This window comes from Novosphingobium sp. fls2-241-R2A-195, assembly GCF_030209485.1.
GTDB lineage: Bacteria > Pseudomonadota > Alphaproteobacteria > Sphingomonadales > Sphingomonadaceae > Novosphingobium > Novosphingobium resinovorum.
Genome location: NZ_JARVRY010000007.1, coordinates 54,766 through 107,725, shown reverse-complemented (window position 1 = coordinate 107,725; position 52,960 = coordinate 54,766). Strand labels below are relative to the sequence as shown.

The following is a 52,960-nucleotide window of genomic DNA, read 5'->3' as shown; positions in this document are numbered from 1 at the left end:
ACTGTGAAGCCCACCATCAGGTGCAGGGCGAGGAAGCTGAAAGTTTTTGCAAAATCGCGGGTCATCGGGCGATCCTTTCGATAATCCCTTTAATGCGACTTATCTGCAATAATAAACCGGCGATGCTGAGAACTGTGATCGCCTGAACCGATCCGCATCCACCGACGAATGGAGGGCGGACTATTTACAGGCCCAGCTTGCGCGCGATGCGCCAGCCCGTCGCCTTGATGCGGTTGCGATCCGGCCAGCGTCCTGGCGGCTTCGGCTTGAGCCCGCAGCGGCGCAACAGGCCGTTGAAGGCCCGTGCGTCGGCTTCGGCAAAGCTCCACTCCGAACGCCAGGTGATCGACAGCGAAACGGACGGCTCCGGCCCGTTGCGGACGAAATGCGGTGCCATCACCGGCACGTAGAGCGCTTCTCCCGGCCCAAGCGGGAATTCGCGCCCCCCGGAGAGCAGCTCTTCACGCCACTTCAGTTCGCGGCCGCCGCCGGTGTGATAGGTCTCGTGGACTTCGTCCGGCGCGAAGGTCGGATCGCCGGCCGAGAACTGCGTCATGACTTTCGAGCCGCGCACCTGCATCAGGATGTTGTGCTCTGGATCGAAGTGATAGGGCGTGACGCCCCCAGCGCTGGTCACGAAGACGAAGGCCTGCGTCTTGAGCATGCGCCCGGTGCGCGATTCGATGGCCGGGCGGATTTCCGCCAGCAGTTCGGAGAGAAGAGCGGCATAGGCCGGGTCCTGCTCGACGTTCTTGAGCACCGCCCAAGAGCGGGTCGTCTCAATCTGGCGGATCGTTTCCCCGATGGGGATGCCGGTCGGCGCGGGCTTGCCTTCGACGCCGATGGGCTGGTCGCTGGCATTGTATTCGACCGAGGCTGCCGGAAGCCCCTCCGCCAGCCGCGCCAGTGCCTCCAGTTCCATCAGCGGATGCGCACCGAGGGCATGAGTCAGCTTGTGCGGCACTTCGGGATAGTGCGATGCGAAGGCGTCGCGCGCGGCATCCGGGAACACCGGACCTGTTTGGAGGATAGTTGGGGCGTTCATGCTTCCTGTCCGGCGGGATGGCGCGCGGTTTCTGCGCGCACGAACTGTCGGAAGACGGCACGGCGCAGCTTTCCACCGATGGCGATGGAGAGCCGCCCGATACCTCGGCGCTCGCGCCAGAGGTGGTCGATCATCGGATGGTCGGCGCTGGCGCAACTGTCGGTCCAGACGATCTCCGGGCGGTCCAGCATGGCTAGGTTCTCGCGTTGGAGCAGCACGCCCGGAGAGAAGCGCGCATACGTCTCGTCGAATGCGGTCTTGTACGAATAGGCGCCTGGCGCGGTCAGGAACGTCGCCAGCATTGCGACGGGGCGACCGTCGAGCGTCAGCGATAGCCTCTCCAGCCTTCCGCGCAGGGCGGCGCCTTCGAGGCTTTCGCGGAACATCCGCTCAGTCCGTTCGGAGCTTGCCAGCGCGGAACCGGCCTGTCCCTTCCAGCCCGCAGCCTCCAAAGTAAGGAAGTCCGTACTCCACTGTGCCACGTCGCGCGCATCGGTGCGGTGCTCGAAGGCGAGGGCGCCCTCCTCTCCGAGACGGTTGGCCTGACGGCGCAATTCCTTGCGCTTCTTGCCGGAAAGTGCACTTTCCAGATAAGCGTCCGACGATAGGTCCGACGCAAGCATGGCACGTGCCTCGCGGTGGACGATCTCCAACTGCCGCGAACCCTGTGCCGCCACGGCCTCCAGCGCGGCGTAAAGCGGCCCGCCCTGTACCATGCCGCGCAAATGCAAGAACAGCGCTGCGCCCGGCCGTGCGTCGGCCCATCGCAGTACGGCCTGCCAGAAAGGTACTTCGGCACCCTTCGCAACCAACGGCACGCCGCAGAAGCAATTTGCGTGGAGCCAACTCGACAAATGCGGCATCGGCCAGCGGTAGTAGCGCCGGGGATGAGCGATCGGCAGCAGGCCGGCGAGGCGGCCGTCCTGTTCGAAGCGCAGAATCGTCACGTCATCGGTATTCGGTAAGTGACGCAAGGAAGGCAGAAGATACCAGCTTTCGAAAAAGGGATTGGGCTCGCTCGCGTCGAGGGCAAGGCCATCCCAGGCTTCGACCTCGCTTTCCAGCGCGCGCCAGGGCAGAGCAGAAAGGTTGCTAGAAGACGGGCGCACGGGTGCAGGCTCGGCTTCGAGCACCGGTGGAGCCTCTTTGCGGTATGCCTCGCCAGCCACTTGCAGAGCGAATCCTGTTGCCGGAACGTTGCGTGTTCAAGGCCTGAACTAGTGGCGAGAAATCAAGGAAACGCTAACGGCACCGCGCCTGTATCGCGGGCGCGGTGCCGCCGTGATCAGCCCTTCGCCATCGCCGCGAGCAGCAGCAGCGCGACGATGTTGGTGATCTTGATCATCGGGTTCACCGCAGGGCCGGCGGTGTCTTTATAGGGATCGCCCACGGTGTCGCCGGTGACCGCGGCCTTGTGGGCCTCCGACCCCTTGCCACCGTGGTTGCCGTCTTCGATGAACTTCTTGGCGTTGTCCCAAGCGCCGCCGCCCGAAGTCATCGAGAGCGCCACGAAAAGCCCGCCGACGATCACGCCCAGCAACAGAGCCCCAAGCGCCGCGAAGCCATTCTCCGGCCCCGCGACCCAGCTGATCGCATAATAGACCACGATCGGCGCCAATACCGGCAGCAGCGAGGGGATTATCATCTCCTTGATCGCCGCTTTGGTGACAAGATCGACAGTCCGCGCATAGTCGGGTTTTTCGGCGTAAGTCATGATCCCCGGTTTCTCGCGGAACTGCTCGCGCACATCGACCACCACGTCGCCCGCCGCGCGGCCCACCGCCGTCATGCCCATCGCCGCGAAAAGGTAGGGCAGCAGCGCGCCGAGCAGCAGCCCGACGATGACGTAGGGGTTCTCGAGGCTGAAGTTAACTTCAAGCAGCGGGAAGAACTCGCGCAAATCGGTAGTATACGCGGCGAACAATACCAACGCGGCAAGGCCAGCCGAGCCGATGGCATAGCCCTTGGTGACGGCCTTGGTGGTATTGCCGACGGCGTCGAGCGCGTCGGTCTTTTCACGCACGGCGTCGTCGAGGCCGGCCATCTCGGCGATGCCTCCGGCGTTGTCCGTCACCGGACCATAGGCGTCCAGCGCCACGACCATGCCGGCCAGCGCCAGCATCGCAGTGGCCGCATAGGCGATCCCCAGCAATCCGGCCAACTGGTAGGCGATGATGATACCTGCGACGATCACGAGGGTCGGGAGCGCCGTCGCCTCGAGGCTGATCGCGAGGCCCTGGATCACGTTCGTCCCGTGGCCGGTGACGGAGGCCTTGGCGATCGAGCGGACCGGACGGTAATTGGTCCCGGTATAGTATTCGGTGATCCAGATGATGAGCCCGGTGATGGCAAGACCGACGAGTGCGCAGTAGAACAGTGTGCGCCCGTTGAAGTCGCCGCCCGGAATGACGGTCTCCATGTCGCCGAGGGCATGGGACACGGCCCACCAGATCGCCGGGATCGACAGCACCGCTGTCACCAGGAAACCCTTGTACATGGCTCCCATTATGTTCTTCGAACCGCCGAGACGCACGAAGTATGTGCCTATGATCGAGGTGACGATGCAGACGCCGCCAATGAGCAGCGGCAGTGCCATCATCGTGGCGAGGCTGTCTGTGCCTTTGAGCAGCAGTGCGGTCAGCACCATCGTCGCGCCGACCGTGACGACATAAGTTTCGAACAGGTCGGCAGCCATGCCGGCGCAGTCGCCGACATTGTCGCCGACGTTGTCGGCGATCACGGCGGGGTTGCGGGGATCGTCCTCGGGAATGCCGGCTTCCACCTTGCCGACGAGATCTGCGCCGACGTCTGCCGCCTTGGTGAAGATGCCTCCGCCCAGGCGCGCAAAGATCGAAATCAGCGAGGCGCCGAAGGCGAGGGCGGTCAGCGCCTCGACCACGGTGCGGTCCTCTCCGCCCACTGTATGTGCGGCCGGGCCGGTGAGATACCAGTAGAATACCGCGATCGCGAGCAGCGCGAGGCCGGCCACCAGCATGCCGGTGATGGCGCCCGCACGGAACGCCAGCGTCAGGCCGTCCTGCAATCCTTTCTGCGCAGCTGCGGCGGTACGGACGTTCGCGCGTACCGAGATGTTCATCCCGATAAACCCGGCCAGGCCTGACAGGATCGCGCCGATCACGAAGCCGGTGGCCGAAACGGCCCCGAGCGTGAAGGCGAGGATGACGGCGACGATCACGCCGACCACGGCGATGGTGGAATACTGCCTCTTCAGGTAGGCTTGCGCCCCCTCCTGAATGGCGGCGGCAATCTCCTGCATCTTTTCGGAGCCTGCGGGAGAACTGAGCACCTGGCGACTGGTGATGATGCCATAAATGATGGCAAGAAGTGCCAGGACTATTGAAATCGTGACTAGATCCACGAAGACGTCCCCTTCCCAATATGTTGTAGCGGCGGGTTTTCCCGCTCGCGACGACTAGGGCTATAGACAAGCCGAATGGGTGGCAAGCGGGGATCACGCCGTACCACCGGCAATCTCGAAGGGAGCAGCCTCCGGCCTAGTGTTGGTAACCGAGGCGCTCGGGTAGTGACAGCTGCCTGCCGTCAATCGACAGGGACAGGCCGGAGCCATCCTCTACCGAGCCGATCGGCGTGACCTGCCGGTCCAGCGCGCTGGCTGCTTCCAGGATGCGCGCTGTATGCTCCAGTGGTGCGGTAAACAGCAGTTCGTAGTCGTCCCCGGCCGTCATTGCGGCCATTCGCGCTTCTACCGTCTCACCGGCAATGGCGACCAGTGCGGGGGAAAGGGGCACGATGCCGGCGTCCAGTGCAATGCCGACACCGCTCGCCTCAGCCATGCGCAAGGCATCGACGAGCAACCCGTCAGAGACATCCATCATCGCATGGACCAGTGGTACAAGTGCCACGCCGAGGCGCGGCTCGGGCGAGGGGCGCCGATAGCGTGCGAGAAGTGCCGCGATGGTGGTTTCCGGGCCTTCAAGCCGACCCAGTGCGGCCGCGAGGCCTGGTCCGGCGTCACCGATGGTCCCGCTCACCCAGAGCCGGTCCCCGGGTTTCGCGGCGCTACGCGAGGGCACGGGGCAATGCTGTCGCCCGGTGCCTAGCGCGGTGAGGGAAAAGCTGCGGGGCGCGCCTTCGGGCATGCGCACGGTGTCCCCGCCCAGCAGCGGAATGGCGAACCGGCGGCAGGCATCGTCCAGTCCGGCGAGGAACGCGGCGTCCCAGTCGGCATTGCCGAGCGCGTGCGAATAGAGGCACCCTACCGGCGTCGCGCCCTTGGCGGAGAGGTCGGAGACGTTCACCGCCACCAATTTCCAGGCGACGTCTGCAGGCGGATCGCCGGACAAGTAATGAACGCCTTCGACGACGGTATCCATCGTCAATACCAGCGCCTCGCCACCGATCTGGAGCACGGCGGCATCGTCCGCCAGCCGCCGTGCGGCGGGGTCGGTGGCGATGGCGCGCAGCGCGTGGATGAAGGCGTGCTCGCCGGTCATCCCGGAACTATGCCGTCAGCGGACCGACTTCGCCACTGAATCGAGGACGCCGTTGAGGAACTTCGCCTCGCGCGGGTCGAAGAAGGCATGGCAGACGTCGAGGTATTCGCTGATCGCCGCGCCGGTCGGAATGTCGGCGCGGGCCATGAGTTCGTAGGCGCCCGCGCGCATGATCTGCAGCATCGTCTTGTCGAGACGGCCGAGCGACCAGCCCTCGGTCAGCTTGGAGGCCAGCAGTTCGTCGATCTCGTCGCGGCGGGCGATGGTACCCTTCACGACGTCGTCGAAGAACGCGACTTCGGCCTGCGCGAACTGCGCGTCGTCGATCTCCATGCCGAGGCGGTGGCGGTGGAATTCGTCGAGCAGGGAGGCCATCGGGGTGCCCTCCATGTCGAACTGGTACAGCGCCTGGACGGCGGCGAGGCGCGCGGCGGCGCGCTTCTGCTTGGGATTGCTCATGAGTTCAGCCTTACGGAAATGGAGCGCGCGTGCGCGGGAAGCCCTTCCGCTTCGGCAAGGGCGACGGCGGCGGGGCCGATGGCCTCCAGCGCCGCGGAATCGAGCTGGATGAAGCTGGTCCGCTTCATGAAATCGAGGACCGAGAGGCCCGAGGAGAACCGCGCGCGGCGCCCGGTGGGCAGGACGTGGTTGGGCCCGGCGACGTAATCGCCGACCGCCTCGGGGGTCATGCGGCCGAGGAATACCGAACCGGCGTGCCGGATGCGGCGCATAAGGCTTTCGGGATCGTCAGTGGCGATCTCGACGTGTTCGGCGGCCAGCGCGTTGGCGAGCGCGGGCGCTTCGTCGAAGCTGGCGACGTCGACGATGACGCCGTTGACGCTCCAGCTTTCGCGGGCGGTCTTCTCGGTGGTGAGCGCGGCCAGTTCGATTTCGACTGCCTCAGCCACCGCATCGGCATAAGCCGCGTCGTCGGTGATGAGGATTGACTGCGAGGTCGGGTCGTGCTCGGCCTGGCTGAGCAGGTCGGCGGCGATCCGGCGCGGCTCGTTCTTGGCGTCCGCGATGACGAGGATTTCGCTGGGCCCCGCGACCATGTCGATGCCGACGACGCCGTAGAGCTGGCGCTTGGCCTCGGCCACCCAGGCATTGCCGGGGCCGGTTACCACATCGACGGGGGCGATGCGGTCGGTGCCATAGGCCAGCGCGCCGACAGCATGGGCACCGCCTACGCGCCACACTTCGTCCACGCCCGCAAGATGCGCGGCGGCGAGAACGAGCGGATTGACCTCGCCCTTCGGCGTCGGGGTGACGACGACGAGACGCTCGACGCCCGCAACCTTGGCGGGGATCGCGTTCATCAGCAGCGAGGACGGATAGGCCGCCCGCCCGCCGGGGACGTAGAGACCCGCCGCATCCACCGCATTCCACGTCGCGCCAAGGCGCACGCCGGCGGCATCGGTGTAGTCACGGTTTTCGGGCAACTGCGCGGCGTGGTAGGCGCGGATACGCTCTGCCGCGAGTTCCAGCGCTGCGCGCAAGGTCGGTTCGAGCGCGTCGAAGGCGGCCTTGCAGGTAGCGGCATCGACGTTCCAGCCGGTCTGGTCGAGGTCATGGCCGTCGAACTTCGCCGTGAGATCGGCAAGCGCTGCATCACCACGCTCGCGCACGTCCCGGAGGATCGCGGCGACGTCAGCGGCCACGTCAACCGCGCTCTCGCGGCGATCGGAGACGACGCGCGCGAAGGCCTCGGCGAAACCGGGGTCCTTGGCTGAAAGGCGCAGCATCAGGCGGCTTCCTTTTCCGCCACCAGCGCGCGGAAGGCCTCGACCAGTGCGGCGACGCGCTCGTCGGTCTTGAGGGCAGCGCGGTTGACGATCAGGCGCGCGGAAATGTCGAGGATGCGGCTCGTCTCGACCAGACCGTTTTCCTTCAGCGTGCGGCCGGTTGAGACGAGATCGACGATCCGGCTCGACAGGCCGAGGCAGGGCGCCAGTTCCATCGCGCCGTTCAGCTTTACGACTTCGGCCTGTACACCCAGCTTCTCGAAGTGGCGCCGGGTGAGGTTGGGATACTTGCTGGCGATGCGCAGGTGCGAGGGCAGCGCGCCGCCGGTCTCGCCCACCTTTTCGGCGACCGAGAGGCGGCAGTGGCCGATGTTCAGGTCCACGGGGGCGTAGAGGTCGGAATAGGCGAACTCCTCCACCACGTCCGAGCCAACGATGCCGACTTGCGCAGCGCCATGCGCGACGAACGTGGCGACGTCGAAGGCGCGCACGCGGATCAGGCGCATGTCGCTGTTTTCGCAAGCGAAGGAGAGCGCGCGCGACTTCTTGTCATGGAATTCCGCCTCGGGGATCACACCGGCGCGCGCCATGAGCGGCAATGCTTCGTCGAGGATTCGGCCCTTGGGCACGGCGAAAGTCAGAGGTGTCGGCATGGTGCGCGCCTTAGTCGGGCAAGGCGCAAAGGGCAACCGGGGTGTTTGCCCTGAGCAAGCTACAGGGCAACACGCCGTCATCCCAGCGAAAGCTGGGATCGCTGGCCGTGAACAACCCACCCAACGGCAGGGTGTTGTTCGGCCAGCTATCGCCTAAAGCATTGCCAGCGGTCCCAGCCTTCGCTGGGATGACGGGTGTATGTCTACGGGCTTCGCGCTTATTCCCCCGGCGCGCTGGCCTTGATCGCCACCGCATGGACGCGATTGCCGGGAATGTCGCCCAGCGCCGCATTTACCAGTCGCTGGCGCTGCAGACGTGAGACACCGGCGAACTGCGGGCTCTCGATCAGGATGGTGAAGTGCGATTCGCCGCTGCCGTCATCGCCGGTATGGCCGCGGTGCGTGGCGGAATCGTTGACCACGTCAAGCGACGTGGGAGCGAAGGCGGCGGTCAGAAGCTGCCGCATTTCCTGTTCGAGTGGTCCAGACATGGGGTTCCATTTAGGCGATCGATGTCCCATCTGGAAGCCGGTGAGACAGCATAGATTTCATGGAAGGTTCGAATCCACCGGTCACGAGTGCGCCTGGCCGGGGTGCGATGAGGCGGGCGAGTTTCGTGCTCCGGGCGGTCGGCCGTCCGGGTTCGATGGGCCGGGCGACTACCGCTGGTTCTGCCTCGAGCATGTGCGCCAGTTCAATTCGGGCTACGACTACTTCGAAGGCATGGAAGCAGAGGAGATCATGCGCGCCCAGTCGCCGCTCCACGGTTGGGAAACGCAGACCCGTGCGTTCCGGCCTGATGCGGGCGTGGATCAGGCGCCGAACTGGGCGAACTTCTCCGACCCGCTTGAGGCGATTCAGGCACGGGCGAGGGCGCATGTGAAGCGGCGCAGGGCTGACCTGAAGCCCGAAAACGCGCGCTTCACTCCGAACGAGCGCAAGGCTTTGGAGACGCTGGGGCTGGACGGGGACATCGACCGCAAGACCCTGCGGTTTCGCTATACGCGGCTTCTGCGGCAGTATCATCCCGACCACAACGGCGGCGATCACAGCCATGCCGCGCGGCTGCAGGGGGTGGTCGAGGCGTATCAGGTCCTCAAGAACGCGGCGGCTTTCGGGTAGGACCCATCTTGGCCCTACATTCCCCGTCACCCTAAACTTGTTTCAGGGTGACGAAGTGGAAAGAGGAGCAGGGCGCGTTATTCGTCCTCGCCCTCGCAGATCGCTGCCAATTGGTCCGCACAGGCGGCCCAGCCTTGCGTAAAGCCCATTTCCTCATGCTGCTTGCAGGTATCCGCGCTCCAGTGGCGGGCGGTGGCGGTATAGCGCGTGCCTTCGCCTTCCGGAGCGACTTCCCAGATGCCGATCATGAACGGCCCGCTCGGTTGGAGATCGTCCACCACCGCATCGGTCGAGGCGAAGCGGCGGCCTTCCTCATAGGCAAGGTAGATGCCGTTCTGGGGCATGACTTCGCCGTCAGGGCCGTACATCGTCATCTTGCAGACGCCGCCGGGGCGCTTGTCCTGTTCATCGACCTCGGCGCGCCATGGGGTAGGGCACCACCATTCGTTCTGGCGGTTGGCCATGACGTCCCACACTTTCGCAGGCGGTGCGGCGATGTAGCGGGTGACAGACAGTTCGTTGCTCATCGTTGTTCTCCTCAATCTCGATCAGGCGCGCCCAGAGGGAAGAACGCGCGGTACGGGCGGGCGGCCTCGACGCAGGCGCTGACCGGCGGCAGGGCGAGCAGGTGGGCGCGCCATTCCTTCAGGCGCGTGAATGTCTCGGCGATGGGGAGGACCCAGTCGGCGTAGAACAGCGAGGGCGCGGCGGCGCACTCGATCAGGGTAACCTGGCCTTGCGCCGGGTAGTACTGAAGCCAGCCCTCCAACCAGGCGTAACTGCGTTCCAGCCGTTCCCGCGCTTCGCCGATGCGGGTCATGTCCGGGTTTTCGGCATCGCGAATGTATTCGTTCACGACCTCCTGCATGTTGCCCATGACGTAGTTGTCGAAAACCCGGTCGAGCATGCGTACGCCGATCGCCGCTTCGGCATCGGAGGGCAGCAGGACATCCGGCTCGACATGGTGCAGTTGCAGGTGCTCGATGATCGAAGTCGCCTCGAAGATCAGGTTCTGGCCGTCCTGCAGGACCGGGAACTTGCCCGCTGGTCCGGCCATGGCGACGATCTTGCCATGATCGGGGTGATCGCCGTCGACGATGCGGAACTCATGTTCCAGCCCCGATCCCAGCAGCGCGATCTGCGCCTTCCAGGTGTAGGACGAGAAGGGGTGGCCGTAGAGTGCCAGCATCAGCCTTTCACCGCCGCCTCGATCGCGGCGATGTCGATCCTGCGCATCGTCATCATCGCTTCCATCGCGCGCTTGGCGGCGGCGCGGTCGGGGTTCGCCATGGCATCGGTGAGGGCGCGCGGGGTTATCTGCCAGTTGAGGCCCCACTTGTCCTTGCACCAGCCGCACATGCTTTCCGCCCCGCCGTTGCCGACGATGGCGTTCCAGTAGCGATCGGTCTCTTCCTGCGTGTCGGTGGCGACCTGGAACGAGAACGCCTCCGACTGCGGGAACTGCGGCCCGCCATTGAGGCCGATGCACTCGATCCCCATCACCGTGAATTCGACGACAAGTACGTTGCCCTGCTTGCCGTCAGGATAATCGGCGGGCGCGCGCTGGACGGAATCGACGCGGGTGTCGGGGAAGACGGTGGCGTAGAAGTTCGCAGCGTCCTCGGCGGTGCCGTCGTACCAGAGGCAGATCCGGTTTTTGGCCGTCATTTCTTCATCTCCTCTATCAGCTTGCCGTCGATGCCCTTGGCCGTGCGGTAGGCGGGGCGTTCCTGACAACGTTCGGCGTAAGCGACGAGCGGGGGCAGCGGCGGGATGATGCCGAAGGTCATGCCCCAGTCGATCGCGCTGCCGACATAGACGTCGGCCATGGTGAAGCGGGTGCCGCAGACCCAGTCGTCCTCGGCCAGCTTTTCCTCGATGGCGGCGAGGGTGCGTTCGAAACTGCCCCAGCCGGCCATCATCTCCTGCTGCGGCGTCGGCTCGAACTTGAGCGCGCGCGAGGTGATCGCCTGCTCGATCGGGCCGGAGGCGAAGAAGGTCCAGCGGTAGTAGTCCGCCATCTCGCCGTCGTTGGGAAGCAGGTGCGCTTCCGGGTTCATCTCCGCCAGGTAGAGGCAGATCGCGGCGGCCTCGGTGATGACGCGGTCGCCGTCATCGGCGTGATGGATCAGCGTCGGCACCTTGGCCATCGGGTTGGCGTCTAGGAACGCGGCGGGCTTGTCCTTCCAGTCGACGAGAACCTGTTCGTAGTCCGCCCCGGCCTCGTGCAGTGCCCAGCGGGCGATCTGTCCGCGCGACATCGGGTTGGTGAAGAAGGTGTAGTCGGCCATCGGGATTCTCCCTTAGATGAGGGTGGAACATTGATGGAACGAACAGGCGGCGTCAATCACCGCCTGCCCGGTTATCCGCGCGGGCCGACGAGGCCGAAGTACGCACCCTGCGGGTCGAAGGCATGGACGGTGTATTCGCCGGTCGGGATCTGCTGCGGCTCGCCCATCGGCTTGCCACCGCCGTCCTTCACCGCCGCCAGCGCCCGGTCGATGTCATCGACGCCGATGTAGTAGGTCCAGCCCGGCACCGGCATGAAATCCGCCTTGCGCATGACGGCACCGATCTGCACGTCCTCCAGCTGGAGGAAGCGGTAGTCGCCGAGCGGACCCATCGGCATCGCGCCCTGCTGGGTCCAGCCGAAGTACGTGGTGTAGAAGGCCACCGCCGCATCGTCGTCCGGCGTGACGAGCTCGTTCCAGCGCACCGTCTGCGGCTTGTCCACGCTGAACACGTCGCTGGTGGCGTCGGGATCGTCGGCGGGCGGTTCCGGCGTCATCACGTAGAACGCGGCGCCCTGCGGATCGGTCACCATGGCGAAGCGGCCGACACCCTCCATGGTGGTGGCAGGCACGTGGACGGAGCCGCCCTCGGCCGTGATCTCGGCCACCTTGGCATCCACGTCCGGCACGTAGATGTAGCCCATCCAGCCGGGCTTCGCGCCCTGACCGATCATTGCGTCGTCGAGTGCGAAGACGCCGCCGGTATAGCCGCAGCCCGCGCCGCCGCCATCGATGCGCTCGATCATGCGGTAGTCCATGCCGGAATCGCCGGTCATTTCCGGCATGACGTTGGCGCCGATCTTCCAGCCGACGACGCTGCCGTAGAACGCGGCCGCGGCGTCGGAATCGCTGGTCATCAACTCGTACCAGATGAAGCTGCCTACAGGGTTGCCCATGGCTCAGCCTCCCAGCGTGACGACAGGCTGGAAGCCGCCGTAGATCATGCGCATGCCGTCGAAAGGCATGGGGTTCTTCTCCGGATCCATGCGCGGGTCGGTGTTCATCGCGTCCATGACCGCAGCCATGCCCTTTTCGCGGGTCTCCTTGTCGGGCCATTCGATCCACGAGAAGACCACCGCCTCGTCCTCCTTGCACTCCACCGCCCGGAAGAAGTCGGTCTGCTTGCCTTCGGGCACGTCGTCCTGCCAGCATTCGAGAACGCGGGTGGCGCCGTGCTCCATGAAGACGGCGTCGCCCATCTCGGCGTGGGCGATGAACTTGTCCTTGTTCGCCTTGGGGACGGCGATCACGAAACCTTCTACGTAGGTCATGTCAGACTCCTTCCTTGGCAGGGTTTTCGGCCTTGGCTTTGGTCTTCGGATCATGCTCGGCGAAAGGCGCGAGTTGCGCCTCCAGCGCACGCTGAAACGCAGGGCGAGCTATGCCGCGCTCGACGTACGCCGCGAGTGCGGGCGTCGGCGCCAGCACGGACGGGTCGGGGATGGCGCGCAGGATCGTGGTCATCGCGATATCGGCGATCGAGAAGTCCCCGGCCAGCCACTCGTCGTCGCCCAGCGCCGTTTCGAGGCGCTTTAGGCGGCCTTCCAGCGCGGTAGTGAGGGAAGGACGGCGCAGCGGCGCCCAGTCCTCCTTGCGCGAGAAGAACGTGCAGTTGACGAACTCCATCACGAAAGGCTCGATCGAGTTGAACGCGCCGAACAACCAACTCAGGACTTTTGCCCGTTCCTGCGAGCCGGTCGGAGGCAGGGCGGCCGCCTTCTCGGCGAGATGGATGAGCGTTGCGCCGCTTTCGAATATCCCGACCTCGCCGTCACGGACGAAGGGCACCTGCCCCCAGGGCTGGTCGTCATAGTACCATTCGGGACGCTCGATCGCGCTGATCAGGCGCACCTTGTAGGGCAGGGCGTATTCCTCGCAGGCCCAGCGCGGGCGCAAGTCGCGGACCTGCCCCTGCGCGAAGGAGGGCACCCATTCGTAGGCGGTGATCTCTATCTGTGAGGTCGGATCGATAGGCATCGTCTTCTCCCTCTCCCGTTTCTTTATGTCACGCCGTGGTCGGGATTTCCATTTCCCCCGAGGCGGCGGCAGGGTCCATCCACATCGTCTCCCAGACATGCCCGTCGAGGTCGGTGAAGGCGTGGCTGACCATGAAGCCATAGTCCTGTGGCGGATTGATGTCGGGCGTGCCGCCTGCCGCCGCAGCCTTGGCCTTCATCTCCGCAGCTTCTTCCTTGCTTTCACATGCAAGGCACAGCGCCACTTCGCTGGAGCCGGTGTCGGGGATCGGGCGGTCGGTGAAGGTGCGCCATTTGTCGTGCGTCAGGATCATCACGAAGATGGATTCCGACCACACCATGCAGGCCGCCGTGTCATCGGTGAAGCGCGGCTCGTTGGTGAAGCCGAGCGCCGTGTAGAACGCCTTGGAGCGCTCCAGATCGGTGACGGGGAGGTTCACGAAGATCATGCGTGCCATCTGCTCTCTCCTTCAGAAGGGCGAATCGCCTCTTGCCCGAACCTGACCTCAGTGGTAACTAAAAGCAACCATGAAGTCACAAAAAGAAACCATACGTTCGGAAAGCGCGACGGACAGTGTGAAACGCGCACATGGCCGCTGGTATGGGGATGCCTGCGGGGCGGCTTTCGCGATGGAACTCATCGGCGAACGCTGGTCGCTGCCGATCATACGCGAGATGATGCTCGGCCCTCGCCGTTTCTCGGAGATCCGCGCCGAATTGCCGGGCCTGAGCGCCAAGACGCTGACCGAGCGGCTGGAGAGCCTCGAAGGAACCGGTATCGTCGCGCGCGAAGTGCTGCCGCCGCCCGCTTCGGTGCAGGTCTATCGACTCACCGAATGGGGCCTGGCGCTGGAGCCCGTCATGCAGGAACTGGGGCGATGGGCGGTGCGCTCGACCCTCCACGATCCCACGCTGCCGATCACGCCGGTCTCGCTGATGCTCTCGCTGCGCACGATGATCCATCCCGAGCGGATCGGCGATCTGGCACTGACGGTGCGCTTCGAGGTGGGTGTCAGCAAATTCACCGGGCGGCTGGGGCAGGGCGATCTGGCGATCCATCCCTCCAGCAATGGCGATCCGGAACCCGATCTGGTCTTCGCGGCCGAGGGCGGGTTCCCGTTCCTCGCGGTATTCTACGGCAAGTGGCCGCGCGAGGAGGTTCAGGCACTGCGGATCGAAGGCGACCCATCGCTGGTCCAGCGCTTCGTCGATCTGTTCAGCCTCCCTCCCAAATGCGCGAGTTGAGCAAGGCAAGTCGCCCAAACCTTATTGCGATGCAGCGGCCGGTCCTATACGCGATGCCCTACGATGACTGACTCCAAGACCCAGACCGAGAATCGCGACGCCACCATACTGGCCGCTCCCGACATCGAACTCGACGTGCGCGAGACTTTCGGGATCGACATCGACATGAAGGTCCCGGCCTTCTCCGTGGCCGACGAGCGCGTGCCCGATCTCGACGAAACGTACGTGTTCGACCCGGACACCACGCTCGCGATCCTGGCGGGCTTTGCCTTCAACCGCCGCGTCATGGTGCAGGGCTACCACGGCACCGGCAAGTCGACGCACATCGAACAGGTCGCGGCGCGCCTCAAGTGGCCGTGTATCCGCATCAACCTCGACGCGCACATCAGTCGCATCGACCTGATCGGCCGCGACGCCATCGTCCTGCGCGGCGGCATGCAGGTGACCGAGTTCCGCGAGGGCCTGCTGCCATGGGCACTGCAGCACCCTGTCGCGCTGGTGTTCGACGAATACGACGCGGGCCGCCCGGACGTGATGTTCGTGATCCAGCGCATCCTCGAAACCGAGGGCAAGCTGACCCTGCTCGACCAGAACCGCGTGATCCGTCCGGACAAGCACTTTCGCCTGTTCGCGACCGCCAACACGGTGGGTCTTGGCGACACCTCGGGCCTGTACCACGGCACTCAGCAGATCAACCAGGGCCAGATGGACCGCTGGAACCTCGTCGTGGCGCTCAACTACCTGCCGCACGCCACCGAGACCGGCATCGTCGCCGCCAAGGTGCCGCAGATCGACAAGTCGGTGATCGCCAATATGGTCAAGGTCGCGGATTTCTCGCGCCAGGGCTTCATGAACGGCGACATCTCGACGGTGATGAGCCCGCGCACGGTCATCACCTGGGCGCAGAACGCGGCGATCTTCAACGACGTCGGCTTCGCCTTCCGCCTCTCGTTCCTGAACAAGTGCGACGAGACCGAGCGCATGCTGGTGGCCGAATACTACCAGCGCGTATTCGGGCAGGATCTGCCGGAAAGCGTCGTCGCCAAGGCGTAAGCCTGAAGGTGTTCGAAGATGCAAAAAACGGGCGTGCTCCCAAGGGAGTGCGCCCGTTTTTTTCATATCACCGGTGGAGATTGAAATGGCTGGGATGATATTCACGGTTCCCTTGCTGCTGGCGGCGCAGGGCTTAGCGGTCAGCCGCGTTCCGGTTTATTTCCCGGCTTCGCTGAGTGAGCAGATCCCGCAATGTCGGCATCAGGGCAAAGTCCGAAGCGCGGCACAGCTCAGTGCGTTCGAGCGGGAATGGTATTCGCGCTTCCTGTATGCGGCAAAGGAGCCGTCGCTTGCGGAAATGGCGGGCACCGGCAACGCATTGGGCAGCGTGATCCGTTTTACCTGGCTACGAAGCTTCCATGCACCCGTAGTAGTGCGTGTGATGGGGCTGGGGACAGCGGCACCGCGGCTGGTCGCGACCGCGCTGACGGGACGGGGCGGCTATGACCCCGGTGTGCCCGGCCCGGCCCTCGATCGTCCGTTGCGCAAGGAGGAAGCCGCCATGCTGGAAGCGGCATTGGCGGGATCGTGGCTGACAGTGGTATCCTCGGTCGCGAACCGTCGGCCTGTCCTCAAGGAATGTGGTATTGCCGATCCGCTGGGTACGGATGGCGCGGAATGGGTGCTTGAGGCGGTCGACGCCAAGGGCTACCGCTTCGACAAGGCGTGGAGCCCCCGCATCGGCAAAGTGCGCGACATCGGATTGGCGATGCTGAAGCTGACCGGCTGGTCTATCGATCCGGTCTATTGAGGCGTTCTGCTCGGCCGGTTCACGCCTCGGGATAGACCGCCCGGACGAAGTAGAGCCCGTCCGGTGGCGCATTGAGGCCGAGCTTCCGGCGATCGCGCGCGGCAAGCGCCTCGCGCAGATCCTCCTCGCTCCACCGCCCCATGCCGACGAGCGCGAGGCAGCCGACCATCGAGCGCACCTGATGGTGCAGGAAACTGCGCGCTTCCGCCTCGATCAGCACCATCTCGCCCTCGCGCCGCACTTCCAGCCGGTCGAGCGTCTTGAGCGGCGAACTCGACTGGCAATGCGCCGAACGGAACGTGGTGAAATCGTGCAGTCCCACAAGTATCTGCGCGGCACGGTGCATCGCCTCGGCATCGAGCGACTTGGGCACCATCCATGCCTTGCCCTTCTCCAGCGTCAGCGGGGCACGGCGATTGGCGATGCGGTAGATGTAGGCGCGGCCGACGCAGGAAAACCGCGCGTGCCAGTCGTCGGGCACGACCTCGCAGGACAGGACCGCGATGGGATGAGGCCGCAACCTGTCGTTGAGTGCCCCCAGCAGTTTATACGCCTCGAACGGCTTCGCGATGTCGATATGAGCGCGCATTCCGAGCGCGTGGACTCCGGCATCGGTGCGCCCGGCCGCGTGCATGATGGCGCGCTCGCCGGTGACCGCGAAAGCCGCATCCTCGACCGACTGCTGTACCGAGGGACCATGGGCTTGCCGCTGCAGCCCCATGAACGGGCTGCCGTCGAATTCGAGAGTGAGCGCAAAACGGGTCATTTCGCCCCGCCGATACAGGACTGGTGCCGCCGCGCAATGGGCTTGGCGTCCTGCACATCCGGTGTCACCATCCGCTCACCGGGAAAGGAACCTGCCATGGCCGAGAACAAAGAGCCCCGCTTCCAGATCTTCCGCGGCGCCGATGCCCCCGCGCTGGAAGAGTGCGACTGCATGACTTACGAGGGTGATACGCCCAACCTCGCCGCCGCCCAGCCATTGCTGATGGAGGCGATGCAGGTGAGGGGCGAATATGCCGACGTCCCCTACCGCCGCGAGGATATGAGCCTCGCGCGGCTATGGGTGAAGAGCGGTTTCCCGTTGCCGCTCCACAGCCACGACTGCGATTGCCTCTATTACATCGTCGCCGGCTCGATCCGCATGGGCACCGAGACGCTGGCTGCTGGCGACGGCTTCTTCGTCGGCGCCGAAGTGCCCTATGCCTACACCGCAGGCCCGGAAGGCGCCGAAGTCCTCGAATTTCGGGGCACCGACAGCTTCAACATCCGCGTCCGGGACAAGCCCCTCAGCGCATGGGAAAAGACCGCCGCGACCTTGCGCGAAGGCCACGCCCGTTGGGCCGACGAAGTGCCGCCGCAGCGCCGGATGCCCGAGAAGGCCTAAACTCAGGCCAGCTTCGTGCCTGCCGGAATGGGGCGTCCGCGCAGCAGGTCGGCTACGTCCATGGCCGGCTTGCCCGCGCGCTGGATGCGGGTGACCTGCAGCGCCTGTTCCCCACACGCGACCGTCAGAGCATCGTCGAGCGTGCTGCCCGCCTCGCCGGAGCCCTCGACGATCCGCGCCGCCAGCACCTTGTAGCGCTCGCCGTCCAGTTCGAAGAACGCGCCCGGCACGGGCATGAAGGCGCGCACCTGACGCTCCACGTCGACCGCGCTTGCGGTGAAATCGAGTCGCGCTTCGGCCTTGTCGATCTTGCGCGCGTAAGTCACCCCGTCCTCCGGCTGCTTCACCGCGCGGTGAACGGCGAGGTCGCGTAGGGTGCCGACCAGCAGTTGCGCACCCCGTTCCGCAAGTTCGGAGGTCAGTTCCCCGGCCGTCTTCGCGTCGATCGTTGTGCGCAGCGTCGCCAGCATCGGTCCGGTATCGAGCCCGGCTTCCATCTGCATAATGGTGATCCCCGTGGTCGGATCGCCTGCGAGAATCGCCCGCTGGATCGGCGCCGCACCGCGCCAGCGCGGCAGGATCGAGGCATGGATGTTGAGGCACCCGAGGCGCGGCGCATCCAGCACCGCCTGCGGCAGTATCAGCCCATAAGCCGCGACGACGGCAATGTCTGCTTCCAGCGCGGCGAAGGCGGCTTGCTCTTCCGCCCCCTTCAGCGAAACCGGATGGCGCACTTCGATCCCGCGCGCTTCGGTTTCCCGTTGCACGGGCGAGGGCGTCAGTTCCTTGCCCCGCCGTCCGCCGGGTCGCGGTGGCTGCGTATAGGCAGCCACGACCTCGTGCCCCGCCTCGACAAGAGCAACCAGAGCGGGGACCGCAAAATCGGGCGTTCCCATGAAGATGATACGCATGATGTGGGGAACTCCTGAGCGGGCTTTCTAAGATCAGGCGCAGGCCCTATCTCCCGATCCATGGCATCGCAAGAGATCGAGACGCTGACCGCCGCCCTGTCGCGCCTGCCCGGCCTCGGCCCGCGTTCGGCGCGCCGTGCCGTCCTGTGGCTGATCAAGCGGCGGGAAACCTCGCTGGTGCAACTCCTGGAGGCGCTGGACGCCGTGCGCGAGGCGCTGGTCGAGTGCCGGACCTGCGGCAACGTCGATACCACCGACCCCTGCGGCATCTGCGCCGACCCCCGCCGCGACGCACGCTCGATCTGCGTGGTCGAGGAAGTCGCCGACCTCTGGGCGCTTGACCGCGCGCGCCTGTTCACCGGGCGCTATCACGTGCTCGGCGGCCGCCTCTCGGCGCTGGACGGCGTCCGCCCCGAAGACCTGGCGATCGACAGCCTGCTGCGCCGGATCGGGGAGGGCGGTATCGATGAAGTGCTCCTCGCGATGAACGCCACGCTCGAAGGCCAGACCACTGCGCACTACATCGCCGAGCGGCTTGAAGGCTTCCCGGTGCGGGTAACGCAACTGGCGCACGGCCTGCCGGTCGGCGGCGAACTCGACTATCTCGACGAGGGCACACTGGCCCAGGCGATCCGCGCTCGTCGTCCTGTCGCCTGACGCGATTTCGGCCTGCGGTGCCTGATCTTGCGAAATCGGGCTTTCGCGATTATCTGGCGCAGATGGCTATCCGCGAAATCCTCGAAGTTCCCGACCAGCGCCTCAAGCAGGTCTCGGCCCCCGTCGAAAAGTTCGACGACGAGCTTAAAACGCTCGTCGATGACATGTTCGAAACGATGTACCACGCTCCCGGCATCGGTCTCGCCGCGATCCAGGTCGGCGTTCCGCTCCGTGTACTGGTGATCGACCTCCAGCCTGACGACGAGGACGCCGAGCCGGAAGTCTGCACGTCGCATGGCGATCACCACCACACGCATCAGCCGACCAAGAAGGAACCCCGGATCTTCATCAATCCGGAAATCCTCGATCCGTCCGAAGACCATATCGTCTATCAGGAAGGCTGCCTCTCGGTCCCCGAGATCTTCGCCGATGTGGAGCGGCCCTCGCGCATCCGCGCACGCTGGCAGGATCTCGACGGCAAGGTGCACGAGGAGGACATGGACGGTCTTCTCGCGATCTGCCTCCAGCACGAGATGGACCACCTCGAAGGCATCCTCTTCATCGACCATCTCTCGCGCCTGAAGCGCCAGATGGCGCTCAAGAAGCTCGAAAAGCTGCGCAAGGCCGCCTGATTTCTTCCGGGGCGTTTCGCGCCCCGGTGGAAAATCGCCGTCGAGGACTGGAGTTCCTGAAATGTTCCAGTTAGGCTGGAGCCATGGAACTTGTAGTCGCCACGATTCTCGCTCTCGTCATCGGCCTCGCTGCAGGCTGGTTTTTCGGTTCGCGCCCGACCGCGCAATGGCGGGCGCAAGCCGAAGCGCGTGAGCGTGAGGCACGCGAAGGCGACGCCAAATATTTACGTACTTTCGCCGATCTTGAAGCCGCGCGCGAGCGGGCCGGGCGGGCCGATGCGCTCGAGCAGGCGCTCGACCGCGCACGCACCGACCATGAAGCCCTGACCGAACGCCTGCGTCATGACGGCGCCGCAGCGGTCGAACGTACCCGTGCAGAGCTGACGCAGGTTCTCGACAAGACCCGCACCGAACATGCCGCACGCGTGGACGGGTTGCTGCGTGAACAGCGCGGCTTGTCGGACGAACTTTCGACCCTGCGGGAAAAGTCGGCGAACTTCGACGAGCAGAAGCGCCTGCTGCTCGAAGCGCAGGAAGCCTTGCGCAAGGAGTTCGAGAACGCCGGTGCGAAAGTGCTGGCTGGCGCGCAGGAGGCATTCCTGCGCCGCGCGGGAGAGCGTTTCGAGCAGAGCGAGAAGGCTAGTGCCGAACGCCTCAATTCGATCCTTACGCCGGTTGGCCAGCGCCTCAAGAGCTACGAGGATCAGGTGGCGGCATTGGAGGCCAAGCGCGTCGATGCCTTCGGCCAGCTCACCGGTCAGATCGAGGCGCTGCGCGTCGGGCAGGAACTGGTGCGCGCGGAGGCTGTGCGGCTCGGTAACTCGCTGCGCAACGCGCCCAAGGCGCGCGGACGCTGGGGCGAACAGCAGCTCAAGAACGTGCTCGAACAGTGCGGGTTGACCGAGCATACCGACTTCGAGACCGAGCAGTCGATCAATACCGAGGAGGGCCGCCTACGCCCCGACGCAATCGTGCGCATTCCAGGCAACAAGCAACTGGTGATCGACGCGAAGGTCTCGCTCAACGCCTATCAGGATGCCTTCGAGGCCGAGGACGAGGCCGGGCGCCTCGCCTTCATGGGCCAGCACGCGGCATCGATGCGCAACCACATCCAGACGCTCGGCGCCAAGAGCTACCAGAGCCAGTTCGAGAATGCGCCGGATTACGTGATCATGTTCGTGCCGGGCGAACACTTCATCGCCGCCGCCCTCGACCATGATTCGGGCCTCTGGGACTTCGCATTCGACCGCAAGGTGCTGCTGGCGAGCCCGACGAACCTCGTCGCGATCGCCCGCACGATTGCACAAGTCTGGCAGCAGGAAGGGCTTGCCCGCGAAGCGCGCGAGATCGGCAAGCTGGGCGCAGACCTCTACGACAGCCTCGCCAAGACTCAGGACGACTTGTCCAAGGTCGGTGTGCACATGGGCCGCGCGGTCAACAGCTTCAACGACTTCGCCCGCACTTACGAGGGCAACGTGATGAGCCGAGCCCGCCGCCTCAGCGAAAAGCACATCAAGATTGGCAAGCGCGAGATTTCCGATGACGTCCCATCGATCGAAGCCGCCCCGCGCTATGCTGATACCGGCATTCAGATCGAGGATAGTAGCGAGGAAGCCGCCGAGGCTGCGGAGTAACTCGCTGGAACAAAGCGTATAGTCGTCGTCATTCCCGCGAAGGCGGGAACCCATTTCCTGACGGCGCCGATGGAACCTGCGTCAGATGGTTTCACGATGAGGGCGGGTGCCTCGATTTGATGGTCTGACGTGATCTACCCTTCGTCATTGCGAGCGCAGCGAAGCAATCCAGGGTGGCTCAAGACTACTTTGGATTGCTTCGCTGCGCTCGCAATGACTATTCTACGTAAAGTGTAATGCTCTTGAGGCGCCCGGCTTAGTCGGCCGCGCGCGTCAGTTCTGCGATGTGGCCACTCGACTGCAGGATCATCCGCTTGCCCTCCACCGTCACGCGCGGCGTTGCGGCGAGCAGGGCGCTGACGGCATTGCCCTGTTCCCATGAGGCACTTGGGCAGACGGCTTCGGTCTGGTCGAAAGGCCCGGCGATCAGGCGTTCCGCCTCCATCCGCCAGGGTCCCTTGAGCTGGTTGCAGCCGACCTGCACCAGAAGGTGCTCGCCTTCGAACGCAACTTGAGCGCCAGCGTCCTCAGGGGCGCGACCGTCGATCGCGGCGAAGTGCCATTGGCTGCCCACCCAGTTTTCTCCCGCAGGACCGCGCTGGGTGAGGTGTCCTGCGTCGGAGCATCCGGCCAGCAGGAGCGGACAGAGAAGGAGGGCGAGTCGTCGCATCACCCATCGAGTCTTACGCCCGAGAGGTGAGGATGGGATGAACGCGGAGCCTCAGGATCTCCGCAGATGCGCGAGTGCCTCGTAGGCAAGAACCGCGCCCGCGACGGCGGCGTTCAGGCTGTCTGCGCGGCCCAGCATCGGCATGGTAACGCGCAGGTCGCAGGCTTGCTCGTAATCGGCCGGAAGCCCCTGCGATTCGTTGCCGACCATGAGGAAGCACGGCGCAGCATAAGGCGCCTGCCGATAGTCGGTCGGGTCGCGCAGCGAGGCTGCAACCAGTTGGCCATCACCGCCGCGCAGCCAGTCCTGGAATTCCTCCCAGCGCGCGATGGCGATCTTCTGGGTAAAGATCGCGCCCATGCTGGCGCGTACCGCCTCGACCGAGAACGGATCGGCGCAATCGTCGATGAGGATGAGGCCGCCCGCACCCACGGCGTCGCCGGTGCGCAGCATGGTGCCCAGATTGCCCGGATCGCGCAGGGCCTGCGCCACCAGCCAGATCGGCGAACTGGCTCGGTCGAGGTTCGCGAGGCGCGTGTCGAATTCGGCGAAGACGCCCGCGACGGCCTGCGGATTATCCTTGCCGGTAACTTTGGCGAGGATTTCCACGTCCATCTCGACGATCTCTCCGCCCGCCGCCGCTACGGCGGTCTCAAGGGCGTCGAGCAGCGGATGCGGATCGCGGCCGATGGCCATGACCAGCATCTCCGGCAGCACGCCGCATTCGCGCGCATCGGTGAGCAGGCGTAGGCCTTCCGCCAGAAAGCGCTTCTCGCGCTTGCGGTGCTTCTTGTCGCGAAGCGAGCGCAGGAATTTGACGAGGGGATTGGAAAAGCCGGTGATCGTGCGGCGCTCGATGCCGCCCGGCGAATAGGGGGTGCTCACTCTTCGCCGAAGCCGTCGCGTACCAGACCCGCCAGAACCGCCAGCGCGGCATCGGCGCCGTTGCCTGAACAGGCGATTTCGATGGTGTCGCCCTTCGCCGCGCCCAGCATCATCAGGCCGAGGATCGAGCCGCCTTCAGCGGACATGCCGTCCTTGCTGACCGTCACCGAAACCCCGCCCGGCAGATCGGCGACGTGGCCTACGAACTTGGCGCTGGCGCGGGCATGGAGGCCGCGCTTGTTGACGATCAGGACCGAATCGCGAAAGTCGCTCATGCGTCCTGACCCAGATATTCGCTAGCGATCGTGATGTAGTTGCGGCCCGCATCGCGCGCGGCGGCGACCGCTTCGCGCACCGGCATGCAGCCGCGCGCCTTGGCGAGGCGGATCAGCATCGGCAGGTTGATCCCGGCGATCACTTCGACCTTGCCAGCCTGCATCAGCGAGATCGCGAGGTTGGAGGGCGTGCCGCCGAACAGGTCGGTGAGGACGATCACGCCTTCGCCGCTGTCCACCTTTTCAATGGCGTCGGCGATTTCGGAGCGGCGGCGTTCCATGTCGTCGTTCGGGCCGATACAGACGGTCTCGACATCGGCCTGATCGCCGACGACGTGTTCCATCGCGTGTACGAACTCCTCGGCGAGATTGCCGTGAGTAACCAGAATCATGCCGATCATGCCGGGAGTGCGCTCCGAAATTCCTGCAATCGCACCCGGTTCATGTCTCTATTTTCCACGCCGCAGACCCCCTTCGAGAAGATCCGCCGCCCGTGAGCCCAGGTTGCGGTGCAGCAATGTGGGCGAAAATCCCGATTGACGCAAGACCGCTGCGATCTGTTCTGCGGTGAATACCGAACGATGTTTCCCTCCGGTACAGCCGAAGGCGATGTGGACATAGGCTTTGCCCTGTGCCCGGTAGCGGGGAAGCAGCAGGAGGATGAGATCGCGGATGCGGGCGAAGGCCTCGTCCCAGGCCGGGTCCTTGCGGATATAGTCGCCTACAGGCGCGTCCTGCCCCGTCTGAGGGCGCAGTTCGGTATCCCAGTGCGGGTTGTCGAGAAAGCGCATGTCGAAGACGAGGTCGGCGACTGGCGGCATCCCGCGAGAGAAACCGAAACTGGAGACGGTGACGGTGAGTTCGTCGGCGGTGCTCTCGGCGAAACGCTCGCGAATCGACCGCTGCAGGTCGTTCGAGGTGAATTCGGTGGTCTCGATCAGCAGGTCCGCCCAGCGGCGCAGCGGCGCCAGCAGTTCGCGTTCCGCCCGGATGCCGGTGGAGACCGGCGCATCGGCGGCGAGGGCATGGCGGCGGCGCGTTTCGTTGTAGCGGCGTTCGAGTTCCTTGCTGGAGCAGTCGAGGAACATCGTGGTGATTTCGAGGTCGCGGCGTTCGCTGAGGCTTTTGACCTGCGCGATCACGCGCTCGGGATCGAAGCCCCGGGTACGCGAATCGAAACCGATGGCGAGCGGCGTGGGATCGCCTTCGGGGGCGCCGTCGATGAGCGCTTCGAGCATGCGGACCGGGAAATTGTCGACGATTTCCCAGCCAAGGTCTTCCAGCACGCGCAAGGCCGTCGTCTTGCCCGCACCCAGCATGCCCGTAACCAGCAGCAAGCGCTGCGGATTTCCCACTTTAGTCCCCATCGTCGCTATCTGCGCCTTGCCGCCGGGAAAGGGAAGGGGCCAAAAGGCCGTCCCCGCCGTGCGAGGGGCTTTATACAGGCAGCCCGTAGCGTTGCAGGGCAAGTTCCGCCTTGATCGCGAGCACCGGGTCGTGTGGTGCAAGGCGGATGAGGGGCGCCTCGACGCCGCCGATCGCGATGCTCTCAGCCTTTTCGATGTAGCGCGGTGCGGAGCCGTCGAGATGCAGGACGAGCGCGACCGCGACTTTCTCGGTGCAGTCGTGCGGGATCAGGCCGAGGTTGCGGACTTCCAGCAGGCCGCGTGTGCGGGGGTGGGGGCCGGCGAAGAGCCATCCATCGCGAGCTTCGAGCATCACGGAGTCGTCGCCGACCAGCATCGCGCCCCGGTCGATCAGGGCCAGCGCAAGGCTGGATTTTCCCGAGCCCGGAGCGCCTTCGATCAGGATGGCGCGGTTGCCGATGGCAACGCAGGTCGATTGCCGGGCTTCGGCGCTCATGCCTCGTTCTCCCACCGCGGCAGGGAGATGACCAGCCGTGCGCCGGGCTGGCCGTCGGTGCGGTCGGTGGCGATCAGGCGGCCGAAGTGGGCTTCAACGATGGTGCGCGCGATGGCGAGGCCGAGGCCGCTGTGGGTGCCGAATTCCTCGCGGGAGGGGCGCAGCGAGTGGAAGCGTTCGAACACGCGTTCGCGCGATGCTTCGGGAATGCCGGGTCCGTGGTCGGCGACGGCGATCTTCACGCGGTTGTCGATGTGCGACAGGGTGATCTCGATCGGGCCGTCCGGGGGTGAGAACGACACGGCATTGTCGATGAGGTTCTGCAGGACGCGTTCGAGGCGTGGCGGGTCGCCGGGTACGGTCAGTTCGGCATCCTCGATCGTCACGGTGACCGGGCTGGAGCCGTTGACGCCGCGCTGGTCGCGCTCGGCGACGAGGTTCTGGACGAGGCGGCCCATGTCCAGCGGCTCGAACGTGGTGCGGCTGAGCTGGGCGTCGATGCGGCTTGCGTCTGCGATCTCGGTGACGAGGAAGTCGATCCGGCGCACGTCGTCCTGCGCGATGCCGAGGAGCTGGCGGCGCAAGTCGGGCTGGTCGACCCGGTCGAGCGTTTCCAGCGCACTGCGCAGGGAGGTCAGGGGGTTCTTGAGCTCGTGGGCGACATCGGCGGCGAAGCTCTCGACCGCGTCGATTCGCTGGCGCAGGGCGCCGCTCATGTCGGAGATGGCGCGGGCGAGGAGGCCGATTTCGTCGCGACGGTCGGGCAGGCGCGGGACGATGACGCTGCGGTCGCGGCCGAGGCGCACGCGCACGGCGGCCCGCACCAGCTTGCGCAGCGGCTCGACGATGGTGCGAGCGAGGAACAGCGAGAGCAGGATCGAGACGCCCAGCGCGCCGCCGACGATGATGGCGAGCGTCTGGCGGGCCATGCGCACGTTCTCTGTGATGTCGCGGGCGTTGCGGGTCACCAGCAGCGCGGAACCGTCGGTGCCGACGGGCGTGGCGGCGATGATGACGGGGGTGCGGTCGGGCGCGGCCTTGTGGTTGATCCAGGTTTCCCGGCCGACCAAAGCCGCGCGGACTTCGGGCCAGCCGCGCGCGCTGGTGTCGGTCGGGTCGCGGTAATCGGCGATTTCCGGGGCGCCGAGGATGAAGTCCATCCCCCGGTCGAGCATTCGCGCGGCGTCCTGCAACCAGGGTTCGGAGGCCGGGTCGATCAGGCGATAGGAGGGCGGCGCCAGCGTGAAGCTGTCGCCTACGAGTTCGCCACGGCTGTCGAACAGGCGCAGGCGCAGATCCTGCTCCGTGCCGATGCGGGTGATCAGCGCGAGCCGACCGGCGGAACTTTCGTCGGCAAGCGCGTCGGCGGTGATCTCCGCCTCGGACTTGGCGAGCCGGTAGCGCTCGGCGAGCAGTTCGTTGCGATAGCTGTCGATATAGAACAGGCTGCCGGCCATCAGGGCGAGGGCGATGAAGTTGACCGCGAGGATGCGCGCGGTCAGCGATACGCGCCAGGACAGGAGAAGCCGTGCCGGACGTCGCCGGCGGGAGCGGGATCGCTCAGCCATCGGCGAAGGAATAGCCGGCGCCGTAGAGCGTGTCGATCGCGCCGAATTCGGGATCGACGGCGCGGAACTTGCGGCGCAGGCGCTTGATGTGGCTGTCGATGGTCCGGTCGTCCACGTAGACGTCGTCGCTGTAGGCGGCGTCCATCAGCTGGTTGCGGCTTTTTACGACGCCCGGGCGCAGCGCCAGGGCTTCGAGGATCAGGAATTCGGTGACGGTGAGCGAGACGGGCTTGCCGTCCCAGGTGACCTGATGCCGCGCCGGATCGAGCGCAAGCCTGCCACGCAAGACGGGGTCGGGCATGTCTGCCCCGGAGGCTTCCTCGGGCGGCGCCTTGGCCAGTTCGCTGCGGCGCAGGATGGCCCGGATGCGCGCGACGAGCAGGCGCTGGCTGAAGGGCTTGGCGATGTAGTCGTCGGCGCCCATCGCAAGGCCCAGGGCCTCGTCCGGCTCCTCGTCCTTGGACGTCAGGAAGATCACCGGAAGCGACGACTGCGCGCGTAGCACCTTGAGCAATTCGAGGCCGTCCATGCGCGGCATCTTCACGTCGAAGATCGCCAGGTCGGGCGGGTTATCGAGGAGAGCCTTCAGCGCCGTTTCGCCGTCCGCGTAGACGCGCGTGGCGAAACCTTCGGCATGAAGACTGATCGACAAGGTGGTGAGGATGTTGCGGTCGTCATCGACGAGCGCGATCGTCTGCTGGCGCGGCGTGTCGGCGGGAGCCACGGGCGGCAGCATCGGCGCATCGTCGGCAGGAGCATTCAAAGGATCGGCCATTGGCGCGGCGACGGTGCTTTCTGCTGCGTGGGCCAGCCTGACTAGCGGCTCTCCATACACATGGCAAATTCTCGCGCTGCGGGCATTAAATGTAAGGTCCAATAACCCTTGATGGTTCCAATTGAAGTCAATTTGACGGAAAAGAGAGCTCCGCTTAGTCGGCGGCACGATTCTTGCGCAGGAATCGACTTAGCGTCAGCGGGAATACCCGTAGCGACGCCATCTTTTGGAGGAGATGACATTGACCACCCTTAACCATCCGCTCTCGAAACAGGGCATAGAGACGAAGGCCCAGATCTTCGCGAACCTCGGTACGGCCCCTCTGGTCGAGCATGCGGTGAAGAACGGGGAGGGCGTGCTTTCGGCCGATGGTCCCTTCGTCGTCGCCACGGGCAAGCACACCGGCCGCTCGGCGAAGGACAAGTTCATCGTCAAGGACGCCGAGACGGAAAGCACCGTATGGTGGGGCAAGACCAACGTGCCGATGACGCCGGAGCACTTCGCGGCGCTCAAGGAGGATTTCCTCGCGGCGCTGGGTGAGAAGGACACGCTCTACGTCGCCGACCTGTTCGGCGGTTCGCAGCCGGAACACCGCGTCAACGTGCGCGTGATCAACGAGTTCGCGTGGCACAACCTGTTCATCCGCACCCTGCTGGTGCGTCCGACCGCGACCGAGCTGGAGGGCTTCGCGCCGGAATACACCATCATCGACCTGCCGAGCTTCCGCGCCGATCCCGCGCGCCACGGTTCGCGTTCGGAAACGGTGATCGCGGTGAACTTCACCGAGAAGCTGATCCTGATCGGCGGCACCGCCTATGCGGGCGAGATGAAGAAGTCGGTCTTCGGCATCCTCAACTACCTGCTGCCGGTGAAGGGCGTGATGCCGATGCACTGCTCGGCCAACATCGGCCCGGACGGCGATACGGCGGTGTTCTTCGGGCTTTCGGGCACCGGCAAGACCACGCTTTCGGCCGACGCCTCGCGCACGCTGATCGGCGATGACGAGCATGGCTGGTCGGACACCGCCGTGTTCAACTTCGAGGGCGGCTGCTACGCCAAGATGATCCGCCTGTCCGAAGAGGCCGAGCCGGAAATCTACGCCACCACCCGCCGCTTCGGCACGGTGCTGGAGAACGTCGTGATCGACCCGGTGACCCGCAAGATCGACCTCGACGACAACTCGCTGGCGGAGAACAGCCGCGGTTCCTACCCGATCGACTTCATTCCGAACTGCTCGGAGAAGAACCTCGGGCCGGTGCCGCAGAACCTGATCTTCCTCACCGCCGACGCTTACGGCGTGCTGCCTCCGATCGCGCGGCTGACGCCCGATCAGGCGATGTATCACTTCCTTTCGGGCTACACCGCGCGCGTCGCGGGCACCGAGATCGGCGTGACCGAGCCGGAAGCGACGTTCTCGACGTGCTTCGGCGCGCCGTTCATGCCGCGTCATCCCTCGGTCTACGGCAATCTCCTCAAGGAGCGCATCGCCAAGGGCGGCGTGAAGTGCTGGCTGGTGAACACCGGCTGGTCGGGCGGCAAGGCGACCATGGAAGGCATCAAGCGCATGCCGATCAAGGCGACCCGCGCGCTGCTCAATGCCGCGCTCGACGGCAGCCTGAACGATGCCGAGTTCCGGGAAGACCCGAACTTCGGCTTCGAGGTTCCGGTGGCGGTGCCGGGCGTCGATACCAAGCTGCTCGATCCGCGCGGTGCGTGGGCGGACGGTGCGGAGTACGACAAGACCGCGCAGACGCTGGTGAAGCAGTTCATCGACAACTTCGAGCAGTTCGAAGAGCACGTCGATGAGGGCGTCCGCAAGGCGGCTCCCGTCGCGGCCTGAGGCTGGCGGTAACGCATGAGAAAGGCCCCGGAACTGCGGTTCCGGGGCCTTTTTTCCTGAGGGCAAAGCACCCCAGCCTCGCTACTACCATAAGCTGATCAACCCACCGTTCGTCATTGCGAGCGTAGCGAAGCAATCCAGGGCAGTTGAACGCCGTCCTGGATTGCTTCGCTACGCTCGCAATGAGGAAGTTATCGCTTACGGCTGCACGGGTTCCGGCACGATGGACGGAGTGGGTGCGGGAACCCCCGGCGTGCTTGTCGTAGGAGCAGCGGCTTCCGGCACTGTTGCCTCCGGAGCAGCGGTCTCCGCCGCCGGGGCTTCCGGTGCGGCTTGTTCCGACGCCTTCGACTTGCCCGCCGTCTTCATGCCGGGTCCGTAGACAGGAACGACGCCCGGCGTGACCCGGCCGTGCAGTGCCTCGATTTCTGCCTTGCGCTGTTGCAGGTAGAGTTCGCGATAAGCCGCGTACGGGTTCTCTTCCTCGCGGATGCGGCGGATTTCGTCGTCGAAGGCGGCGCGCTCGCCAAGCTGGCTGAGGATGGTAGAGGGGATCACCACCTCGGGCTTGTTGAACGGCGAGCCTACGACGGCGGGCAGCAGCGCCCGGTCGACGGTGTCGCCGATGATGTCGCGCAGCGTCGTCGGGCCGACGATCGGCAGGTAGAAGTACGGCCCCGGTCCAACGCCGTAATAGCCCAGCACGTTCGCCAGACCATTGGGACGGTACGGCAGGTTGAACGGCTTGCGCTTGGCCATGTCGACGAAGCCCGCCGCGCCGATCGTGGTGTTGATCGCGAAGCGGCCCACCGTCTCGGCGGCCTTGCCGGGCTTCAGTTCCAGCAGGTAGGCGACGAAGACGACCGGCTCGGTCAGGTTCGAGAAGAAGTTGCGCAGGCCCTGGCGCACCGGGCGCGGCAGGCCCTTGTTGTAGACCTTCGCTACCGGTTCGAGCACGGCCTTGTCGACCGCCTGCACGGTCTGGAACGACTTCTCGTTGATGCGCTCCAGCGGGTCGCCCGGCGGGGGCGGCTTGCGCGGCATCACGATGATTTCATTGCCGGTCTGCGCGGTATCGGCAGGTGCTTCTGCCTGCTCGGCCGGAGCGGGCACGGCGGCGTCAGTCGCCGGCTGCGCAGGCGCTGCCTGTGCATCGGTGGCCGCGTCTGCAGCGGGCTGGGAAAAGGTCGTCGCTTCGGTCGTTACCGGGGTCGTAGCCGGAACACCGGCCTCGGGGGCGACCGAGCTTATCATCACCGCGACAGCGGCAGCCGTCAGGCTCATGCGTTAGTCCTTGTCGGGCTCTCGCGCCCACAGCGTCAGAATACACCCCGGCTCAGGCTGCCCCCAACCATACGCAAGTGTGACTAGGAGCGCTATCCTCCGCTGCCCTATTCGTCAATTGCGTGCCTTGCATCTTATCCCCGCGAAAGGGCAGGCAGGCGCGCGGGACATGGGCGGCGAATGGGGACATTTCATGCCTTCCGTTCGTCACGCCATGGTCCCATATTCAACGGGTCCATCATTGGAGTGAGACACATGGGACTTTTCGACGGCATTCTCGGTCAGGTCAGCGAACACGCGGACGTGACCAATCTCGCGACGAAGCTGGGGCTCGATCCGGCCGTGGCGGAAAAGGCGATTGCCGCACTCGGCATCGCGCACCAGCAGGACGGTGACACCGCGCAGCTGGCGGCGGAGCGCAGCGGCCTCGACGTGGGCACGATCCAGCAACTGATCAGCCAGATCGGCGGCGAAGGTTCGCTGACCCAGTTCGCCAGCGCCATCGCCTCCGACCCCGGCAAGGCGGCCAGCTTCTTCGACAAGGACGGCGACGGCAGCGTCATGGACGACCTCGCCGGCATGGCGAAGGGCCTGTTCGGCAAGTCGTGAACTCACGAACCCTCCCGGATCCCGTCCGGGAGGGCACCGTGCCTACCGTTTCTTCGTAGCGATATATTCGCTGACGTTCTGCGCCAGCACGTCGAGCGGCACGTTGCCACCGTCCACGATCGTCTGGTCGTAGTCGCGCAGATCATAGGCCGAGCCCAGCGCATCCTGCGCGCGCTTTCGCTGCGCCACGATCTGCGAGTGGCCCATCTTGTAGCCGCAGGCCTGTCCCGGCCATGAGCAGTAGCGGTCCACTTCGTTGACCACTTCCTCGCGCTTGTTGCCGTTCTTCTCCATGAAGAAGCGCACCGCCTCCTCGCGCGTCCAGCCCTTGGCGTGAAGGCCGGTGTCCACCACCATGCGACAGGCGCGGAACGCCAGTGACTGCAGGTAGCCCAGCCGTCCGACCGGATCGTCGTCATAGGCGCCGAGTTCGTCGGCCAACTGCTCGCCGTAGAGCGCCCAGCCTTCGGAATAGGCGTTGAACGCGAGGATCGAGCGGATCAGCGGGAGGCGATTGGCATATTCGCCCTGCCAGACGTGGCCGGGGATCGCCTCATGGTGGACGAGGGTGGGCAGGTCGTACTTGCGATGGAGGTCGGTGGTGCGCAAGTTGATCCACATCTTGCCGGGTACGGTGCCGTCCTTGGAGCCCGCGCCGCCATAAGCCGTTGGCGCGCCGGGCTCTTCGGAGAGCGGCAGGCGGCGGACCTCGACATTGCCGGGCACGAGTTCGCGGAAGGCGCGCGGCATCTGCGCGCGTATCCAGTCGACGCGCTTCTGGATGAACGCGAGGATCTCGGCGCGGCCGGGGTCGCCCTCGGCGAACAGGAAACGCTTGTCTTCGCCCAGCGCGGTCATCCGCGCGCCGACGGTGCCGGCGGTATAGCCGAGCGACTTGAGGATCGGGTCCATCCGGGCATGCAACTCGGCGAGTTCCTGCAGGCCGCGCTGGTGGACGTCCTCGGGTGGCACGCGGGTCGTGGTGCTGGCGCGCAGTGCCCAGGCGTAATATTCGGAGCCTTGCGGCCTTTCGCGCATGCCGGGATCTCTCTTCGCGAGCCCGCGCTGGCGCTGGAGTTCGGCAAGCTGGCGCTCCAGCGCAGGTACGACGTCGGCGGCGATGATGCGGCGGGCGTCGGTGGCCCAAGTGCCGCTCATCTTGCCCGTACGCCCGGCGATCGAGGCGGCGAGGCTGCCGCCGTCCTTGCGCGCGTCGGCGATCGTGCTGGTCATCTGCGCGATGGCGCGGTCGAGCAGGAAGTCGGGCGGCACCAGACCTTTGGCGGCGGCATCGATGATCCGGCCGCGCTCGCCTTCGAGCTGGTCGTCCAGTTGCGACAGGCGCGCGATCCACGCATCGGCGTCGGCAGGCGTGTTGACGGGATGGTCGGCATCAAGGAAGCGCGGGGCGTCGAGGTAGGCGCCAACGTTCTGGATGACGACGTAAGGCGTATTGCGCCAACCGCCCACCGCGACGTCGCCATAAGGCAGCGCGAAGCCCTCCAGCGCGGTGGCGAAGGCGCTTTTCACTACGGCGATGCTGGTGCGCGTGGAGTGGTCGAGCCCCTTGGCATCGAACGCCTCGATCTGGGCGAGGCCCTTGCGCAAGGTGGCGGCATAGGCATCGCGCCCGGCCTGCGAGCGGTCCTCCATGCGCGAACGCAAGGCGTTGTGAGCGCCGGTATCGACTCCGAGCCCGGTGGCGCTTTCGGGAACGTGGTCGAGGAGGCTCCAGGCGATCTCGTCAAGCAGCGCGGCGGCACCGGGCCGGGCGGGAGAGGTCGCGAAAGTGCGGGCCGGCAGGGCGACGGCGGCGGTTCCGGCCGCGAGCAGGTGGATCGCGCTACGGCGGGAAATTGAATGGGGGGTGTGGCTCATGCCCGGACGATGGCGAGGCGGTTCGCGGGTGTCAAACCGCTGGATGGGGTGGGGTGTCCTGCTTCCAGAGCACACCGCTCATGCTGAGCTTGTCGAAGCATCGGGCCATGCGCCCAGCCTATGGGCCTTCGACAAGCTCAGGCTGAGCGGGGATGGAGAAGCTGAAGTACGAGACGGTTCGCCTTCGCGCGATCTTGCGCTAGGCAGGGGGATGGACATCGCTCTCTCGCTTCTCGTGCTCACCGTCGTCGCGCTCGTGCTGGGAGCGATCGCGCTGCTGCGGCGCGGCGGCTACCGCAAGCAGGCGGCGCTGATGCTGGTGCTGGCAGGGGTGATGATCGTCAACATCGCCATCTGGACGCTGCCGGGCCGCGATGGCCGGTCGCTGTCGAGCGAGGCGAAAAAGGAACAGGCGCCGGAGTGATGCTCCGACGCCTGTGATGTAATTTGCCTGGCCTGACGGATTACTTGATCGGGCAATCCGGCGCGAGGCGCATGTCGAGGTAGTTGTCGACCGAGCGCATCAGTTCGGGCGTCTCGTGCTCGAAGAAGTGGTTCGCGCGCGGAATTTCGTCGTGGTGGATGGTGATGTGCTTCTGCGTGCGCAGCTTGTCGACCAGCTTCTGCACCGCGTTCGGCGTGACGACCGTATCGCCGGTGCCCTGGATGATGATGCCCGAAGCCGGGCAGGGCGCGAGGAACGAGAAATCGTACATGTTCGCCGGCGGCGCCACCGAGATGAAGCCGCGAATCTCCGGACGGCGCATCAGCAACTGCATGCCGATCAGCGCGCCGAACGAATAGCCCGCGATCCAGGTGGTCGAAGCCTCGGGATGGATCGACTGCACCCAGTCGAGCGCCGCCGCCGCATCGGACAGTTCGCCGATGCCGTTGTCGAAGCTGCCCTGGCTGCGGCCGACGCCGCGGAAGTTGAAGCGCAGCGTTGCGAAACCGCGCGCCACGAAGGTCTTGTACATGTGCTGGGTGATGCGGTCGTTCATCGTGCCGCCCGCCTGCGGGTGCGGGTGGAGGATCATCGCCACCGGCGCGCGCGGGCGCGTTGCGGGCTGGAAACGACCTTCGAGACGACCTTCGGGACCGGGGAAGATGACTGCGGGCATAGGTGTTTGCGGCCTGACTTGTTGAAACTCCCGCGAGTCGCTGTGCAGCGATCCGTCGCGGGAGTGGAAAAGAGGAAGGTTGGCTATATAGAAATATTCGTCCCAAAAACAACTTCGCAAGCAATGTCTCAGGCAATGGCCCTCCCGAACATCTATCTCGACCACGCGGCGACCACGCCGATGATGCCCTGTGCACGCGACGTCTGGCTGGAGGGAGCGGCGATCTGGGCCAATCCGTCGAGCCCTCACGCGGCCGGTCGCGGCGCCCGCGCGGCGCTGGAGGATGCGCGCGCGCGCGTGAAGGCGGCGCTGGGCTGGCAGGGCGAGGTGATCTTCACTTCGGGTGCCAGCGAGGCGCTGGCGCTGGGTCTCGGCCGGGCCAAGGCGGAGCGGCGTCTGGTCTCGGCGGTGGAGCATGATGCGGTATTCCGCGCGGCGCCGGATGCGCAGGTCATTCCCGTCCGCGAGGGCGAGGTGGATCGCGAGGCGCTTGCCGCTGTGCTTGCCGGGGCGGGACGGGCGGTGGTCGCGGTTCAATCGGTCAATTCCGAGACGGGGACGGTGCTGCTGCCCTATGCGGACAATCCATTGGTGCAGCAGGTACGTGAGAGTGGCGACCTGTTCCTTGCCGATTGTTCGCAGTCGGCGGGGAAGTCCGCTTTGCCCGATGCCGACATGGTGGTGCTTTCGGCGCACAAGCTGGGCGGCCCGATCGGCATCGGCGCGCTGCTGGTGCGCGACTTCGCGATGATCGAGCCCAGTGGCGGTCAGGAGCGTGGCTACCGTGCGGGGACCGAGAACCTGCCGGGCGCGCTGGGTTTCGCGGCGGCGCTGGAGGCGGGCGGCATCGAAAGCTGGGCCACCAGCGCGGAGCAGCGCTTCGATTTCAGGAACCGACTGTCCGAACATGGTGAAGTGATCCAGCCCGGCGTGCAATGCTCGCACATCTTCGCCGTTGCCGCGCCTAAGATTTCTGCGACGGCCATGCTGATCAGGATGGATGCCAAGGGTTTCGCGATCTCGGCCGGGAGCGCCTGTTCGTCGGGCACGCTCAAGCAGAGCCGGGTGCTGCAGGGCTTCGGTATCGATCCCGATACGGCCAAACGCACGGTTCGCATCTCGCTGGGCTGGAGCACGACGCCTGACGAACTCGACGCCTTCGCACGGGCCTGGGCCGAGGTGAACGCATGATCTACCTCGATTATCAGGCGACCACGCCGCTCGCCCCCGAAGCGCGCGAGGCGATGCTGCCCTGGCTGGCCGGGCCAGAGTGGGAGCGCGGCGCGGGAGGTTTCGCCAACCCGCATAGCCCTCATCGCCCGGGCCGGGCTGCTGCCGCCGCCGTCGAGGTGGCCCGCGCGCAAGTCGCCGCGCTGATGCCGCCGGGCGGCAGGGTGATCTTCACCTCGGGGGCGACCGAGGCGATCAACCTTGCAATCCTCGGCAGCGGTGCAAGCCGCCTCGCGGTCTCGGCGATCGAGCATGCGGCGGTGCTCGATACCGCGCGCAGCGTCGATGCCGACCTGACCGTGCTGCCGGTCGATAGCGAGGGTCTCGTCGACGGCGAGGTGCCTATGGGAAATGCCGATCTCGTCGCGGTGATGCAGGTCAACAACGAGATCGGAACCGTCCAGCCGGTCGACCGTCTCGCCGAGCGGGCGCAGGCTGCCGGTGCGCTGTTCCTGTGCGACGCGGTGCAGGGCGTTGGCAAGGTCAGGGTGCCGCTGGGTGCCGCTATGGTAGCGTTGAGTGCCCATAAATTCCACGGTCCGAAGGGCATCGGCGCGCTGTGGCTGCGTGATGGGCTCGACCTCAAACCGCTAATCCGCGGCGGCGCGCAGGAGCAGGGACTGCGCTCGGGAACGCTGAGCCCGATGCTCTGCGCAGGCTTCGGCGCCGCCGCCAAGCTGGCGAAAGAACGCATGGAGGAGGACGCGGTTCACGTTGCCGGTTTGTGGGAGCGGGCGAGGGAAATCCTTTCACGCTGGACACTTAACGGATCGGCGACACACCGCTGGCACGGCAATCTCAACGTGCGCCTGCCGGGACTGGACGTCGCGCGGCTGATGTCGGACCTGCGCGACCTCGCCTTTTCGGCAGGATCGGCCTGCGCAAGCGGATCGGGTAGACCGAGCCACGTGCTGCAGGCACTGGGTCTTTCGGATAGGGATGCCAAAAGCTCTATCCGTCTGGGATTCGGGCGATATAGTGAACTAAGGGAAATTGAGGATGCCTGCGCCAGAATAGAAGCCGCTGCGGCGGCGCAGGGAGTATAACTTGGTTGATGTCCTGTTTGTGAATATCGACGGATCGCGGGTCTCGGCGCAGGCCGAGCCGGGATCGCGCCTGCTGGAAGTGGCTCAGAACGCCGGGATGCCGCTCGAGGGAACGTGCGAGGGGCAGATGGCCTGCTCGACCTGCCACGTCATCATTTCGTCCGACTGGTTCGACAAGCTGGTCCCGGCTTCGGACGACGAGGAGGACATGCTCGACCTCGCCGCCGGGGTGACGCGCACCAGCCGGCTCTCCTGCCAGATCCAGCTGACGGATGCGCTGGACGGGATCGCGGTGCGCATCCCCGGCGTCGTCAGGGACATGCAGATCGGCTGACCCTCATCACTCGGCCGAAGAGCGCCCCCGCCAGCGCAGCACCGCCCAGCGAATGGCGAGGCCGACGAGACCCAGCGGAATCGCAACCGCACCCAGCATGATCAGCATGGCTACGATCGTGCCCAGTACCGAGCCGACGCTGCCCAGCGCTCCCCGGATCGGCGCGAGGAAGCCGCCACTAGCGGGCGATCCGGCTTCGTAGGTCAGGTTCACGCGGCTGAAGTTCACGCGGTTTTGCATCTCGGCCAGCCAACTGCGCGCCTGATCGATTTCCTCGTTTACTTGCGCGACGCCGCGCTCGGCCTCGACCAGTTCGGCGACGGTGCCCTTGCGCGTGGCGAGCACTTCCATCAGCCGGTCGCGCAGCACGGTGCGGGCGCGAAGCCGCGCTTCGGTATCGACCATCTGCTTCGACAGGTCCTCGCCCGAGATGCCGCCGGACACCTGCGAGCCACCGGCGCTCCCCGCGACCCGGCCGAGTTCCGCTCCGAAGGCGCGTGCACGTGGTGCGGCGACTGCCAGCGACAGCGAGCCTGAAGCGTAGTTCCCCTCCGCGCTGCCCTGTTTCATGTCGAGGATCTGGCACTGCGTCGGTCCCATTCGCTCGCACATGTCAGCCTGCTTGCGCTGCACCTCGGCGATGCGATCGGCGGGCAGGCGGTAGCCGTACTCATAGATATAGGCGATGCGAGGGGCGTTGGGTGCGCTGACGGAGATTGCTTCGGACTTCTTGCCCTCCGCGCTCTGTCCGGCCTTCGGCGGCTCCTCGCGGATGTCCACGGTGGTCGCCTGCTGTTCGGAAGCAGGCTCGCTGCCGCAGCCGGAAATCGCGGTGGCGAGAAGGATCGGCAGCAGCAGCGAACGGCGCATCTTCATCCTCTTGAAACTCCCGCGATTCGCGTTCGAATCTATCTCAGTCGCAAGTTCTGGAAAACGGCCGAAATCGGCTTTGGCCCCGGGCAGGGCGCTGCTAGTGTCCCGCCACCATGGTGACCACGACAGACGACGAATCCGATCCCTTCGACGCCATCGTCGATGCGCCCTTCGATGCGGCGCTGTCCGAGCGCTATCTCGTCTATGCGCTGTCCACGATCACCGCGCGCTCGCTGCCGGACCTTCGGGACGGCCTGAAGCCGGTCCATCGCCGTCTGCTCTGGGCGATGCGGCAGCTCAAGCTGGACCCTGCCAGCGCCTACAAGAAGTCCGCTCGCGTCGTCGGCGACGTTATCGGTAAGTACCACCCGCATGGCGACGCCTCGGTCTACGACGCGATGGTGCGTCTCGCGCAGGATTTCTCGCTGCGCTATCCGCTGGTGCAGGGCCAGGGCAACTTCGGCAACATCGACGGCGATAATGCGGCGGCCTACCGCTACACCGAAGCGCGCCTGACCAAGACCGCGATCCAGCTCATGGCCGGGCTGGACGAGGGCACTGTCGATTTCATCCCGACCTACAATGGCGAGGAAAGCGAGCCGGACATCTTCCCCGGTATCTTCCCGAACCTGCTGGCGAATGGCGCGACCGGCATCGCGGTGGGCATGGCGACGTCGATCCCCAGCCACAACGTCGCCGAGATCATCGACGCCACGCTGCTGCTGATCGACAATCCCCATGCCGAGCACGCGCAGTTGATGGAGGTCTTCAAAGGCCCTGACTTCGCGACCGGCGGCCTCGTGGTGGACAGCCCCGAGGCGATCAGCCATGCTTACGAGACCGGCAAGGGCGGTTTCCGCGTGCGCGCGCGCTTCTCGACTGGACGCGGTGCCGACGGAGCGTGGGAAGAGACCGGCATCGAGAAGCTGGGCTCGGGCCAGTGGCAACTGGTCGTTACCGAAATTCCCTACATGCTGCCCAAGGGCAAGCTGATCGAGCAGATCGCCGCACTGATCGGCGACCGCAAGCTGCCTATCCTCGAGGACATCCGCGACGAGAGTGACGAGGAAATCCGCCTCGTCCTGGTGCCCAAGAGCCGCAACGTCGATCCGGAATTGCTGAAGGAAAGCCTTTACAAGCTGACCGACCTTGAAAGCCGGTTCAGTCTCAACCTCAACGTGCTCGATTCTCACCGCACACCGGGCGTTCTGGGGCTCAAGCTGCTGCTGTCGGAGTGGGTCTATAGCCAGATCGACATCCTGCTGCGCCGCACCCGGCACCGGCTTGAGAAGATCGCCTCGCGCCTCGAACTGGTGGCGGGCTACATCATCGCCTACCTCAACCTCGACCGGATCATTGAGATCATCCGCACCGAGGACGAGCCCAAGCCGGTGATGATCGCCGAGTTCGAACTGACCGACCGCCAGGCCGAAGCCATCCTCAACATGCGTCTGCGCAGCTTGCGCAAGCTGGAAGAGATGGAACTGCGCAAGGAGCACGAGGAACTGCTGAAGGAGCAGGACGATCTCAACAAGCTGCTCGAAAGCCCGGCCCGCCAGCGCACCCGCATCAAGCGCGACCTCACCAACTTGCGCAAGGACTATGCCGAGGACACCGCGCTTGGCCGTCGCCGCACCACGATCGCACAGGCGACCAAGACCGTCGAGTTCTCCATGGACGCGATGATCGAGAAGGAGCCGGTCACGGTGATCCTTTCCGCGCGTGGCTGGATCAGAGCGGCAAGGGGCCATGTGGCTCTGGATGGCGACTTCAAGTTCAAGGAGGGTGATGGCCCGGCCTTCGCGTTCCATGCGCAGACCACCGACAAGATCCTGATCGCGCTGGACAACGGCCGTTTCTACACGCTCGGCGCTGACAAGCTGCCCGGAGCGCGCGGCTTCGGCGAGCCGATCCGCACCATGGTCGATATCGACGCCGAGGCGCACATCATCGAGGCAATTGTCTACAAGCCCAAGGCGCAACTGCTGCTGGCTTCCAACATCGGACGCGGCTTCGCGGCGGAGATGGACGAACTGCTCGCCGAAACCCGCAAGGGTCGCGCGGTCATGTCTACCAAGCCCGGCGTCACGCTGACGACCGTGCGCGAGATTCCGGCCGAGCACGATCACGTCGCAGTTGTCGGCGACAACCGCAAGTTGGTGATCTTCAGCCTTGAGGAATTGCCGGTCATGGCAAAGGGGCAGGGGGTCACTCTCCAGCGCTACCGCGATGGCGGCATGGCCGATGTAACGACGCTCAAGCTGGAGGATGGGCTCTCTTGGACGATGGGCGGCGAAAGCGGCCGTACGCGCACCGAGAAGGACATGGCGCTCTGGAAGGTCGCGCGCGGTGCGGCCGGGCGCTTGCCGCCGAACGGGTTCCCGCGGGACAACAAGTTCCAAGGGTAGTCGTAGAGCTGGGCATGATTTGAAAACAGGTCGTCATTCCCGCGAAAGCGGGAACCCATCTCCTTACAGTGCCGATTGCGCCGACATCAGATGGGTCCCCGCCTCCGCGGGGATGACGAGGATAAACTCGCTGTCGGAGTTAGTCGCAGCGAGGAGGAGCTCAGGCCTCGGTTTTCTCCGCTTGCGGATGATGCGGCACCAGGATCAGCGTCCTGCCCTCCACCCGCCAACTGGCGAGCCGCGACAGCAGGTTCATGCCGATGACATTGGCGTCGCCGAGCCCCGGCGCGACCACTGCATCGATCTCGCGCGCGACGACATTGCCCATCCGCAATTCGTCGATCACCGCCAGTTGCGCCTCCACCGTGCCATTGGCCGTGCGCATCAGCACCGAGCGATTGAGCGGATTGGCCTTGAGCCCTGCTTCCTGCGCCGTCGCGGGGGATATCGCGGTCAGTGTGGCGCCGGTATCGACGAGGAAATCGCGCTTCACACCGTTGACCGTGGCGCTGATCCAGAAGTGGCCGTCGGGCTGCATCGGCACGCGCGTCTCCCCGCCCGCGACGTTCTGGCGCTCGATGCCGAGTTGGGGCAGCGCGAAGTCTGCACCCGTGGTCAGGCGTGTCACCTGAGCGATCGTCAGCAGCATCGCGGCCAGCAGGCCGAGATTGCCCACCCCGCGCAGCAAGCCGCCCAGCAACGGAAGCGCGCGTCGCAGCATTCCCCCGACCACGCTTGCGACGATGCCTGCAAAGGCGAGCGCCAGCAACGGCTGTCCGGCAAGGAATTTCAGGATTTCGGCAATGTCCATTACGGCAGCTCTATCACACGGCGGCTTTCGCGACGCTGACTGTCACTTGGGTTTTGGCGTCAGGATGAGCCGCCGACCCTCAACCCGCCACGCGGCCAGCTGCGACAGCAGATTCATGCCGATGACGTTGGTGTCGACTTCGGTGTCGGGGCCGATGGCAACCGTCAGGGCGTTCGCTTCGATGCCGCCGAAACGCAGGACGTCGGCCGTACCCCGCCGCGCGACGATCGAGCCGTTGGCGGTTTCGAGTATCATGCCACGATCCTCGGGATCGGGCTGGATACCGACCCGATCGGCCACGCGCTGCGAGATGCCGGTGTAAGTCGCGCCGGTGTCGATCAGGAATTCGACCGGCTCGCCGTTCAGTTGCGCCTCGACCCAGAAATGCCCGTCCGCGCGCATGGCGATGACGGTTTCTTTGCCCACGATCTCGGCCGGGCGGGTGGCGTCCAGCCAGAGCGCCGCCTCCGACCGCCCGTTGTGTCCGGCCAGTTCGGCCACGGTCAGCAGCAGGGCGGCGATCAGGCCGAGATAAGCGCAGTTGCGCATCACGTGCCCGAGGCGGGGATTACCCGCAGCGACCATCCCGGCTGCCACTGCCAGCAGGATCGCCGCGATCGTCAACGAAAGCAGCGGCTGCCCGATCAGGAAGCTAACGAGATCAGGAAGGTTCACGCTCGCGGTTCCGCCAGGACTTGGTCGAGCAGCGCATCGACGCGCTCACCCTCGGGGAAGCCCTCGGCGATCCAGCGATCCTCGACCCGGCGCAGGATGCGCGCCACGTCAGGCCCCGCGCCTACCCCGCGCGCGACGATCTGGCCGCCCTTGAGCGGCATCGTCGGCACGTCCCAACCCGTGAGCGGGGATACGTCCGCCCCGGCGATCAGCAATCGATCGAGCGCTGCCTCGCGGCCCAGGCGGTAGGCGAGAGCACGCGGTTCAGAAGGTGATGCTTCGCGCGCGGCGGCAAGCGAAAGGCGCTTCTTCTGCGCTGCGGAGAGGCGAAAGCGCGCGGCGACATGTTCGGCCAATGCCGGTTGCGCGGGCAGTAGCGCCGCCAGCCGACGGATCGCCTCGGGTGCGTTGCCTTGCGCCCGCTCGACCGCGACAAGCGCGGCAAGGGCTTCAGGATCGGCTTCGGGCAGGATGACCTGAAGCACGCCGAGTTCGTACATCCGCTGCACGGTCGGCGCCGGGTCGGGGAGGCCGAGCAGGTTCATCGTCTCCATGCCGACCCGCTCGCGCGAGAGGCCCTTGAGCGTCGCGGCCAGTTCCGAACAGGCGGCTTCCGCCTCGGCATCGGCGGGCGTGGAGCCGAAGCGAGCCTGAAAGCGGAAATAGCGCAAGATGCGTAAGTGATCCTCGCGGATGCGCTCGCGCGCGTCGCCGATGAAGCGGACGCGGCGGATCGATAGGTCGGTGAGGCCGTCGAACCAGTCGTGGACCTCGCCGCTGCGCGGATCGGCGTAGAGCGCATTGATCGTGAAGTCGCGCCGTGCCGCATCCTCGCGCCAGTCCTGCGCGAAGGCGACCGTCGCGCGGCGTCCGTCGGTGGAGACGTCGTGGCGCAAGGTGGTGATCTCCACCGGGCCGAGGGGAAGAACGGCAGTGACGGTGCCGTGCTCGATACCGGTGGGGACGTTGCGGATGCCGGCGGTATTCAGCCGCTCGATCACCGCTTCGGGCAAGAGCACCGTCGCCATGTCGACGTCCTTGACCGACAGACCCAGCAATGTATCGCGCACGGCTCCGCCGACATAGCGGGCATTGCCTTCTCCCAGCACGGCGACGAGCCCGGCGAGGTCTTCGCGGTGCATCCAGGGCGCATTTAGAATCTCAGGCATTCGATTGTCTTTCGAGCCAGTTCAGGCGACCGGCAAGGTTGTGGAGGATCGCGCCGGTGACGCCCCAGATGACGTGGTCCTGGCGGCAGTCGTTCCAGACGATCTCGATGAAGCTGTGGCGTCGGCCTTCAAACTCGATGTTGCGGGTAGCCTGGTTGGCGGGGTCGAGCACGAAGTCGACTGGCACTTCGAACCACTGTGCCACTTCGGCGGGATTGGGCCGGATTTCGAGGTCTGGCGGAACGATGCCGACGACGGGCGTGATCTCGTACCCGCTGCCGGTGCGGTAGACGTCGCTGGTGCCGATGACGCGCACGTCGCCCATGCGGATGCCGAGTTCCTCGTTCGCTTCGCGCAGGGCTGCTTCGACCGCGTCCTCGCCTGGGTCGAGGCGGCCGCCGGGAAAGGCGATCTGGCCGGGGTGTGCGCGCATGGTGGACGGACGGTGCAGCAATAGCATGCCGGGGCGCTCGCGCTCGGTGATGGCGACGAGCACGGCTGCAGGCTTGAAGCTGGCAATGTCGTGGATGCGCGGATCGCTCCACAGACGCGGCGGCGTGGCGGCGTGACCCGCCTTCAGGCGGCGCGAAACCTGGTCGAAGAGTGAGCTCATGCGGGAACCAGCGAGAAGCGGGCGCCCTGGCTGGTCACGGAAAGATCGTCGCTTTCCAGGGCGATCTCGATCAGTTGCGCGTAAGTGCTGCGGTTGAGGCGGGCGCGGGTGCCGTGACGGACGGCGACGTAGATAGCCGGCGTCTCGGCATTGCCTTCGACGGTGACCGGATGCTCGGGCCCGGCCATGACCAGATCGTCGGTATTGAGCCGGAAGACGAGAGTGTCGGCATCACGCTTGACGTCGACGGCGATGAATGCTGCATCCTCGACCGCGATCGAGAGTTTCTGGGCGGGCGTGACCAGCCAGTGCCGCCCTTCTTCATCGGAAGTCAGCAGCGAAGCGAAGGCGCGCACCATGGCCGGGCGGCGGATCTCGCCATCCTGATGGAACCAGCGCCCATCGGCGGCGATGCGCATCTCGCTGTCGCCGGTTTCGGCGCCAGTCTCGGCAATCGACCACTGATCGACCGGTGGAAGTTTGCGCGCGGCGACAAGCCCGGCCACTTGGTCGAGGCTCAGCGCAGCAAGTTCGGGGGGCGGTTCGTAAGGCATCGTCTCGCGATGCCAGATAGGGTCTCGCGCGCCAAGGTCCAGTGTGGTTAGCGGTGCGGCAAGCGGTGCTTCAGCGCAGCCACGGCCCCAGCATGCCGCGCTCCGGAAGTACCGCGATGTTGGCGCAACGTAACAGCAGACGGCGGCGCTCGAACGGGCCGGGCAGATCCCAGCCCTCGGTGCCCTCGTTGGAAAAGCCCCAGAAGCGGCCGTAATACTCGGGATCGCCGATCATGACCTGTGGCAGCGGCGCGCGGTCGTCGATGCTGGCCATGCTGGTCGACATCAACGCCTGCCCATAGCCCATGCCCTGATGACCGGGCATTACGGCGACCGGACCGACCATGATCATAGGGAAAGGGCGACCCTCCGGCGTATTGAGCGCGACCGGCCAACACTGGATCGTCCCGACCAGCATCTCATTGGCATCGAGTGCGGCGAAACTGAGAGCAGGCAGCCAGTCCGTACCTTCGCGGATCTTGTAGGCGGTGCGCTTGTGGCGCGCTGGCTCGAAGGCCGCATCAAGCAGGTCCTCGACGAGTACGGGATCGACGTTGTCGAGGGGAATGATCGTGGCGGCTTCGGACTGGATCTCTGTCATGGCGCGCGCGCGATAGGAGTGGCGCGCCGATTTGTCGATTCAATTTGCATTTCCGGACGCGGGAGTGAGGCGAAGCAGGTGGCCGCTTTCCGGCCCTTCGCCGTCCTCCAGGAGCCAGATCGCGTCGTCCGGTCCCTGCCGCACTTCGCGAATGCGGTTGTCCATGGGGTAGCGGGCCTCCTCGGTGGCGTTGTCGCCGTTGATTGATACGCGGACCACGCCCGCTGCAAGGCCAGCGATGATCGCCTGATCCTTCCACGCGGGGAAAAGATCGCCGCTGTAGAAGATGAAGTCGCCCGGCGCGATGACGGGGTTCCAACTGATGGCCGGCTTCGCGAGATCGGGACGGGTGGAATGGCGCGGGATCGGGCGGCCGTCATAATGGTCGCCATCCGAAACCAGCGGCCAGCCGTAATTGGCGCCCGGCTTGACGAGGTTCAGTTCGTCACCGCCTGCCGGGCCATGTTCGAGATCCCAGAGCTGACCTTTCGCGTCGAAAGCGAGGCCCAGGATGTTGCGATGACCGTAGGACCAGATCTGGTTGGTCGGCGCAGGCTTGTCCGCCCAGGGATTGCCGGGGGCAGGGGTGCCGTCCGGCAGCAGTCGTACGACCTTGCCGAGATTGGTGCCGAGATCCTGCGCAGGCGTGAATTTCTGCCGCTCACCCGAGGCGACGAAAAGGTACTTGCCGTCGGGCGAGAAGCGCAATCGGTGCGAATAATGCCCGGTTCCGGGCACCTTGGGCGTCTGGCGCCAGATCACCGCGAGGTTTTCCAGCGCGCACTGCGTAGGTGTGCTGCAGACGAGGTTCGCCTTGCCAACCGCCGCGCCGCGCGTGTCGCCCGATCCGGACTCTGCCCAGCTGAGATAGACCACGCGTCGGTCGAGCGCGGTTCCCGCCTGGCCCGGAGCGAAGATGAAGTCGCCGAGGCCGCCTTGGCCGCCGTAGTCGACCTTGGGCATGCCGCTGACCTCGCCGATCCGGCCGTCCGGCGTGCGGATGCGGATCGTGCCTTTCTTCTCGGTGACGACGAGCGTTCCGCTGCCTTCGTCGAAAGCCATCGCCCAGGGTTCGTCGAACTGAGCGATGGTTTCGATCCTGAACGGCGCCGCTGCCTCGGCCTCCGGCGCATTTTCCCCGGTGGCGGCATTGCTGCAGCTTGCGAGTGTCAGCGCCAGCGGCGATAGGGCGAAAAGGAGACGTCTTGCGAACATGCCGAGCCCAATGCTTGCACCTTTCACGAGTTCCCCGAGCGTGCCTTCGGCAACGAAACGTTACGTGATAGGTGTCGACGAGGCCGGTCGCGGCCCGCTTGCAGGGCCGGTTGTCGCAGGCGCGGTCGTGCTGTGCAAGCCGCGTCCCTCCGGTCTGGACGATTCCAAGAAGCTTTCCGCGATGCGTCGCTCCGAACTGGAGGCAACCATCAAGCGCCGGTGCCGCTGGGCGGTCGGTGTGGTCGATGTGGAGGATATCGATCGCCTCAACATCTTCGGCGCGACGATGCTGGCGATGACGCGCGCGGTGGCGGCGCTATGTGCTACGCTCGGCGAGGAGCCGCACGAGGTGCTGGTGGACGGCAACATGACGCCGCATGGTCGCCGCGAGGAATGGCGCTGGAATGCCCGCGCGATCGTCGGCGGGGATGCGATCGAGCCTTGTATCTCGGCGGCATCGATCATCGCCAAGGAGCACCGGGACCGCCTGATGCGCGATCTTGCGCTGGTGCATCCGCATTACGGGTGGGAGCGCAATGCCGGTTACGGCACGCCGCAGCATCTTGCTGCACTGCGAGAGCATGGGCCCACCCCGCATCACCGGCGCAGCTTCGCGCCAGTGGCTCAACTCACGCTGCTTTAGGCTGCGAGCGCGAGGTCTTCGGACTTCGGTGCCTCGATCCTGGCTTCCGGAACGGCAGCGTCCTGCGCGGGCTTCTCGGCCAGACCAGCGACGTAGCGCTCGGCAAGGAGCACGTCGCGGCGATACGAGAAGTAGAGTGAGATAAGCGAAAACATCTGACGACCTTTATGGATATGTGCTTGCTGCGCTGCAGCATCGAGGGTCATTTGGGCTTCACGGCCGATTGCTGCAAATGCAACGTATCGGATGGGTGTTGCATAAAACTGCATTATCAATTCCGGGGTGTGACAAAAAGTTATCCACGAGTCGCGTCAGTCACACCCACTACATCTTGAGTCATGGCGATTCGGGGCGACTCAAGATGTAGTGCTGGATTCGTTTTGTTCCGCTTGGCTGAACACGTGAATCACAAGGATTCACCACGAGTCGCGGCTTGACGGCGAGTCTCGGATGAATCACTTAGGGGGTCATATCCACAGTTTATCTCATCGGAGCAGTCATGGGTCAGATCTTGGTCAAGGAACGCATTCGGGCACGGGCGCCTGCGCCCACCCCGAAGGAGCTGCTTCCGCTCGGCCGCATCCTGACCGGGGACTGCATCGAGGCGATGCGTACCATTCCCGACGCTTCGGTGGACATGGTCTTCGCCGATCCGCCGTACAACCTGCAGCTCGGCGGCGACCTCGCACGCCCGGACGGCAGCCACGTCGACGCGGTGACGAACGACTGGGACAAGTTTTCCAGCTTCGCGACCTATGACCAGTTCACCCGCGACTGGCTGACCGAGGCGCGCCGCGTGCTCAAGCCCGAGGGTTCGTTGTGGGTGATCGGGTCGTATCACAACATCTTCCGCCTCGGTGCGATCATGCAGGACATGGGGTTCTGGATCCTCAACGACATCGTGTGGCGCAAGGCGAACCCGATGCCCAACTTCAAGGGCACCCGCTTCACCAATGCGCACGAGACGCTGATCTGGGCGAGCATGGGCGAGAAGTCGAAGTACACCTTCAACTACCGCGCGATGAAGACGCTCAATGACGAACTGCAGATGCGCTCCGACTGGGTGCTGCCGATCTGCAACGGCGCCGAGCGTCTGAAGAAGGGCGGCCGCAAGGTCCATCCGACCCAGAAGCCGGAAGCGCTGCTCTACCGTGTGATGCTGGCGACGACCAACAAGGGCGACGTCGTGCTCGACCCTTTCTTCGGCACCGGCACCACGGGCGCCGTCGCCAAGCGCCTCGGCCGCGAGTGGATCGGCTGCGAGCGCGAGAGCGACTACCGCGAAGCCGCGCTGGAGCGCATCGAGATGGCGCTGCCGCTCGACGAGAGCGCGCTCAAGACCATGCAATCCAAACGCACCGCGCCCAAGGTGGCGTTCGGCACGCTGATCGAGACCGGCTGGATACAGCCGGGCACGGAGCTGTTCGACAAGAAGCGTCGCCACGTTGCATCGGTGCGTGCGGACGGCTCGCTGGTGTCGGGCGACCTCAACGGTTCGATCCACGGTGTCGGCAAGGACCTGCAGGGCGCGCCCTCGTGCAACGGCTGGACGTATTGGCACCTGGAGCACGAAGGCCAGATCAAGCCGATCGACGCGATCCGCCAGCTGTACCTGCTCGCGACGGAGCCGTGAGGTGGTGCAGCGCCTGGGTTGATGCCATCTACCCAGTATGACCGAGAACGTCGAAAATCTGCTACTCGAGCCGCTGAAGAAAATTCAGGCCGAACAATCGGTCGCGCGTGAGCGCGACCGGGAGATCATGACACGTCTCGGTTCGCTGGGATCGATGATTGCGCGTATCGGCGGTGATAGCGCTCATGGCTTATGAGGGGCAGATCGAGGACCGGCACGCACTCGACGCCTTGAAAGCGCGTGTCGAGCGTTTGGAACGGCGCCTCGAACTCGGGAACTGAGTTGGTTCCTTATCGTCGTGACCCGCGCTAAGGCGCGGTCATGACCCGCAAGCTCTATATCCGCCCGATCGCCCTCGCCGACAGCCCGCAGAGCGAGGAGGGCGAGGCCGTTCGTCTGGGCGGAGCGATGGTCTGGGCCAGCCGCTTCGCGCTGATCGTGCGGGAAGAAGACGGCAAGGTGGTCTCGCGTGAGCGCGTCTCCGCCGCGCAGATGCCCACCGTGCTGGCGGCGCTCCCCGCCGATCTCGGCGCCATGGCCGAGACGCAGTGGGCCGGTCTGCGCAAGGTCCATGCGCCGATCCAGTGCGGCGCGCGGACGATCCGGTTCGAGCAGCCGCAAGTCATGGGCATCCTCAACATGACGCCCGACAGCTTTTCCGACGGCGGCAAGTTCCTCGACGATCTCGAAATCGCTGCAGCCCACGCTGCGGCTATGCTGGAGGCGGGCGCAGCGATCATCGACCTCGGCGGCGAGTCCACCCGCCCCGGCGCGGCGGCGGTGTGGGAGGGTGACGAACTCAAGCGCGTCGTGCCGATGGTCGAGCGGCTTGCCGCGATGGGCGCGGCGATCAGCGTCGATACCCGCCGCCCCGCCGTGATGGAAGCGACGCTGGCGGCGGGCGCCCACATCATCAACGACGTTTCGGCGCTGCGCTACGATCCGCGCAGCCTGGAACTGGCGGCTGGGTCCGGCGCGCCGGTTGTGCTGATGCATGCACCGGGCAAGGCCGACGACCTGCACTCGAGCGCCGATTTCGACGACGTGGTGCTCGACGTTTTCGACTGGCTTGAGGCGCGGCGCGATGCCTGCCTTGCCGCGGGTATCGCGCGCGAGCGGATTATCCTCGACCCCGGCTTCGGATTCGGGCTCTCGCTGGCGCAGAACCTGGCGTTGTTCAATGCGCTGCCGCTGTTCCACGCGCTCGGCCAGCCGTTGCTGGTGGGGGTGAGCCGCAAGCGCATGATCGGAGCGCTATCCAACGAGGCTCCGGCGCATCAGCGGCTTGGCGGCTCGGTGGCGCTGGCGGTGAAGGCGATGGATGCCGGCGCGCATTTCCTGCGTGTCCACGACGTGTCCGACACGGTGCAGGCGGTGCGCGTTTGGCGGGGCCTGCGAGACGCGGCGCTGACGGACTTCTCGCAGTTGCCAATCTGAGCCCGCAATTTCTGCAGGTCGGATGAACCTCAGATTTCCGCCAGATTAACAGCGTCCGAAAGTTATGTGACCGGGGCATCACAACGGGCTGCTGCACTGCAAAACGTCGCGCCGCAGGCCCATTTCGTCCCTTCTCCGGAGGCCAATCGCGCTTCGGCCCGTTTGTCCCATCGAGCGTGAGGCAATTCCGCCTCGCGCATGGAAAGCGACAAAGGGGATTCACCCATGAAGCAGACCACCATCATTCGCGCCGCTGCCGTGGCGCTCGCCATCGTTCCTGTTTCTGCCATGGCTGTTGTGCCTGCAATGTACGAGGAGCGCGTCGCCCGCGTCGAGGAGAACCGGATCATCCAGTCTCCCATCGGCGGTATCGAGGGCAAGCACTGGTTCAACTACCGCGCCAACGTGAACGAGACCCAGAAGGAACTCGCCACCGATTTGCGTAAAGCCAGCGACATCGAGGACCAGCGCGACGCCTGGGAGGAGTATGGCAGCGAACTGCGCCATGAACGCGGCACCTATGCCAAGGCAATGGCGAAGCGCGGCTATCGCATCCCGTCGGTCATGATCGAGGGCCTCTGAGTTCTTCCGACAATTCCCCCGGACTATCAATCGGGGCCGCGCGTCCGGCGCGGCCCCGGTTCTCGTATCCGTCGATCTCGTCAGGCGACTTCCACCCGCAGCCGTTCGATGCGGGTGGTGCGCAGCTTCCAGCCCTCGTCGTCCCGCACGTAAGTTTCGTGGTAGCGTCCCCAGCCGGTCAACTGTGCAAAAGGGCCTCCCGGCGGCAGGAACAGGCGATCGGTAAAGGCCCATATGCCGCTAGCGGCGGTCTCGCTTTCAATCGTGATGTCGGGGTCGTGGCCCTGATGGACGGTCACCATGGCCGGTCCGGCTGATGCCGGCGCATCGGGCCAGCTGGAGCGGCTTTCCATTACCTTGTTCATCGCGGGCAAGTGGTCGATGCCGCTGACCGGGTCGGTGCAGCACCCGCGATAGTCGAGCATGCAGTCTTCTGCCAGGATCGAGCGGACGAGCGCAGAATTGCGATCGTCCACGCCGCGAAAATACCGGGCCTTCACTTGCCTGATCGCCTCGATCGCGGCGAGGCGTTCCATAGTATCCACGTCCATCTCTCCCACTTTCCTGTGCGGGAAGTCTGGGCGGGTCAGGCGGCGTTGTCGATGCCCAGCTCAGACAGCTTGCGGTAGAGGGTGGAGCGCCCGATGCCGAGGCGACGGGCTACTTCGGTCATGCGGCCACGGTAGAGACCGATGGCAAGGCGGATGACGTCGGCCTCGATCTCGTCCAGCGGTCGCAGGTTCCCGTCGGCGGTATAGAGCATAACGCCGGCGCTCTCCGGCATCTGCGGGGCTGTGGACAAACCTGTGCCCAATATGTTGAGAAGTTGCGGAAAATCTTCCGACGTCAGCGCATCACCGTCGCAAAACACGGCTGCGCGGAACAGTACTGCCTGCAACTGACGCACGTTGCCCGGCCAGCCGTAGGCGGCGAGCAACGAGAGCGCGCCGTCGGCGATGCCCAGTTCGCGAAGCCCCGGCTGCTCGCCTATCCGGGCGAGGAAGAAGCGGGTGAGCGCGGGAATATCGCCCGTACGCTCACGCAGGGGTGGCAGCAGCACTTTGGTGGGCGACAGGGCCGTCAGCAGTTCGGGCATGAAGTGGCCCTGGTCGGAAAGGTCCGCCAACGGGAGGTTGCTCGCGGCAATCAGGCGGACATCGACGCGGAACGAGTGGCGGGCACCGATCGGGCGACAGTCGCCCTTCTTCACCGCTTCGAGCAGGCGTTCCTGTACCGATTCGGGCAGCCGGTCGATCTCGTCGAGGGCGAGGGTGGCGCCGTCGCAATGCTGGAGCGCACCGATCTGGCGGTCGAACGCGCCGGGGAAGGCGCCCTTTTCATGGCCGAACAGGACCGACTCGATGGAGTTGGCAGGTACGCCGCCGATATTGATGATCCGCAGCGGCATGCGCGAGCGCGGCGAGGCGGCGTGCATCGCGCGGATCAGCATTTCCTTGCCCGATCCGCTCTCGCCCTCGATCAGCACCGGAGAATGGCCGCGCGCGGCCTTGGCGGCGACGGCCAGCGCCTTGCGGAAGTTGGGCGCCGCGCCGATCATCGATTCGAAATCGGGGTTGGACGGCATCTTCTCGGTCAGCGGTGCAAGCTCGTCGCGCGGTGCCTCGCGCGTCGTCGCAGAGCGCAGGGCGTGCATCAACCGGTCGGGCGCGACTGGCTTGACGAGGTAATCGGTCGCCCCGGCGCGCATCGCCTCCACCGCGAGCAGCGGCGACGTGCTGGCGGTCAGCATCAGGATCGGCAGTGCCGGGCGGCGGGCCTTAAGCTCGGAAATCAGCGCGCAGGCGTCGTCGCCGGGCACCCACTGGTCGAGGATGATCGCCGAAAGCTGCATGCCCTGCCGGGTGCCGAGCGTGGCGATCGCCGTCTCGGCATCGCGCACGATCAGGGTCCGCCACCCCTCGCGCGAGGCGAGCGCGGAGATCAGGCGGCTCTGGGCCGGCTCATCGTCGATGAGCATGAGGAGGCGCTGGTCAAGGTCCGCCATGGTGTCGTCGCTTCGTGTCGCCTCTTGGCTTTCTGGAACTTGAACCTACGGCAAACCGGTAAAGAGCGGATTAAGGCTGCGATTGGATCGCGCGGAACCGGACCTTCATGATCGGTTAGTGATGCCGTGATGGACCTTCTTCGCCCTTGAGCGGCAAGCCCGGCCCGGTTAGTGTCCGCGAGAAAGCAAACAGTTTTGGGGAAAAGAGACAATGGCTTCGGGTAACGACATCAAGGCCGCGACCGAGACCTACAACGGCTTCATCAAGGCTGCGACCTGGAGCACCGGGGTCATTATCGTCATTGCGGCCTTGGTCGTCGGTCTGATCGCCTCCTGAGCGGGGCGGCTGCTTGACGCTCCAGCGCCGCATCGCGGTCCTCGCCGAACGGGCGCCGGGTGAAACGCGCGTTGCCGCCACGCCCGAGACGGTTCGCAAGCTCTCCGCTCTCGGTGCCGTGCTGGCAGTGGAGAGCGGGGCCGGACTGTCCGCCAGCATCTCCGACGAGGATTATCGCGCTGCCGGGGCCGAAGTCGGTCCCCTGGACGCAGTTCTGGCGAATGCGCAGATCGTCTTCGCGGTGCAGGGGCCTGATCCCGCGCTGCTGGGCGGCGTGGCTTCCGGGGCGTGGGTCGTCGCGATTATCGATCCGTTCGGTCAGCGTGCCCACGTGGATGGCTATGCCGCCGCCGGATTGGAGGCGTTGGCTATGGAGTTCATGCCGCGCATCACCCGCGCGCAGTCGATGGACGTGCTTTCCAGCCAGTCCAACCTTGCCGGCTACAAGG

At 65.5% G+C, this 52,960-nt stretch carries 63 protein-coding genes (2 of these 63 running past the window's edge); 22 read left to right on the top strand and 41 right to left on the bottom strand.

Going from position 1 to position 52,960, the window contains the following annotated elements:
* From QRN25_RS07985 to QRN25_RS07945, 9 genes are all read right to left on the bottom strand, one after another.
* Positions 1-65: the beginning of a DUF2061 domain-containing protein gene (locus tag QRN25_RS07985; protein WP_285018517.1), read on the bottom strand. 154 nt of this gene lie to the left of the window's left edge; only the first 65 of its 219 coding nucleotides appear in the window; it begins with the start codon at positions 63-65; its stop codon lies beyond the left edge, outside the window.
* Positions 66-184: 119 nt separating this feature from the next.
* Positions 185-1,045: a cupin domain-containing protein gene (locus tag QRN25_RS07980; protein ID WP_285018513.1), complete on the bottom strand. Its 861-nt coding sequence runs from the start codon at positions 1,043-1,045 to the stop codon at positions 185-187.
* Positions 1,042-2,178 (bottom strand): GNAT family N-acetyltransferase, encoded by a 1,137-nt coding sequence (locus tag QRN25_RS07975; protein ID WP_502910440.1) that lies wholly within the window; start codon positions 2,176-2,178, stop codon positions 1,042-1,044. Before QRN25_RS07975 ends, QRN25_RS07980 begins: the two co-directional genes overlap by 4 nt.
* 152 nt (positions 2,179-2,330) lie before the next feature.
* A complete protein-coding gene (locus QRN25_RS07970) occupies positions 2,331-4,424 on the bottom strand; it encodes a sodium-translocating pyrophosphatase (RefSeq protein WP_285018509.1) in 2,094 nt (697 codons plus the stop codon).
* Positions 4,425-4,560: 136 nt separating this feature from the next.
* Positions 4,561-5,520: a thiamine-phosphate kinase gene (gene thiL, locus QRN25_RS07965; protein ID WP_285018507.1), complete on the bottom strand. Its 960-nt coding sequence runs from the start codon at positions 5,518-5,520 to the stop codon at positions 4,561-4,563.
* A gap of 15 nt (positions 5,521-5,535) precedes the next feature.
* Positions 5,536-5,979, bottom strand: coding sequence for a transcription antitermination factor NusB (nusB, locus tag QRN25_RS07960; RefSeq protein WP_008829494.1), 444 nt, complete (start codon positions 5,977-5,979; stop codon positions 5,536-5,538).
* Entirely contained in the window at positions 5,976-7,265 is a 1,290-nt protein-coding gene (hisD, locus tag QRN25_RS07955; protein WP_285018505.1) for a histidinol dehydrogenase, read from the bottom strand. Before hisD ends, nusB begins: the two co-directional genes overlap by 4 nt.
* Entirely contained in the window at positions 7,265-7,918 is a 654-nt protein-coding gene (hisG, locus tag QRN25_RS07950) for an ATP phosphoribosyltransferase (protein WP_271183439.1), read from the bottom strand. Before hisG ends, hisD begins: the two co-directional genes overlap by 1 nt.
* A 218-nt stretch (positions 7,919-8,136) precedes the next feature.
* Complete coding sequence (locus QRN25_RS07945) at positions 8,137-8,409, bottom strand: BolA family protein (RefSeq protein ID WP_008829491.1); 273 nt, start codon at positions 8,407-8,409, stop codon at positions 8,137-8,139.
* Between the two features lie 40 nt (positions 8,410-8,449).
* Here QRN25_RS07945 and QRN25_RS07940 point away from each other — a divergent pair, with 40 nt between their 5' ends.
* A complete protein-coding gene (locus tag QRN25_RS07940; RefSeq protein ID WP_271183438.1) occupies positions 8,450-9,040 on the top strand; it encodes a J domain-containing protein in 591 nt (196 codons plus the stop codon).
* A 77-nt stretch (positions 9,041-9,117) separates the two neighbouring features.
* Here QRN25_RS07940 and QRN25_RS07935 read toward each other — a convergent pair whose 3' ends face one another.
* The 8 genes from QRN25_RS07935 to QRN25_RS07900 all read right to left on the bottom strand — a co-directional run bounded on the left by QRN25_RS07935 (position 9,118) and on the right by QRN25_RS07900 (position 13,765).
* A complete protein-coding gene (locus QRN25_RS07935) occupies positions 9,118-9,567 on the bottom strand; it encodes an SRPBCC domain-containing protein (protein WP_285018499.1) in 450 nt (149 codons plus the stop codon).
* An 11-nt stretch (positions 9,568-9,578) separates the two neighbouring features.
* Complete coding sequence (locus QRN25_RS07930; protein ID WP_285018498.1) at positions 9,579-10,229, bottom strand: glutathione S-transferase family protein; 651 nt, start codon at positions 10,227-10,229, stop codon at positions 9,579-9,581.
* Positions 10,229-10,708 carry a VOC family protein gene (locus tag QRN25_RS07925; RefSeq protein WP_285018497.1) on the bottom strand — a complete coding sequence of 160 codons (480 nt, stop codon included), beginning with the start codon at positions 10,706-10,708 and terminating at the stop codon, positions 10,229-10,231. The genes QRN25_RS07930 and QRN25_RS07925 overlap by 1 nt, the downstream gene beginning before the upstream one ends.
* Positions 10,705-11,331, bottom strand: coding sequence for a glutathione S-transferase family protein (locus QRN25_RS07920; protein WP_271183435.1), 627 nt, complete (start codon positions 11,329-11,331; stop codon positions 10,705-10,707). The genes QRN25_RS07925 and QRN25_RS07920 overlap by 4 nt, the downstream gene beginning before the upstream one ends.
* Positions 11,332-11,402: 71 nt before the next feature.
* Positions 11,403-12,227 carry a VOC family protein gene (locus QRN25_RS07915; RefSeq protein WP_285018495.1) on the bottom strand — a complete coding sequence of 275 codons (825 nt, stop codon included), beginning with the start codon at positions 12,225-12,227 and terminating at the stop codon, positions 11,403-11,405.
* A 3-nt stretch (positions 12,228-12,230) separates the two neighbouring features.
* Positions 12,231-12,602 carry a DUF1428 domain-containing protein gene (locus QRN25_RS07910; RefSeq protein ID WP_036524583.1) on the bottom strand — a complete coding sequence of 124 codons (372 nt, stop codon included), beginning with the start codon at positions 12,600-12,602 and terminating at the stop codon, positions 12,231-12,233.
* Between the two features lies 1 nt (position 12,603).
* On the bottom strand, positions 12,604-13,308 hold the full coding sequence (locus tag QRN25_RS07905; RefSeq protein WP_285018492.1) for a glutathione S-transferase family protein: 705 nt from the start codon (positions 13,306-13,308) through the stop codon (positions 12,604-12,606).
* Positions 13,309-13,336: 28 nt separating this feature from the next.
* A complete protein-coding gene (locus QRN25_RS07900; RefSeq protein ID WP_036524588.1) occupies positions 13,337-13,765 on the bottom strand; it encodes a VOC family protein in 429 nt (142 codons plus the stop codon).
* Between the two features lie 70 nt (positions 13,766-13,835).
* Here QRN25_RS07900 and QRN25_RS07895 point away from each other — a divergent pair, with 70 nt between their 5' ends.
* The 3 genes from QRN25_RS07895 to QRN25_RS07885 all read left to right on the top strand — a co-directional run bounded on the left by QRN25_RS07895 (position 13,836) and on the right by QRN25_RS07885 (position 16,356).
* On the top strand, positions 13,836-14,552 hold the full coding sequence (locus QRN25_RS07895; RefSeq protein ID WP_285018489.1) for a winged helix-turn-helix transcriptional regulator: 717 nt from the start codon (positions 13,836-13,838) through the stop codon (positions 14,550-14,552).
* A 63-nt stretch (positions 14,553-14,615) separates the two neighbouring features.
* Positions 14,616-15,605, top strand: a complete 990-nt coding sequence (gene cobS / locus QRN25_RS07890) for a cobaltochelatase subunit CobS (RefSeq protein ID WP_285018487.1) — start codon at positions 14,616-14,618, stop codon at positions 15,603-15,605.
* An 85-nt stretch (positions 15,606-15,690) separates the two neighbouring features.
* Complete coding sequence (locus QRN25_RS07885; protein ID WP_285018486.1) at positions 15,691-16,356, top strand: hypothetical protein; 666 nt, start codon at positions 15,691-15,693, stop codon at positions 16,354-16,356.
* Between the two features lie 19 nt (positions 16,357-16,375).
* Here the strand turns inward: QRN25_RS07885 and truA are convergent, their stop codons facing one another.
* Positions 16,376-17,122 (bottom strand): tRNA pseudouridine(38-40) synthase TruA, encoded by a 747-nt coding sequence (gene truA / locus QRN25_RS07880; RefSeq protein WP_285018484.1) that lies wholly within the window; start codon positions 17,120-17,122, stop codon positions 16,376-16,378.
* Between the two features lie 96 nt (positions 17,123-17,218).
* Here truA and QRN25_RS07875 point away from each other — a divergent pair, with 96 nt between their 5' ends.
* On the top strand, positions 17,219-17,743 hold the full coding sequence (locus QRN25_RS07875; RefSeq protein ID WP_285018482.1) for a cupin domain-containing protein: 525 nt from the start codon (positions 17,219-17,221) through the stop codon (positions 17,741-17,743).
* Positions 17,744-17,745: 2 nt separating this feature from the next.
* Here QRN25_RS07875 and fmt read toward each other — a convergent pair whose 3' ends face one another.
* A complete protein-coding gene (gene fmt, locus QRN25_RS07870) occupies positions 17,746-18,654 on the bottom strand; it encodes a methionyl-tRNA formyltransferase (RefSeq protein ID WP_285018480.1) in 909 nt (302 codons plus the stop codon).
* 60 nt (positions 18,655-18,714) lie between these two features.
* Here fmt and recR point away from each other — a divergent pair, with 60 nt between their 5' ends.
* The 3 genes from recR (at position 18,715) to QRN25_RS07855 (ending at position 21,577) form a co-directional block, all read left to right on the top strand.
* On the top strand, positions 18,715-19,311 hold the full coding sequence (recR, locus tag QRN25_RS07865) for a recombination mediator RecR (RefSeq protein ID WP_285018478.1): 597 nt from the start codon (positions 18,715-18,717) through the stop codon (positions 19,309-19,311).
* A gap of 62 nt (positions 19,312-19,373) precedes the next feature.
* On the top strand, positions 19,374-19,943 hold the full coding sequence (gene def, locus QRN25_RS07860; protein ID WP_285018651.1) for a peptide deformylase: 570 nt from the start codon (positions 19,374-19,376) through the stop codon (positions 19,941-19,943).
* Positions 19,944-20,026: 83 nt separating this feature from the next.
* Entirely contained in the window at positions 20,027-21,577 is a 1,551-nt protein-coding gene (locus QRN25_RS07855) for a DNA recombination protein RmuC (protein ID WP_285018475.1), read from the top strand.
* A gap of 256 nt (positions 21,578-21,833) precedes the next feature.
* Here QRN25_RS07855 and QRN25_RS07850 read toward each other — a convergent pair whose 3' ends face one another.
* From QRN25_RS07850 to QRN25_RS07815, 8 genes are all read right to left on the bottom strand, one after another.
* A complete protein-coding gene (locus tag QRN25_RS07850; RefSeq protein ID WP_285018473.1) occupies positions 21,834-22,247 on the bottom strand; it encodes an META domain-containing protein in 414 nt (137 codons plus the stop codon).
* 51 nt (positions 22,248-22,298) lie between these two features.
* Positions 22,299-23,132, bottom strand: a complete 834-nt coding sequence (locus QRN25_RS07845; RefSeq protein ID WP_285018471.1) for a TrmH family RNA methyltransferase — start codon at positions 23,130-23,132, stop codon at positions 22,299-22,301.
* Complete coding sequence (locus QRN25_RS07840) at positions 23,129-23,407, bottom strand: HPr family phosphocarrier protein (protein ID WP_285018468.1); 279 nt, start codon at positions 23,405-23,407, stop codon at positions 23,129-23,131. The genes QRN25_RS07845 and QRN25_RS07840 overlap by 4 nt, the downstream gene beginning before the upstream one ends.
* Positions 23,404-23,808, bottom strand: coding sequence for a PTS sugar transporter subunit IIA (locus QRN25_RS07835; RefSeq protein WP_008829470.1), 405 nt, complete (start codon positions 23,806-23,808; stop codon positions 23,404-23,406). Before QRN25_RS07835 ends, QRN25_RS07840 begins: the two co-directional genes overlap by 4 nt.
* A gap of 48 nt (positions 23,809-23,856) precedes the next feature.
* On the bottom strand, positions 23,857-24,774 hold the full coding sequence (rapZ, locus tag QRN25_RS07830) for an RNase adapter RapZ (protein ID WP_036524610.1): 918 nt from the start codon (positions 24,772-24,774) through the stop codon (positions 23,857-23,859).
* Positions 24,775-24,844: 70 nt separating this feature from the next.
* Entirely contained in the window at positions 24,845-25,270 is a 426-nt protein-coding gene (locus QRN25_RS07825; RefSeq protein WP_285018463.1) for an HPr kinase/phosphorylase, read from the bottom strand.
* The gene (locus QRN25_RS07820) at positions 25,267-26,838 is read right to left on the bottom strand and encodes a sensor histidine kinase (RefSeq protein WP_285018461.1); all 1,572 of its coding nucleotides are present in this window, start codon (positions 26,836-26,838) and stop codon (positions 25,267-25,269) included. The genes QRN25_RS07825 and QRN25_RS07820 overlap by 4 nt, the downstream gene beginning before the upstream one ends.
* Positions 26,831-27,574 carry a response regulator transcription factor gene (locus QRN25_RS07815; RefSeq protein WP_271183528.1) on the bottom strand — a complete coding sequence of 248 codons (744 nt, stop codon included), beginning with the start codon at positions 27,572-27,574 and terminating at the stop codon, positions 26,831-26,833. The genes QRN25_RS07820 and QRN25_RS07815 overlap by 8 nt, the downstream gene beginning before the upstream one ends.
* 274 nt (positions 27,575-27,848) lie before the next feature.
* On the opposite strand from QRN25_RS07815, the gene QRN25_RS07810 reads away from it, so the two are divergent.
* A complete protein-coding gene (locus QRN25_RS07810) occupies positions 27,849-29,453 on the top strand; it encodes a phosphoenolpyruvate carboxykinase (protein ID WP_285018458.1) in 1,605 nt (534 codons plus the stop codon).
* A gap of 198 nt (positions 29,454-29,651) precedes the next feature.
* Here QRN25_RS07810 and QRN25_RS07805 read toward each other — a convergent pair whose 3' ends face one another.
* Positions 29,652-30,737: an MlaA family lipoprotein gene (locus tag QRN25_RS07805; RefSeq protein ID WP_285018456.1), complete on the bottom strand. Its 1,086-nt coding sequence runs from the start codon at positions 30,735-30,737 to the stop codon at positions 29,652-29,654.
* 255 nt (positions 30,738-30,992) lie between these two features.
* On the opposite strand from QRN25_RS07805, the gene QRN25_RS07800 reads away from it, so the two are divergent.
* On the top strand, positions 30,993-31,346 hold the full coding sequence (locus QRN25_RS07800; protein ID WP_008829463.1) for a hypothetical protein: 354 nt from the start codon (positions 30,993-30,995) through the stop codon (positions 31,344-31,346).
* Positions 31,347-31,388: 42 nt separating this feature from the next.
* Here the strand turns inward: QRN25_RS07800 and QRN25_RS07795 are convergent, their stop codons facing one another.
* The gene (locus QRN25_RS07795; protein WP_285018453.1) at positions 31,389-33,224 is read right to left on the bottom strand and encodes a DUF885 domain-containing protein; all 1,836 of its coding nucleotides are present in this window, start codon (positions 33,222-33,224) and stop codon (positions 31,389-31,391) included.
* A 211-nt stretch (positions 33,225-33,435) separates the two neighbouring features.
* On the opposite strand from QRN25_RS07795, the gene QRN25_RS07790 reads away from it, so the two are divergent.
* Positions 33,436-33,648: a hypothetical protein gene (locus QRN25_RS07790; protein ID WP_271183417.1), complete on the top strand. Its 213-nt coding sequence runs from the start codon at positions 33,436-33,438 to the stop codon at positions 33,646-33,648.
* Positions 33,649-33,688: 40 nt separating this feature from the next.
* Here the strand turns inward: QRN25_RS07790 and QRN25_RS07785 are convergent, their stop codons facing one another.
* Positions 33,689-34,345: an alpha/beta hydrolase gene (locus QRN25_RS07785; protein WP_008829460.1), complete on the bottom strand. Its 657-nt coding sequence runs from the start codon at positions 34,343-34,345 to the stop codon at positions 33,689-33,691.
* Positions 34,346-34,480: 135 nt separating this feature from the next.
* On the opposite strand from QRN25_RS07785, the gene QRN25_RS07780 reads away from it, so the two are divergent.
* Genes QRN25_RS07780 through QRN25_RS07770 form a run of 3 tightly spaced genes read left to right on the top strand, consistent with a single transcriptional unit; the run spans position 34,481 to position 36,955 of the window.
* A complete protein-coding gene (locus tag QRN25_RS07780) occupies positions 34,481-35,536 on the top strand; it encodes a cysteine desulfurase family protein (RefSeq protein ID WP_285018451.1) in 1,056 nt (351 codons plus the stop codon).
* Positions 35,533-36,621 (top strand): cysteine desulfurase family protein, encoded by a 1,089-nt coding sequence (locus tag QRN25_RS07775; protein ID WP_285018449.1) that lies wholly within the window; start codon positions 35,533-35,535, stop codon positions 36,619-36,621. Before QRN25_RS07780 ends, QRN25_RS07775 begins: the two co-directional genes overlap by 4 nt.
* A 1-nt stretch (position 36,622) precedes the next feature.
* Positions 36,623-36,955 (top strand): 2Fe-2S iron-sulfur cluster-binding protein, encoded by a 333-nt coding sequence (locus tag QRN25_RS07770; RefSeq protein ID WP_285018447.1) that lies wholly within the window; start codon positions 36,623-36,625, stop codon positions 36,953-36,955.
* A 6-nt stretch (positions 36,956-36,961) separates the two neighbouring features.
* Here QRN25_RS07770 and QRN25_RS07765 read toward each other — a convergent pair whose 3' ends face one another.
* Positions 36,962-37,831, bottom strand: coding sequence for a DUF4349 domain-containing protein (locus QRN25_RS07765; RefSeq protein ID WP_285018445.1), 870 nt, complete (start codon positions 37,829-37,831; stop codon positions 36,962-36,964).
* A 110-nt stretch (positions 37,832-37,941) separates the two neighbouring features.
* Between QRN25_RS07765 and parC the strand changes: the two genes are divergently transcribed.
* The gene (parC, locus tag QRN25_RS07760) at positions 37,942-40,236 is read left to right on the top strand and encodes a DNA topoisomerase IV subunit A (RefSeq protein WP_271183413.1); all 2,295 of its coding nucleotides are present in this window, start codon (positions 37,942-37,944) and stop codon (positions 40,234-40,236) included.
* A 160-nt stretch (positions 40,237-40,396) separates the two neighbouring features.
* On the opposite strand, the gene QRN25_RS07755 is transcribed toward parC, so the two are convergent.
* The 7 genes from QRN25_RS07755 to QRN25_RS07725 form a co-directional block, all read right to left on the bottom strand.
* Positions 40,397-41,047: a retropepsin-like aspartic protease family protein gene (locus QRN25_RS07755; RefSeq protein ID WP_271183412.1), complete on the bottom strand. Its 651-nt coding sequence runs from the start codon at positions 41,045-41,047 to the stop codon at positions 40,397-40,399.
* Between the two features lie 42 nt (positions 41,048-41,089).
* The gene (locus tag QRN25_RS07750) at positions 41,090-41,722 is read right to left on the bottom strand and encodes a retropepsin-like aspartic protease family protein (RefSeq protein WP_271183411.1); all 633 of its coding nucleotides are present in this window, start codon (positions 41,720-41,722) and stop codon (positions 41,090-41,092) included.
* Positions 41,719-42,891 carry a CCA tRNA nucleotidyltransferase gene (locus QRN25_RS07745; protein WP_285018441.1) on the bottom strand — a complete coding sequence of 391 codons (1,173 nt, stop codon included), beginning with the start codon at positions 42,889-42,891 and terminating at the stop codon, positions 41,719-41,721. Before QRN25_RS07745 ends, QRN25_RS07750 begins: the two co-directional genes overlap by 4 nt.
* Positions 42,884-43,504, bottom strand: a complete 621-nt coding sequence (locus QRN25_RS07740; protein WP_271183409.1) for a CoA pyrophosphatase — start codon at positions 43,502-43,504, stop codon at positions 42,884-42,886. The genes QRN25_RS07745 and QRN25_RS07740 overlap by 8 nt, the downstream gene beginning before the upstream one ends.
* Positions 43,501-44,058, bottom strand: coding sequence for a DUF1285 domain-containing protein (locus QRN25_RS07735; RefSeq protein WP_271183408.1), 558 nt, complete (start codon positions 44,056-44,058; stop codon positions 43,501-43,503). Before QRN25_RS07735 ends, QRN25_RS07740 begins: the two co-directional genes overlap by 4 nt.
* A 70-nt stretch (positions 44,059-44,128) precedes the next feature.
* Positions 44,129-44,659 carry a GNAT family N-acetyltransferase gene (locus QRN25_RS07730; protein ID WP_285018438.1) on the bottom strand — a complete coding sequence of 177 codons (531 nt, stop codon included), beginning with the start codon at positions 44,657-44,659 and terminating at the stop codon, positions 44,129-44,131.
* A 39-nt stretch (positions 44,660-44,698) separates the two neighbouring features.
* Positions 44,699-45,874, bottom strand: coding sequence for a PQQ-dependent sugar dehydrogenase (locus tag QRN25_RS07725; RefSeq protein WP_285018435.1), 1,176 nt, complete (start codon positions 45,872-45,874; stop codon positions 44,699-44,701).
* Positions 45,875-45,884: 10 nt separating this feature from the next.
* Between QRN25_RS07725 and rnhB the strand changes: the two genes are divergently transcribed.
* On the top strand, positions 45,885-46,517 hold the full coding sequence (gene rnhB, locus QRN25_RS07720) for a ribonuclease HII (protein ID WP_285018431.1): 633 nt from the start codon (positions 45,885-45,887) through the stop codon (positions 46,515-46,517).
* Here rnhB and QRN25_RS07715 read toward each other — a convergent pair.
* On the bottom strand, positions 46,514-46,672 hold the full coding sequence (locus QRN25_RS07715) for a hypothetical protein (protein ID WP_155986203.1): 159 nt from the start codon (positions 46,670-46,672) through the stop codon (positions 46,514-46,516). The two genes, rnhB and QRN25_RS07715, sit on opposite strands and share 4 nt — an antisense overlap.
* 344 nt (positions 46,673-47,016) lie before the next feature.
* On the opposite strand from QRN25_RS07715, the gene QRN25_RS07710 reads away from it, so the two are divergent.
* The 4 genes from QRN25_RS07710 (at position 47,017) to QRN25_RS07695 (ending at position 50,169) form a co-directional block, all read left to right on the top strand.
* Positions 47,017-48,150, top strand: coding sequence for a site-specific DNA-methyltransferase (locus QRN25_RS07710; protein ID WP_285018429.1), 1,134 nt, complete (start codon positions 47,017-47,019; stop codon positions 48,148-48,150).
* A gap of 37 nt (positions 48,151-48,187) precedes the next feature.
* Positions 48,188-48,346, top strand: coding sequence for a hypothetical protein (locus QRN25_RS07705; protein ID WP_285018427.1), 159 nt, complete (start codon positions 48,188-48,190; stop codon positions 48,344-48,346).
* 125 nt (positions 48,347-48,471) lie between these two features.
* Positions 48,472-49,587, top strand: coding sequence for a dihydropteroate synthase (folP, locus tag QRN25_RS07700; RefSeq protein ID WP_285018425.1), 1,116 nt, complete (start codon positions 48,472-48,474; stop codon positions 49,585-49,587).
* A gap of 225 nt (positions 49,588-49,812) precedes the next feature.
* Positions 49,813-50,169 carry a hypothetical protein gene (locus QRN25_RS07695; protein ID WP_285018423.1) on the top strand — a complete coding sequence of 119 codons (357 nt, stop codon included), beginning with the start codon at positions 49,813-49,815 and terminating at the stop codon, positions 50,167-50,169.
* Positions 50,170-50,249: 80 nt separating this feature from the next.
* On the opposite strand, the gene QRN25_RS07690 is transcribed toward QRN25_RS07695, so the two are convergent.
* Together QRN25_RS07690 and QRN25_RS07685 are read right to left on the bottom strand one after the other, a co-directional pair.
* The gene (locus tag QRN25_RS07690) at positions 50,250-50,720 is read right to left on the bottom strand and encodes a nuclear transport factor 2 family protein (protein WP_285018422.1); all 471 of its coding nucleotides are present in this window, start codon (positions 50,718-50,720) and stop codon (positions 50,250-50,252) included.
* 35 nt (positions 50,721-50,755) lie between these two features.
* On the bottom strand, positions 50,756-52,174 hold the full coding sequence (locus QRN25_RS07685; RefSeq protein WP_285018421.1) for a sigma-54-dependent transcriptional regulator: 1,419 nt from the start codon (positions 52,172-52,174) through the stop codon (positions 50,756-50,758).
* A gap of 211 nt (positions 52,175-52,385) precedes the next feature.
* Between QRN25_RS07685 and QRN25_RS07680 the strand changes: the two genes are divergently transcribed.
* Both QRN25_RS07680 and QRN25_RS07675 read left to right on the top strand, forming a co-directional pair.
* A complete protein-coding gene (locus tag QRN25_RS07680; protein ID WP_081798950.1) occupies positions 52,386-52,511 on the top strand; it encodes an aa3-type cytochrome c oxidase subunit IV in 126 nt (41 codons plus the stop codon).
* A gap of 13 nt (positions 52,512-52,524) precedes the next feature.
* On the top strand, positions 52,525-52,960 hold the 5' end (the start) of the coding sequence (locus QRN25_RS07675; protein WP_285018416.1) for an NAD(P) transhydrogenase subunit alpha. 707 nt of this gene lie beyond the right edge of the window; the window shows 436 of its 1,143 coding nt (coding positions 1-436); the start codon lies at positions 52,525-52,527; its stop codon lies beyond the right edge, outside the window.

Coding starts and splice junctions, on each gene's coding strand:
- QRN25_RS07715 (WP_155986203.1), bottom strand. CDS start 46,672: ATGTTTTCGCTTATCTCACTCTACTTCTCGTATCGCCGCGACGTGCTC.
- QRN25_RS07825 (WP_285018463.1), bottom strand. CDS start 25,270: ATGAGCGCCGAAGCCCGGCAATCGACCTGCGTTGCCATCGGCAACCGC.
- QRN25_RS07835 (WP_008829470.1), bottom strand. CDS start 23,808: ATGATCGGCATGATTCTGGTTACTCACGGCAATCTCGCCGAGGAGTTC.
- QRN25_RS07875 (WP_285018482.1), top strand. CDS start 17,219: ATGGCCGAGAACAAAGAGCCCCGCTTCCAGATCTTCCGCGGCGCCGAT.
- QRN25_RS07850 (WP_285018473.1), bottom strand. CDS start 22,247: ATGCGACGACTCGCCCTCCTTCTCTGTCCGCTCCTGCTGGCCGGATGC.
- QRN25_RS07790 (WP_271183417.1), top strand. CDS start 33,436: ATGGACATCGCTCTCTCGCTTCTCGTGCTCACCGTCGTCGCGCTCGTG.
- QRN25_RS07695 (WP_285018423.1), top strand. CDS start 49,813: ATGAAGCAGACCACCATCATTCGCGCCGCTGCCGTGGCGCTCGCCATC.
- QRN25_RS07810 (WP_285018458.1), top strand. CDS start 27,849: ATGACATTGACCACCCTTAACCATCCGCTCTCGAAACAGGGCATAGAG.
- QRN25_RS07765 (WP_285018445.1), bottom strand. CDS start 37,831: ATGAAGATGCGCCGTTCGCTGCTGCTGCCGATCCTTCTCGCCACCGCG.
- QRN25_RS07785 (WP_008829460.1), bottom strand. CDS start 34,345: ATGCCCGCAGTCATCTTCCCCGGTCCCGAAGGTCGTCTCGAAGGTCGT.
- truA (WP_285018484.1), bottom strand. CDS start 17,122: ATGACCCGTTTTGCGCTCACTCTCGAATTCGACGGCAGCCCGTTCATG.
- QRN25_RS07815 (WP_271183528.1), bottom strand. CDS start 27,574: ATGCTGCCGCCCGTGGCTCCCGCCGACACGCCGCGCCAGCAGACGATC.
- recR (WP_285018478.1), top strand. CDS start 18,715: ATGGCATCGCAAGAGATCGAGACGCTGACCGCCGCCCTGTCGCGCCTG.
- QRN25_RS07905 (WP_285018492.1), bottom strand. CDS start 13,308: ATGCCTATCGATCCGACCTCACAGATAGAGATCACCGCCTACGAATGG.
- rapZ (WP_036524610.1), bottom strand. CDS start 24,774: ATGGGGACTAAAGTGGGAAATCCGCAGCGCTTGCTGCTGGTTACGGGC.
- QRN25_RS07710 (WP_285018429.1), top strand. CDS start 47,017: ATGGGTCAGATCTTGGTCAAGGAACGCATTCGGGCACGGGCGCCTGCG.
- QRN25_RS07910 (WP_036524583.1), bottom strand. CDS start 12,602: ATGACCTACGTAGAAGGTTTCGTGATCGCCGTCCCCAAGGCGAACAAG.
- cobS (WP_285018487.1), top strand. CDS start 14,616: ATGACTGACTCCAAGACCCAGACCGAGAATCGCGACGCCACCATACTG.
- QRN25_RS07725 (WP_285018435.1), bottom strand. CDS start 45,874: ATGTTCGCAAGACGTCTCCTTTTCGCCCTATCGCCGCTGGCGCTGACA.
- QRN25_RS07925 (WP_285018497.1), bottom strand. CDS start 10,708: ATGACGGCCAAAAACCGGATCTGCCTCTGGTACGACGGCACCGCCGAG.
- folP (WP_285018425.1), top strand. CDS start 48,472: ATGACCCGCAAGCTCTATATCCGCCCGATCGCCCTCGCCGACAGCCCG.
- QRN25_RS07935 (WP_285018499.1), bottom strand. CDS start 9,567: ATGAGCAACGAACTGTCTGTCACCCGCTACATCGCCGCACCGCCTGCG.
- QRN25_RS07795 (WP_285018453.1), bottom strand. CDS start 33,224: ATGAGCCACACCCCCCATTCAATTTCCCGCCGTAGCGCGATCCACCTG.
- QRN25_RS07855 (WP_285018475.1), top strand. CDS start 20,027: ATGGAACTTGTAGTCGCCACGATTCTCGCTCTCGTCATCGGCCTCGCT.
- QRN25_RS07735 (WP_271183408.1), bottom strand. CDS start 44,058: ATGCCTTACGAACCGCCCCCCGAACTTGCTGCGCTGAGCCTCGACCAA.
- QRN25_RS07730 (WP_285018438.1), bottom strand. CDS start 44,659: ATGACAGAGATCCAGTCCGAAGCCGCCACGATCATTCCCCTCGACAAC.
- QRN25_RS07680 (WP_081798950.1), top strand. CDS start 52,386: ATGGCTTCGGGTAACGACATCAAGGCCGCGACCGAGACCTACAACGGC.
- QRN25_RS07920 (WP_271183435.1), bottom strand. CDS start 11,331: ATGGCCGACTACACCTTCTTCACCAACCCGATGTCGCGCGGACAGATC.
- QRN25_RS07895 (WP_285018489.1), top strand. CDS start 13,836: ATGAAGTCACAAAAAGAAACCATACGTTCGGAAAGCGCGACGGACAGT.
- QRN25_RS07820 (WP_285018461.1), bottom strand. CDS start 26,838: ATGGCTGAGCGATCCCGCTCCCGCCGGCGACGTCCGGCACGGCTTCTC.
- QRN25_RS07755 (WP_271183412.1), bottom strand. CDS start 41,047: ATGGACATTGCCGAAATCCTGAAATTCCTTGCCGGACAGCCGTTGCTG.
- QRN25_RS07805 (WP_285018456.1), bottom strand. CDS start 30,737: ATGAGCCTGACGGCTGCCGCTGTCGCGGTGATGATAAGCTCGGTCGCC.
- hisD (WP_285018505.1), bottom strand. CDS start 7,265: ATGCTGCGCCTTTCAGCCAAGGACCCCGGTTTCGCCGAGGCCTTCGCG.
- QRN25_RS07740 (WP_271183409.1), bottom strand. CDS start 43,504: ATGAGCTCACTCTTCGACCAGGTTTCGCGCCGCCTGAAGGCGGGTCAC.
- QRN25_RS07930 (WP_285018498.1), bottom strand. CDS start 10,229: ATGCTGGCACTCTACGGCCACCCCTTCTCGTCCTACACCTGGAAGGCG.
- nusB (WP_008829494.1), bottom strand. CDS start 5,979: ATGAGCAATCCCAAGCAGAAGCGCGCCGCCGCGCGCCTCGCCGCCGTC.
- QRN25_RS07840 (WP_285018468.1), bottom strand. CDS start 23,407: ATGAGCGACTTTCGCGATTCGGTCCTGATCGTCAACAAGCGCGGCCTC.
- QRN25_RS07900 (WP_036524588.1), bottom strand. CDS start 13,765: ATGGCACGCATGATCTTCGTGAACCTCCCCGTCACCGATCTGGAGCGC.
- QRN25_RS07705 (WP_285018427.1), top strand. CDS start 48,188: ATGACCGAGAACGTCGAAAATCTGCTACTCGAGCCGCTGAAGAAAATT.
- hisG (WP_271183439.1), bottom strand. CDS start 7,918: ATGCCGACACCTCTGACTTTCGCCGTGCCCAAGGGCCGAATCCTCGAC.
- QRN25_RS07745 (WP_285018441.1), bottom strand. CDS start 42,891: ATGCCTGAGATTCTAAATGCGCCCTGGATGCACCGCGAAGACCTCGCC.
- QRN25_RS07945 (WP_008829491.1), bottom strand. CDS start 8,409: ATGTCTGGACCACTCGAACAGGAAATGCGGCAGCTTCTGACCGCCGCC.
- rnhB (WP_285018431.1), top strand. CDS start 45,885: ATGCTTGCACCTTTCACGAGTTCCCCGAGCGTGCCTTCGGCAACGAAA.
- QRN25_RS07915 (WP_285018495.1), bottom strand. CDS start 12,227: ATGGGCAACCCTGTAGGCAGCTTCATCTGGTACGAGTTGATGACCAGC.
- QRN25_RS07685 (WP_285018421.1), bottom strand. CDS start 52,174: ATGGCGGACCTTGACCAGCGCCTCCTCATGCTCATCGACGATGAGCCG.
- QRN25_RS07775 (WP_285018449.1), top strand. CDS start 35,533: ATGATCTACCTCGATTATCAGGCGACCACGCCGCTCGCCCCCGAAGCG.
- QRN25_RS07690 (WP_285018422.1), bottom strand. CDS start 50,720: ATGGACGTGGATACTATGGAACGCCTCGCCGCGATCGAGGCGATCAGG.
- QRN25_RS07780 (WP_285018451.1), top strand. CDS start 34,481: ATGGCCCTCCCGAACATCTATCTCGACCACGCGGCGACCACGCCGATG.
- QRN25_RS07800 (WP_008829463.1), top strand. CDS start 30,993: ATGGGACTTTTCGACGGCATTCTCGGTCAGGTCAGCGAACACGCGGAC.
- thiL (WP_285018507.1), bottom strand. CDS start 5,520: ATGACCGGCGAGCACGCCTTCATCCACGCGCTGCGCGCCATCGCCACC.
- def (WP_285018651.1), top strand. CDS start 19,374: ATGGCTATCCGCGAAATCCTCGAAGTTCCCGACCAGCGCCTCAAGCAG.
- parC (WP_271183413.1), top strand. CDS start 37,942: ATGGTGACCACGACAGACGACGAATCCGATCCCTTCGACGCCATCGTC.
- QRN25_RS07885 (WP_285018486.1), top strand. CDS start 15,691: ATGGCTGGGATGATATTCACGGTTCCCTTGCTGCTGGCGGCGCAGGGC.
- fmt (WP_285018480.1), bottom strand. CDS start 18,654: ATGCGTATCATCTTCATGGGAACGCCCGATTTTGCGGTCCCCGCTCTG.
- QRN25_RS07980 (WP_285018513.1), bottom strand. CDS start 1,045: ATGAACGCCCCAACTATCCTCCAAACAGGTCCGGTGTTCCCGGATGCC.